Source organism: Bacillus massiliglaciei (genome assembly GCF_900098925.1).
Taxonomy (GTDB): domain Bacteria; phylum Bacillota; class Bacilli; order Bacillales; family DSM-1321; genus Peribacillus; species Peribacillus massiliglaciei.
In genome coordinates this window covers 1-57671 of record NZ_LT622342.1, presented here as the reverse complement: position 1 = coordinate 57671, position 57671 = coordinate 1, and the positions used below count along the sequence as shown (strand labels likewise).

Genomic DNA, 57671 nt, shown 5'->3' with positions numbered 1-57671 from the left:
TAATAGCTTCATCATATTTTCCTGCTTTAACAAGCATGTTTGCAATAACTTCAGGCGTTTCACCTTTATCTTCCATGAGTTTCACGGCATCTTTTGTATCTCCACTAGATACGGCCAGTGTTAATTCATTTTCAGCCTTAGCTGCAGCTAATTCATCTTTAAAATCTGCTCTAACATTTTTTTCTATTTGCTTTACTCCCCCAGCAAAGATTAAGATCAGTAACAAAACACCTGCCACGCTCGAATATATTTTCCTTTTAAATCCTTTTTTACGGCTTGATTCTTGAAATTGCACTTTTTCATAAAACCTGGATTGTTCTTTCTCTAATTCTTCATTTACTAAATTTTTCAATCCTGCAAATGATGTAGCAGCATTTACAGCGAACATAAACTCATTATTTTCTTTTCTTAACAATGTATCTTTGTTCACTAAAAATCTTTTATACGAGTATTTATTACTAAAGAAGCCTAATACAAATAGCTTATATTGATCCAATGCACTCAAATCTCTATGATAAGGAAGATGACCGTTTGAACGATAAAGTACTTTAATATCATTAAAATTCTTAAAAAAGATATTAGTTGGATCCAAATACGTCATCTCATTTGATTCTAATAGGGGATCAATATCTAACAGATTCTTAATTAGCTGCAGTTTGATTACTGGAACAAAAAGCTTAGCCTTTTCTAAAGACTCATAGCCATCTGGAATATCATATACCAGATATATTTTATTATTTTGTCTGCTAATGCTTTCGACATCAAAAAAACCTGTCAGCGTCTGCTCCAGGTCTTCAATTTCGTCTAAACTTGTAACCTTTGTGAATTTCTCATCAAGTTCAATTTTATATTCTCTTTTGTTAATAAAAAGAGTCAAATTGTCCATCATTGTTATTTTCTTCATTTAAAAGCCCTCAACTTTATTCAATTCATTAGTTATTTGACTAATTTCATTTTGAGAAAGAAGAACTTTTTCTGTCCAATCCGGAAGAATCTTTGCTTTACGTCCGGTCTTTTCTTCATATTTTGCTGGATTGAGTAACCTTAACTCTTCCTCTGTTAAAACAACTTGTAATAGCGCCCGTTGTGAACCATAAAGTATTAAAGCTTCCCCTTGCTTTTTTGCTTGCAAAAAGTGTATTTCTTTATCTGATAAAGGTATTTTTAACCGATTAATAATTTGTTCAACTTCACGCGGCTCAAAACCAAACATAACCTTCGTATAGCTATTACCAACAATAGCTTCACCAATCCCACCAGGGGCATTGAGTAGATCCTGAATTTGTTGTGTGGTTACTGTAGCGCCGGCATTATATTTTCTGAAACGTTTATAGGCTTGAAAAAAGAAGTCAGCACTTTCAGGATTTTTCAAGAGGAAATGAAATTCATCACAATACAATTCATCTGACTGAGAAACATCGCTTGTGAATAGTTCCCACAAATAACTAAATGTGTTTAAATAAGCTGCAGCCTGTATTTCCTTTTCTGTCTGTAATGGCTTCAAATTAAAGGAAACAATCTTTGGGCTTAAATCTACATTTGTATAACCGTTAAACAGCGTACTTGACCCATACACCATATCTTCCAATATAAAACAATACTTCTCAATTAATTCGTATTTTTTTATATCAGTTTCTTTCAATTTTTGTAGAGATTTAAGAAGGTCTTCTAATATTGGCCAATCTTCAGGTCCCATTTTATCTAAGTCTTTCTTCTTTCTAAATGTTCCAAAAAGATCCATCGAAACATTAGATATGATGGATAACTGTACTTGGTCCATATCAGACATATTAACTTTATGGAAACCTTTCAAGCGATTGACCTTTTGTCTAATCAAATTATCTACTTCTTTATCAGTTAATTTCCGATCCCTAATAACGTTGTCATCATCCGAGTCTAATGCTTGTGATAAAATCTCAAAAGGATTCATTCTAGTGGGACTAGCACTTGATAGGTCTATAACAGTTCCACCAAAAGCCAATACATCTTTTGAATATTCATCCTCGGGATCAATAATATAAAGATTATCCTCGCCCTCGGCTACCTTTCTGAATACATTACTTTTTTGATAAGTCGATTTTCCTCCTCCTGAAGTACCTAAAACAATTTTATTTCTATTTAATGTCCTGCCTCGGTCTTTATAATCTATAGCTATCCAAGAGTTGGTTTCTTTATTCATTCCTTCAATAGTCGCTGTTGGTGTCAAATCACAAATTTCATTGTCATCAAAAGGAAAAAAGGAACTGGCGCTGACTGTATTAGTCATCGCATAAGTATACTCTTTTAATTTGTTAAGCCCAATTGGAAATGATGAAAAATAAGCATCCTCTATTCTTCTATATGGAGTTATTCCTTTTAAGTTTATTTTAATCAATACCCGATTCAAGCTCTCTTCTAAATTTTTCAATTCTGCTTCAGAATGAGCTTGTAATAGAATATAGGTGTAAAGATAAATAAATGCACTTTTTTCATCCAATGACTGTTCTAACTGCTTCTTAGCTGTTATCAATTCCCTTTTAATTTGTTCTCTTCTATAATGATCCAACGTTTTCAATAGCTCTGCCTCTTTGTTTTTCACTGTCTCATTATAATGCCGGTTTAAAATCTCTCCATTAGCCGGTTCTAAATGCTGAGTAATAGTAATATTACCTTTTAATCTTTTTAAAGGAGACAACCAGTTTCCAGTAGGCTCCGATGGATAACTTAGAATTACATACGGCTTTATATAATTCCCACTAGAAGCAATGTACTCCCTATTCATTTCAAATACAAAAGGATAACGGCTTTCTATAACATCTTTATCGATTAAGCCATCAATCTGATTTTCTTCAATTACATTTGTATTTTTTTTGGAATTGAAGCCAAACAAAGATAATAAACTCATACTTTGCACCTTCTTTTATTGTTGATAATTTTATTTAAATTCCAACGGATCAATTTTTGTTGTGCAGTCTATAACAAGCTTAGTCCCACCAATGACAGCTAAGTATTTTAGGTATTTATTAGATAATATATCCATATTTATCACCTTCCTTATTGTTGATAAATTGATGTTTTATAATCTAAAAATTGATGTAATAGAGAAAGGGCCTCATTAGCACTTAGTACTTCTTGCCGACTATCATAAGCATTCAATACCTGATGGATTGCTCTTATGATTTCTTCCCTTTTTTCTGTTAACTTTTTTTCAGCTTCATGCAAATATTCCAATGTCGGCTTTTTCAATTTCTCTTTAAGCACAATAAAATGGGCTTTTACAGCCATATTTAAATCCGTTTCTGTTTTTTGATATTCATATAAATAACTGGCCCTTAACTGTCTTAAATTTTCATTTACTGAAGGATCTTGTAAAGACTTAATGTGCTGCATCTTCCACTTCCTTAAATAATCTCCCATTTTTATAGGAACTGTCATGGAAACAGTTTCTGGACGATAATGAATATTTTGAGCCAAAAATGCTCCGTATTCATCAAAGATTGAGTTTTGTTCGTAAAGAGACAACAAATCAAAATTCACACCTTTTATCTTAATCATGGTTATTAGAGCATGTTCCTTTAGATAAACAAAATCAGAATACACACCCAGGATAGGGCTAATATCATTGAAGGAAATTTCTTTTTCGCTCAAATTATTCACTCCTATTTCTCTGTAACAAATTATCCCAAAAATTTATTTTTAGGTTTTATAAAATACACTTTCTTTTTCCTTTTGTAATCAAAAAATTCTTTTATATAATCTTTTGCACGGATATTGTCTCTGAATTTAACAGGCCTAAAGTTTACATAGACAACAGGTAATACAATAATAACTACTATTAAGATCGCTTTAAAAAGCCAAAATAAGGTTGAATTATAAGGGGGAATAAGACCTATCCCGGTTGATATTAATAATGCCGGAAAAATGTATAGGAGTAATTCCTTTAACGTCATATTCGCTAAAATCTTATATTGATTATCTACATTTTTTGGAAAGAACCACCTACGGCCCTTCTTACCATTTGAATCTAATATTTCTATCAATGCTTGTTTAATTTGATCTTGATCCATAATAAAAATATTCACACCTTTTAAGAAAACGAGAAAGCTTTAAGCTTCCTCGCCTTTCATTATTATTTAAAGAGAGAGTAGACCCAAGGAATAATCCAGATCAAACCAGCAGATGCTCCGATAGCCGCGAGAACCCCACCAATACTTTTCCACATTTCGTTTTTTACGTGAGGATCATCAATGCTAGGTAGATGTTTGACTACGATTTTTAGGGCTGCAGCAATACCAACAACCACTACAATTCCGGTTAATACCGTCTGAAAAGCAGTAGCGCCATTCTTTAATTTTGTCTGAACAGAACTAGTACTGGATGCTGCAAACCCAATCTCAGGAACAACTAGATACATAAAACAAGTGAATGCTAATAAAGCGAATGACTTAAAATACACATTGTCGAATTTCTTGATTAATAACATAAAAAAGCTCCTTTAAAAGCAAGTACTCATTCGAGTACTTGCCTGATTGATATTATAATTGAATTTCTTCTACTACTTTTTCTTTTACAACAGGAGTATCATGATTTAGTTCTTCTTTATCTACCCCCTTCATCGTATTTATGATTTCTTTAAAAACTTCAGGGTTTTTTGATTTAATAACATTAACAAATGTTTTCAACCCTTCATTTTCTTTCTTTAGATGGTTGATTTCTTTTTTCAGTTCAGATAAAGATGAGTCAGGTTTTTCAACAGTTAATTCATCTTGTTGAGGACTAATGTTCTCCAATTCACGACTTCTAAGTTTATCCAAACTAGTTACTTCTAAGGTTTCGACGTTTTGAAACCAATTTTCATTTCTTGAATCAGGAAAACTGTGATAGAATTCAACTTTTCCAGTCTCCATATTGGCCTTCAACCTGTAAAATGATTGAGGACCCAAAGGATTTTCTTTGCTAAAAGTAATATTGAAATTCTTATCATCATTACTGTTGATACTAGCTTCCCCTATATCCCCATATTTTTCTCTTAACTCTTCAGCATACGGGAGCAATAGCTTTTTAATTTCTTCCTTCTGAACATCCTGAACCGATTCTTTTTTTTGTTGTTCCTCTTTTTTGGGCTGTTCCAATGTAACTACCTTCATCGGAATCTCTGATTCTTTAGAAAAGTTTACTTCCAGTTCTTTGGAATCTGTCTTAGGACGATCAATCACCTGGAATTTCTGATCAACTGCATTTGTGAAGTTTTTGATTTTATCATTAACATTTTGAACCCTGCTAGCCACTGCATTATGAATATTGGTTTGAATATTTTCTATCTTATTTTCAATACCTGATTGCACCTGGTCCTTCATATCTACAAATAGCTGTTTAAGACCCATTTTTAAATCAGAGAAGATCTTATTTAACTTTTCCTTTAAACTTTTTTCTAGCTCAGGTACCTTCTCAAAAGAAGATTTTTCCACATTCTCGGTAAAATCAGACAATAGCTTCTCTATTTTCGAAAAATGCTTATCCAAAAGCGCTGTCACTTCTTCATTACCCGAAGGATTCACACCTTGTTTTTCTAACATTTCAGTTACATCTTGCATCCCTTGATTAACTGTCAGGGTAATAGGATGTTCAGGTTTAAATTCTTTTGAGGAAAGGATTTGCTCATTTTCTTTAATTGCGAGTTCCTTATTGAGAGAATAATATTCAGCAGCCTTTTGATAATCAATTTTAAAATCATCTTTTGACTCTAAAAGCATCTCCGCACAACTAAAAGGAGGAAAAGCATCTTTTCCTCCTTCGTAGCTCAAAATTTCAGTTCCGGTAAAGCTGATGTCACCTTCGGCAGATATTAAATAATGCTGATCCTTCGGTGTTATAATGCCGGTTTGGTACTCACTATATTGACCATTATTTCCTTCAAAAGGATAGACATTCATTTTACCTGTTTCTCTTGCTTCAAGCTGCTGTTCTCGAATTTTTTCTAAACCTTTCATAAAAGCATCCATTGAAGGAATATCATGAAGCTTTTTTGACATTTTCTAATCTCCCTTCACAAACATTAGTAAATATGGGTGAGTTAAATTGAACTTATTTGCAACCACCCCCTTTTATAACTAAAATAAATCTAAAATTTTGGAACCATTCCTTGAAACCTCGTAGTTACCAAATCATTGATTTCCGGAAATGCTATAGAACCTAAACCAATTACTACCGCCACCAGCAAGACCATCCCGATCATCCAGTATATCCGGTCCGTGTTTTGTTCGAGCATTATTTAAAGAAACTCAATAAAGATTGAAAAGGGAAGACAGCGAAGCCAGCTGTTAATGTGCTTGTGAACTTGGTGATAACATCATCGAAAAGATCCGGAAAAGCAACTTTTGCAGCACCTATTAAAATAGCAACAACAACAACGGCTCCAATCATCCAATACGTACGATCTGTGTTTTGATCTAACATTTACACACCACTCCTAATTTGTTATTTTTTTACTTTTTTTAAAATGGGAAAGTATAAACCCAGGCATTATCTGATTTGAGATATAGCTGAACCCTTAACCGAGATATCTCTACTTAACAAAGGCAAAAAGAAAAAATTATGTGTTGTTTTAATCGTGTAATCTACTTCCTGACCAAAAGAAAATTGCTGATTCATTTGAGCACTTTGTATGTCAAACTTACCTCCAAAATGCTCCTGATTGTAATTATTCACTTTTTCAATCGCTTCACCAGTTAGACCACCATTCCTCTCTATTTGATAATTTACATACTGCTTAAAATCATTAGCGTGATTTATTTCAGAGAAAAATAACGCTAGAGATACCATAGAAAATATGATAAATAAGGAAATGTAAATTTTACCCATTTCCATAGTCGAACTTTCTAACATAGGACCTACCTCCTTATCAAAATAATCCAGTAGAGAAAGCTTCAGAAATCATACAAATCGCATAACCTAATGTAATAACAAAACTAGCCATTGTTAACTTCGTTGGATACATTGAGAATTTCCGAAGTTTATAAGCAATAATTTCGTCAACACCTTCAAACAACTGTTCACTTGATAATTGACCAAGTTCCATAATAATTGAATGGTCAAAAGTATTTTGATGGAAATCATACAATGTTGTCATAAATAATATAGAGCTATCGGTACCGGAGGCATCTTTTGCAAAACGTACAAACGGTACTTCTGAGTTCGGAAATTCGTTCATTTCGATTAACAAACGTTCTAAAGAGTTTTTAAGATGACCAGGTTCTAAACGATCTAGCAATCTCGTAAATACGCTGTAAAGGGTAGCATCTGTCTGTAATAAATAAGGGATTAGCATTCGTGTAAACTTTGAAAACTGAAGCTGTTTCTCAAAATTAAAGTTCCCATAGAACTTTTTGGCCCGATTATATTCGTTCCACCACAAAAATCCACTAATTGCTATGCCAGCGAAAACCCACCACCACTGAAAGAAGAAAGATACTATTATTAAAGGAAAACCGAACAAAACGGCTCTGAGAAATCTTTTCTTTTGATACTTAATAAACCGTTCTTCTGTAAATCCCATTTCCATACACATATCGTAAAGATTGTGTTCAGCAACACGAAACCATATACTAGGATTCGCCTCGATAGTAGTTTCACTCATAATTTCACCTCCATTATGTTGTCATCAACAAGTTTCTTTCTGAATGCCAGAAAATAGCCTCCAACAATAAATAAATAAGCTGCACTAGTAATCCATCCAATCGGATTTCTAGCATATAAATTTGCAAATTTATCCCAACCAAAGCTAAATGTTATTGCCATAATTAATACAAAACCGATAGTTACAATAAATTTAAAATTGTATGCTTCTCTCTGTTTTTTGGCCATGAAATCATCTTGCCTTTTCTTTACTTGATTGTGATAAGATTTAATATCTTTTAATGTTTCCATAGAAAAACGGCCTTCAATGGAGGCCGTTGCTAATTGCTCTACAAACAAGTCAAATATTACATCTTTTTTGTATTTATCGGATATAACTTGGAAAGCGTCTTGCTGCTCTTTTACGTTTGCATCAACTAATGTAGCTTGCAATAAAAGAAGATCTTCTTTAAATTCCCCTTTGGCCCTTTCTGTTACTGTTTTAAGGGCATCCAGTACTGTTCTTTCCTGATTAGTTAATATTTGAGTAATATTATTGACAAAGTTGTTTCTTTCACGAAAAGCATTCACTTCATACGCTCGTTTTACATTTTGAGGCATCATAATTTTGTATGCATAAATCATGGAAACAACTCCGGTTATAAGAGCTAACCACCAGTAGTAAAAGAGTGCAAATGTAAAAAGAGCACTAATAGCGAAAGGGATTAAAAGAGTAGAGACAAGTTCTCTTTTTTGTAAAGGATCTCCATAAGCAACGCGAAGAGCATTCACTTCATCAAGCGTATACTGTTTTTTCTTTGCCATCTAAAACTCCCTCATTTCCAAAAGTCGGTATTTTACAACCAAATTTCAAAAGATTTTGGATAAATTCATCGCTCATTTCACCAACAACCGGAATTATTTCTTGTCCTCTTTTGATTTGTTTGAAAACCGTAACAGCAGTATTATCAGGTCTAAATTCTACGACTTCACTCAAATAACGAACAACTTTTCCATTAATTTGGGCTTTCTCGATATGACATCCTAACTGAAAGTAATTATAAATATCTTCTAAAACAGATTTTTCATCGATTGTATATCCAATCTTCATCATATTGATAAATCGTTTCGGAATTGCCCTGGCATCAACAGAATGTAAAGTTGTAATAATCCTATGTCCTGATAGGACAGCCTGAAGCATTTCGTAGGCTTCTTTACCTCGTGTTTCAGATACAAGCATCCACACAGGGTTATTTCGCAAACCAGCCCTTATTAAATCAGTAAAACTAATAGATTGAGAAGTTAACCAACTATGAATGTCTTTATCGGGATACAATTCTTTAAGATAACTATCTAAAGTATCCTCCATATTGATAATCTTCTCGGCAAAATCAATATATCTAACAAGGAATTTTTGCAACTCGGTTTTTCCGGTTCCCGTTTCCCCTGCGATGATAATATTACAACGAGATTTAATTGCTGCCTCAAAAAATTCCAATATATATTCCGGTGCAAAATCTTTAAAATTACCCTCATTTAGCACAGCTTCAGCTTTCGATGATCGAAGGGCCATTGTAGTTCCAAAAGGCGACAAACTTTTGTGAACAGCATTGATACGTAAATTGTTAAGAGAAGCATCCAAAATAGGATTCTTGGGAGTAAACTCTTTCCCTACTGCATTAGCAAACTTTTGGATTAATTTAATAATGTAATTTTCGTTAATATCATCATCATAAACGTATTTTTTATTATTTGTATTAACAATTAACTCAGTACCGTTATAGCTTATATCTGTCACTGAAGGATCTTTAATAATTTCTTCAATTACCCCTAATCCAACAATCTCAGATAAAGCATAATCAATATGGTCTTCAGTCCTCAAAATAATATTATGTCGTTTTGGGAGGTCATTTTGCATTACCTTTTTCAAAGCTTCCCTAGCAATTGGATCAGTAAAGGCTTCTAGCATCAATTCGGGATTAATTATCTTTAAATCATTGATTATGTCTTTCAAAATATCCTCTGAAATTATTTTCATTATATCCTCCTTTAACGATTGCCTATATCTGATATATAAGTCGCTTGATATTTATTGTCTCTTTCATCCGTAACGATAACTCTTATCGCCATAATAGTTCCATCATTATCTCTCAGGTAATCGTAAGAATATCTTGGATTTTCAAGCTTCACATTTACAGTCTCTCGAAATTTTCTTTCGAAACTCATTTCAAAATTCTCACTTGTAATTTCAACAATACCAGTTTCGGCCCTGACACTATTATCTAAACTTTGAAACCCTGCTATTTTAGCAGTTTCTGTTATTGAAAGAATCAAAGAGTTATAACGAAATTCTTCGATTTTATAATGGCAGGTAAACAAGACAAAATATAGGCCGATAAACAGGATTAAGATTATTAAAGGAAAATCTTTCATCTTATTCCTCCATTAAAAAAAGCCTAGAAACAAAATTCTAGGCTTTTCTACATTTAATTTTGACTCCATTCTTCAAAACGTCTTTTATCTTCAGCTGTCCAGTTAGCTGGATAATTAGGATCATCTGCATTAATCGGTCTTAAATAAATCGCATCTTGCTTTCCTGTTTTAGAATCCATATGACCATACATATAAGCATAGATATCAAGATTTTGTTTTATCGACACGTTTATTTTATGAACACCTAAAGGCTCAACGTTTTTCACTTCTAATTGATAGGTTCCAAGATCTCCCCAAATTGGAGTATAAAACTTTCTCCCCCCATCGATAATTTCATGTTTAATTCGACTATCGCCGTCAGCGACTTGTGAACTGGTGAAAAGATGACCAGTTCTTTTTTCGATATTTACTTCAGGCAGTTCAAAACGCTTTGTTGTAGTTAAAACTTTTTGATTCTTACTCTCAATTTGATTAGTTTCATCAAACCTTATTTTGTAACAATCATTACTAACTGGATATGACAAATAAGAATCCACTAAAGATTTTGGAACATAAATTTCGAACTTACTATTGATTTTTTGTTCGAGATCATTTCTGTATACAATGTCAACAGGATATTCAAAACCATATCCTGTTAGTTTTTTATCAAGCTTCTTTAGATTTGCTTGTAAAGTCTCGTTAAAAACGACCATGTTCTTTCCCACTGCTCTTTCCGTCATTATTACTCCCGTGAAAGAAAGGGAAGTGTCACTTACATTGAGGGTCTTTTGTGATGATGTATACCCATCTGTTGTGATGGAAGCAGCATTTGAAATAACATCTATTTCATCTTTCGAATAGCCTTCAAGCTTGACTGTATATGCCCTTTTCTGATTTACTGACAACCGGCTTGCTGGAACTTTAAAATCAATCTTTTCAGGCAAAGATTTTGCTGTATATGTTTTTGTATCCACTTTTGTACTTCCTTGATACAAAGAAACATCTAATTTCGCATCATTCATATCACCGTTGCTGGCAGGATAAATGTTTTCCTTTGATAGATCCACTTTAACTGGAAGGCCCTTATTAGCTGGTGCGGTATAAACTTGAATTTTTTCTAAGCCCGCCTTTATCAATGGTACATCATAATAAAAATCTAATGTTATATTATTAGCCCCTACAGTCCCTGTCTTCTTATCCTTTGATAATGGTCTGTAAGTATAGCTGCCTTTCTTTAAATTTGTTTTTGGACCGTAACTATACGTTTCACCTCTTAATTTTTTATAGCTATTAGAAGTAATCAATCGGTTATCCCTAGCATCAATATGCCTTACTGTAATGGTCCGTTCTAAATTATAATAAAACTTTAATGTGAGATTGCTATTTCCTAACTTTCCGGATTTACTTTTTTTATCAACTGGTAGGTATTTATTTTCCCCATCAACAATGCTGTTTTTTGGAGAAAAGTCATAACTTGAACCAATATTCCTTGTATAAGAAGAACTAGAAAGTAATTTATTTGTATGCTTATCAATATGCTGCACAGTGATTTTCTTTTGTCTTACTTCAAAATCAACAGTTAACTTTTTTAATGATACCGGGTCTTTTACTAACCCTTGTGCAAGCCTTTGTTGAGAGCTACTAGATGGTACAAATAAGATAGATTGATAGGTGCCCATAGAGGGTTTAATGTTGCTGAAAGATACGTCTTTACCATAATCTAGCCCAGCAGTTAAATAAAATGATTGTCCCCCTTTGATTGTAACAGCTTTATTCGTATAACTCTTATTCCCTAAATGAAGCGTTACTCCTGAAGGTACATTCACTTTTATTGAATTCTTTTCATCTGCATTAAACTTTATTGTTTCGGATTTTTGTAAATTACCAGATATACTTGTTTTTACTTCTGATTTGCTAAATGAAGCAGATGTACTAGGGGCATCTTTTTTAGACGCATGATCCATTAATTTGTCATATCCAGGTACTGTAGATTTCCCTGAAGAATAATCTCCATTCATAATGCTGTCCAGTGCTAATGATGTAGCTACAAGACCAGCATCCCCGTTTCCTACAATGTTTCCATCTCCGCCATATCCATAGTACAGAATAGCTCTTATACTCTCATTATTGTAAACAGATCCACCAGAATAAGAACTTCCTGTTGGTGGGCTGGACTTCTTGTGATCCACACAGAAAGCATACTCCCCGTCTACTTTAAATTTCCCGACTGTGTAATACGAATATGATACATTTCCCAAATATTCAACTTTTGGCCCAGCTGCTTGAGCTACATGATTATTGAAGGAATATAAAACATTTTGCAAAGCGAAAACACAGACAAGCGTTAATAAAAAGAACCTCAATCTCCTTTTCATACTCATTGCATTTTCCTTTCTCTTTTTTTATATAAAAAAAGAGCCATTCATTTTTATGAATAGCTCTATCAATATCTTAATCAGTCCCAGGATTCCCAAGTATTACCGTCTTTGTCAATTTCACCAGATCCGGTATTACTCCAATCGTGATTCTCTAATTGACTTCCTACCTTATCCCAATCTGTTCCACCTGACTTTCCTGAAGAACTTCCGGAATTAGATGAAGTTTGCTTTTTTTCGCTGGTAGCAGATTTAGTGGTGTTCGATGTTGATTGGTTCGATTTAGGTTTAGAAGTAGGTTTGGCTGAACTTTTAGAAGTTGATCCACTTGTATTCTGTTTAGTTGAACTTGAAACGTTAGATGATACTTTAGATGAACTTGATTGTGCTGCTGATTTTGTTGAAGTAGATGAAGATTTGCTTGTAGATGATGACTTTTGTTGAGTACTTTCTGAATTTGACTTGGCAGATGATGCCTTCTGCTGAGAACTCACTGAATTCGGCTTAGAAGATTCAGATTGTGAAGAATTAGATACAACAGAATTTTGGCCTTGATTAGTTTCTACCTGATTAACATTCTCTTTCTCAACTGTCACTTTCTTAGCTACTTGCTTAGATTCTTCTTTACTATTTAACTCTTCTTTTTCTAAAGCTACTAATTTTTTGTTAACAACACTAAGTCTTTTCTTAAGTTCATCTTTTTTCTCTTCATTTTTCACTTTGTCCGCAAGTTTAACAGCTGCATCATAACTTTTTTTATTTGTTGTCTTTTCTGCTTCTTTTACTTTCTTTTGCGCAGTATCGATCACAGCCAATTGATCATTAGCAACAGATAAATAGTCAGTCAAATGAGTATAAATGGATTCATTCTTGTTTTTAACATCAATCAACTTTTCAGAAAGTTCATCCACTGTCTTATCAGTAGCATTTGCTACTAAGATTCCATTTTCTAAGATGCTGTAGACTTCTTGTTGGATTTTCGCAATTTCTTTTACATCCTTGATTTCATTGGATAAACGTGTTTTCGCTTTACCTGCTTCTACTTTCTTTAAAGTAGCTTCAGCCTTGTTGATTCTCTGATCAATATTTTCTGCCAGCTCTGTCTTCGAACTGTTATACAATGAATCAATTGCCTTTTCAGCTGAGTTTAGATTATGCAATTGCTCTAATCTTACTTCTTCTTTTGCCTTTTGATTATAGGCATAGACACCAGTTCCAGTTCCTGCAATCAAGGAAAAAGCTAATACTCCAACAACAATTTTCTTTTTAAACATCTACATACACCCCTTCGTTGGTTATATCGTAAACTTTCTGAAAAATTCAAGGACATTATTAAAGGAAAAAGGATCTTTATATTACATACGTTATCATGTTCACAATTTATTTAATAATAGGAGGCTGCTACGAACAGCCTCCTGGTTAATTCGCAATCACTTGCGAAATGTTTTTTGTTAGAGGTTTGAAAATTGTTGCAATTCGAGGAAAAGGATTTATTAACTCAAAGCCGTCTCACGGGCAGTTAATAAATAATCTTTTCTTCATTTTTGTTGGTTTTTGGCATGTACCAACACCCTTACGATCAATATACCTTACTGATCGATGTTTAATTTATTGGTTTTTGGCTTATTCCAATAACCCTACGATTAATTAAAAAATTAATCGATGTTTTTGTTGGTTTTTGGCATGTACCAACACCCTTACGATCAATAAACTCATATTGATCGACGTTGCCACAAGTGGGTTTTAAGCTAAAGTCCCCACGAACTAGATTTTCGTATAGTTCACTCGAATCGTGACGTTTCCATCGAGAACCACGCTTATTAAATTATCAAAGATCAATTTGTGCTTAAAAATAAATTGCACACATCATAACGTATAAAAGTATTGGTTCTAACTAATTCTCTGCTTATAAAGATCACTATATTTGTTTTTACGTTTTGCTACAATTTTTCCTGAAATTGTCCTTACAGTCCTAATGTCATAATAAATATCTTCTAGCCTACAAAGTTCATTATTTGCTACATTCTGAACAACCAACCCAGATTTTAATATGTAAACATCTTTGCTGAAAGTTCGAATCGTAACTCGATTGTTAAAATTCAAAAATTGAAATCTGTTCATTTTAGGTAAATTCACTTTGCGCAATTCTATCACCTCACTAAGTGTATTTTTAAACCTTCAGTATGTTACAATTACGGTAAAAAACATCTCAAAAAAAACGGAATATCATCTACAGAATCTGCGAATAACACCCTATGAGGTGCTTCAAATAAATCTTCTAATATCACAATGGAAGATTCTCTGGGAAAACTGGTCCCAGCTTCAATTCTTTGATATTGCCTAACCGAAATTTGGAGTTTCTGAGCAACTTCACTCTGAGTTAAATTTTTTTTCTGTCTAAAATATTTTAGTAACACATCACCGCCTCTTTCTATCGGATATGACATTAAACGTCATATCTTAATAACTACAGTCTATACGTCATCCTGTGTCGTGTCAAGACATTTTTTTACATTATTCTTACTAAGGATTGGTTATTTTATGAATACATTGGGAACCAGATTAAAAGAATTAAGGGTAGAGCGAGGACTTTACCAATCGGATATAGCAAAAATTCTAAATGTCTCATTAAGACAAGTTCAGAGATACGAAAAAGATGAAAGTGATTTATCTTTATCTGCTGCTATCACCCTAGCCGAATATTTTAATGTTTCGATTGATTATCTTACTGGTCGTAGCAATAAACGGCGTTGTTAGTAATTGAATTAAAGTAAAAGTTTTGGGAATCCATTAGAACACTGACTGGATTTTACGTTTGTTTTAAAGGAATCTTGCGTTGAAGTAAATTTAAAAGATGTATGATTTCTTGTTTGTTCTTCAGTGATCGTTTAGTCATTACCTATAAAACCCCTTTGGAAAATAGTAGTAACTCGGTTCCACTGGTACAAAATTACCACAATATTGAATTTAATTCAATGCTCATTAATAAAAAAAAGTGTTTTTTTGGTCCCAATGAACTAATTCTGTATTCACAAGCCTTTTACTCTTCGTTAAACTCGGGTTAAGGTGGTGAGAAAATTTGGATAAAAAGGAATATAGAGTACTCTTCAGTGAACGACTCTCTTTATTGATTAAATATAAAGGGCTTACAAATGCAGAGTTAGCACGAGCAATAAATGTATCTCCAGCTTTGATAACCAAATATATTACAGGAAAAGCTAGTCCCTCATACGAAAATTTCATTAAAATTGCAGATTATTTTAATGTATCAATGGATTATTTAAGAGGCAGAAGTAATTCATTTGATGGAGATCCTATCGGAAGAAGTAATATTGATGCATGGCTAAAAATGTTAGAAGGCATGGATATTGATGAAGTACAAGAAGAAAAAATTTTAGAATGTTTAAGAATAATGAATCATAAATTGAAATAGACAATTTTGGTGTAAAAGACAATTACGTATAAAAACTTAAATAAGTATAAAAATATCAAAAAATAATAGAAAAAAACAAAAAACTATAAGGATAAGATACATAGGTGCTGTAACCCTTGATATATATGGGTTTACAGCACTTTTAATTTTTAACGAAATACATTATTCACATCTGCACATATGTTTAAATATTAAATTCACATTTGCACATATTTACAATTACTATATCCACATTCACACATGCTTCTAAATACATTTTGCAAAAAAGAGATAACTAGAAATACAGTTTTGATTTCTTATATTTAGAGAATTTTTGCAAATTGTAATGGAACTCTCTCGAATAAATCTCTTAAATCATAAAAAATAAATCAATCTTAATCTTGATTGCATGACAAATAGCCCTTTCAAAATTAGAATTTTTGAAAAGGCTGGACTAATTATACTTTTTTAAAAAATTATTCTGTTATTAAAAAACTAGGATATTCTCCAAAAATATTATGGTATGCTACCCCTATTTCCATGCGTTCTTCAATGCTTATGTAATGTTTTTGGAATTCCTCAAATGCTTTAGTAAAGCTCTTATTTACAAATGCACCAATGGATTTAATAGAATCTAATTCTCCGGTGATATGCAAGGATTCTAATATGTCGGCTACCTTTGAAATAGTGTAATCGAGCATGTTTTTGCTTTTATTTACGATATCCAAATGGACTGAAATATTGACCATACGGCTTATTGATTTATCAATATCTTTTAAGTCTCTCCATTTTAAAGGGATCCGGGCGTTTTTAACTCGGGCAGCCATTTCATTTTTTGTCCTGGCATAAATTTTTTGAGTCCCCTTTTCATCAGTTCGCTTAAAACAAGCTGGATTCAAACTAAAATTATATTTCTTTATAGCAATTTGAACAAATGTTCTCTTTCGGCTGATTCGATTTTGGGAAGGCTGTTTTTCTCTAATATCAATTGGTTTAAAGGAAAAAACATTCCGAATAATTGATAAAAAGTTCCTGACTCTTTTTGCTGTTGTATTTAATGTTTTTTTCAAATACTCCATTTTTCTGGTTCCTACTATCCGTTGAATATCTTCAGCATTTCTACGGGTGGTTCCAGCTTGAACTGTGAAATATTGAAATAACTCTAATATCAAGAGTGGCCCTTTATGATAACGCTGCTTAATTAATGTTCCGAAGAATTTTTCTTGGAATAGAAGTGAAGGAAGCCTGAAGTATGTAGGGCTTTCAGTGTTTAAGGGATTACTAAAGCTTTCATTTAACTTACCGTAACCAACAATTTCATAATGCATTCCTTTTGATGTATGAACTTCAGCTATGTAACCTCTTTTAAGTAAACTATCAAAAGCCTTTTTTACAGTTTCATAAGTTAAATCGTGTTCAATTGAGAGATTAGAGATACACAGCTGCTTACGATCACTAATTGAGGGATCCTTAGTTAAAGTACGAATTTGTCCCATTTCGTCTGTGTAAAGATGAAGAATCATAAAAACTGCAATTTCGGAAGTAGTTATTGGATGGTCCGTTACCATAGAATCGCATCTGATTTTTTGAAGATGTTCATTGAAAAATTTCACGCCATCAACTGTGAAGTTTTGAGGTTTTTGAGGTTGACTTAATATAGACATAACTTTTGCTCCTTTTTTAAACAAGAAAAAAGACGATGAACCCTTATCTTTAAAGGAAAACATCGTCTTTTATGTGTTGAAAAAAGAAAGCACAAAATAGACATTTTGACAGTATTTCTCTTTGACTTCCTTCTTATATTAAGGTAAAATAAGCATATATAAGAAAGAGGTCAGAAAAGACTTCCTGTCAGTGTTTTCCCTAGTGTAATTAGGGGGAACCGTCTAAGAGTGTTGGTCGCACTACTTAGATGGCGGGGGTCTTTTTTCCGTTCATTTGATTTATTGAGATTAGTATAGCAGTAAAAATCTAACTATGCAATATACTGTTTTATAAGTAACTGGTGAATTGCATTTAATAATTGCTGATAAAAGCCTGATTTGATAAGGTTTTTTTACATATACTCATATACTCATATGCGTGTATACGTGTATGCGGGCGATGAGATACAAGAGATAGCAAAGCCTTTGGTAAGTATGCGCATCTATAAGTATACGTGCATATAAATATATTTATATGCACGTATACACGTATATTCATTATTGTTTTTTTGAATATATTTTTATAATTGTATCTAATTCTTTTCTTTGTTCTTTGCTTAACCCAGACTCGTATTGATTTAAGATTAAGTCTAATACTTGGTCCACGGAGTCTAAACTATTTTGTGTTACCAGCGCATTTAATCTCTGTTGATTTTTGTAAGACAGTCTAATTGTCGTTTTCTTTTCTTTAGCCCTGGTTTCTTTTTTTTCGTTTTGTTTAACGGTGAAAACATTATTTGGATTGTAAGTATCTTTCGGTTCAGTATTTTCCGTTCTCTCGATCTTTTTCGTCTTGTTTAAAAGATTAGCCATAATTTATACTCCCCTCTTGATTCTTTCTAAGAAATCCGCGGTTACTTCTTCATATAGTGACATTACTCTTTTGTCGTGAATATCTGCTTTCTTATCATGAGCAGCATCAATGATCCCTATCATGTCATATCTTTTTAAACGCTCCATATTTTTTACAATTGTTAAGAAGATATTTTCTTCTCCGAACTTTTCTTTAGCGTTTTCTAAAGTGTTTAGATCGACTGCAGCATTATTTTTAAGTAATACCGGCAAGACTCCTAAAATATCAAAATCTGCATTGTAATTGTCGATTAGCTCCTGAAGATATTTGACATATGCTTCAGCCCCTACTAATGACCTTTCCTGAGTTTGTAAGACTATTACTGTAAAATCGCTAGAAAGTAATGCTGAATCAGTGTAAATAGATAATGTTGGCGGGACATCTATCAAGATAAAGTCAAATTCCTTTTCAAGGGGTTTTAATAATGTTGATAGATAAGTTGTCCGGGCCAATAAATCATCAGGAAACATTTTTTCAAGGAACAATGGATAAGATGTGAAATCACCATAACTAGGTAATAAATATAAGTTCTTTAAAATCGGTGTCACAATTTGTTCTAAATCTCCATCTGCGATGGCTGACATTAATGTTTTGTCTAAACTAATGTTCTCTTCAGTTCGGGCCTTTGTTTTTAAGTATAGGGATGTTGCATTAGCTTGTGGATCCATATCTAGGAGCAACACTTTATAACCCTGCTTAGCTAGTATGTATCCAATCATTGAACAATTTGTGGTTTTTCCGGTCCCGCCTTTAAAGTTTCCGAAAGTCACCTTTGTGGCTGCCATATTAGAATCTCCTTTTATATGTTTGTATACTTGCATACACGTATATTGATATTTGCATATGCACATATTTACATATGCGTGTATGCGGATATATTTAGTATATCCGTTCATTCACTTAGAAGTAAATTAAAAAAAGGTAACTCACTAAGTTTTGTAGAAATATAAAAGATTAACAACATTTAGTACACAACATTGCAAACTAATTTAGGATTACCTATTGATTTTTTGTGGATTTGTGAGATAATAAGTATATAAGTTAACAACAATGTGTACTTAATAATATTTAGGGAGTGTTTATATTGAAAATCGAGAGAATGAATGCTGACTTTGGAAATTCCACAAATAATTTTTTAGTTGATAGTTATTATTTTGAAATTCCTACGTGTGTAGTCGAACTTAAAAAGGAAAAGGCTGAAAGTCATTTTACAAATACTGTAGATGAAGTAGGGGATCTTTTAGATCGATTACTTATCGCGACAACAATCAATGATGAAGAACGATATTTCTTAGTAGGGAAACTAGCAGAAGATAATCCATATTCAAATAGCCATGTAGGAAAAATGCACGATAAAATCACAAGTGATATTCCTTATGCGGTCTTCTTAGCAGCCATTGCTTATTATCACAGACTAAAAAATGAAAATGGAGAAAATGTTGCCGAAGTAGATATAGAAAGCATGAAAATGATGTTACCAATTTGGCTGCTGAAAAAGGAAGAAAAATTTTCAATCGGACAAAATAAAATGGCAAACCGATTTATTGGAGAACACACAGTAAGGCTTTTAACTCCAGGAATGGAAACTGAACTAACCATTAAAGTAGGAAATTCAAAATGTAACATTGAAAGTGAAGTTGCAAGATGGGCCTTAAAGTACAAAATGATTAATGATAAAGAAAGAACAGCAACAGTAATTGAAAAACGTAATGAGTCCAGAAAATTCAGTGAGAATGAGACAGTATTAGTTGATATAGGCGGTGGATCTACGGATGCAGTACTACTTACCAAGGGGTTAAATACACCTGTTTCAAAAGATAGTTTTCAGGTCATCCAGATTACTCCGTTTTTAGGAGCCTTAGAAACGCTGCTAAAAGAGAAATTGCTTGAATATTTCACTGACCTAAGAAGTTTAGAAAAATTTATTGTGGCCAATTATAAAAATCAAAAGTACATTCTTCGAAATCAAAACACTGGAGCGAAATATGACCTTACAGAACCAATTATAGAAATGCTAAAAGAATATGCAGAGTTACTGGTTTATAAGGTCATGGGGGCCTTTAGTAGCAATTCGAAGGGTGTTCTAAAGTTTATTTACTTTGGTGGAGAAGCACCGATCTTAGCTCCGTATATTAAAGAGTGTGTAAAGAAAAGGACCAATGAAGAAATAATGGAAAACAACCATCATTTTCTTGGAGATTTACTTGAAGAAGAAAAAAGTGAAATCTTTAAACCAACAGCAAGGACGATTAATCTAACTGCTCTTGAAATTCTGAGCCTAAATGAAAGAAAGTCTAATTAAGGTAGTGATTTAAATGCCGGATAAAAAAGAAGCAGTAAAAAAAGGCAGATTGACTTTAACCGGAAATAAAATGCCGGACGAAGTATATAGAAAACTTGAAGAAAAAGGAGCTGACAGAAAGCTTACGCCTTATATTGTCAGTTTAGTGGAAAAAGAAGACATGATGGATAAGCTCATTCAGAGCTTATCAACTGTCATCCAGAAGGTTGATCATTTAAGTGATGAGTTTTCTGGTTTCAAATCCAAATTCGATGGAGTAGAATTCGCTTCAATACAAGAGGAAAAACCTGTCGTTGAAGATGAAATTAAACAAGGTGATTTAGGAATAAAAGATAACATTTTAGGTGGTATTGAGGAAGATTTAGATGATGATTATGATTTTTAATAAGTAGGAGGTTTTTATATGAAAAAGTTTAATGTTGATAAAGCTATGGAATATGCCAAAGCATCACAAGCGATGGAAGGTTTAAAAGTCACTGAAAAACAAGAACAATTAATATTAGACCGGGAAAGTAAAAAGATTTCAGAAGAAGAATTTAATAAAAGAGCTAGAATGTTGGCTAATGAATAAATATAAAAACCAATCAAAATATTGTTATCCTGGTACTGATATTTTAATAAATAAATTTGATGAACAAGATCCTGAAAAGCTTAAAAAATTGGAAGTTATATTTACTACCAGGAGAATTTATCAATTATATAAAAAACCAATTTCAGGAGCATTCGGATTGAAGCACTTACAAAAAATTCATAAGTTTATTTTTAAAGATGTCTATCCATTTGCTGGTGAGATAAGAGATGAGGGAATAGCGAAAGGATCAACAAGATTTGCTACACCAATGTATATTCATAATAATGGATTAGAAATTTCTAAGCAGCTAAAAGATGAAAAATATCTCAGAGGATTAGATAAAGAGAAATTCATACAAAGATTATCATATTACATGTCAGAGGTGAATTTTCTTCATCCATTTCCAGAAGGTAATGGAAGAACTCAAAGGGAATACTTTCGTCTTTTAGGGTTAAAGAATGGGTTTAATATTGATTGGTCAAAGATTGATGAAGAAACAATGATAAAAGCTTCTATACGCTCAGTGTTAAACTCTGACTCATTTGAAGAGATATTTAATCAAGCCATAGTAAATGAGGTTCCTGATATGAATCTCATTAATCAGTTTAATAGAATCTCAAAAAACAAAGGATTAGAACTTTAGTAAAGTGGAGAGTTAACTGTAGTTTTATAAAAAAGTTTGATCATTTTCAAATAAGTAAAGGGGAGAAAGAAATGCTAAATGAAAAGGAAATAGAGGTAATAGAGTATATGGATTATCAAGTAATGAATAATGGAATAGACGGATGGATTGGAAATCGAGGTTATGAAAAATTAAATGAATTCATTCGAATCTTAAATAAAAGAAATTCAGAGATAGATCAGAAAGTAGCTTCCATCTTTATTAAAGCCACTATTGCCGGATTAGGTATATATCAACATAAAGATACCTTAAGAATTCCTGAAATCAAAGAGATGTTTCTTGAATATCAAACCGAACTTCATCAGTGTGGAGAAAAGTATCAGCAAATTGCTAAAAGTTTTATGAAGAGTTATGGATTAGAGGATTACCTAACTACATTTACAAAAAATATTAAAAGTTAATACAATCGTATAATTTTAAATAAAGATTGATTAAAACCTTATCTTTAGGTGCTAAAAAAATGCATTTTTTATAAAAAAGTTTGATCAAAATAACGATTGAACCTTGCTAAACTAATAATACACTTTCATTTTACCTGTAGTTTTGATCAATCTTTTTTCAAAACGATACAACTTTAATATAAATGATCAAACTTTATTTTAAATCAACATTAACATGAAGTTCGTAGAAAAAATAAAGAAAATCAAGTACCTTTTAAAAAGGAGAACGGAAGTTATATCCGTTCTCCTTTTTTATGTTTATCCAGTTTATTTTCTTTTATATAGTTTGCAAATTGAGAAAAGATTTCTTCAATTTCGTGAGTATTATTTTTATATAAATCAAAGTATTTTTCTGAAAGGGCACCGATTTGAATTAGTCTATGAGTCCTTTCTTTTCTGCTCACTTTACTAAGAGAGTGTTCCATGATTTTCTTTTCTATTTCAAGTTTCTTTATTTTCTCATTAATCTTATTGATTTGATTGTTCATTGGTTTGATTACTTAAAGCGTCTTCCTTTTCATTTTCCTTTGATGGATCTTGTAGAGAATCAATAAATAAACTGATTTCATCAAATGATTTGTTTTCAAGATTAAATTTTTCAATTAGTTTTTTACCTGCGTTTCTTTCTAACTTTGCTACTTCTCTATTCCTTTTTTCTTTTAGCTTTTGAATCTGTTCGTCAATACTGAGTATTTTTGATTGAGTACTTTGGGCCATATTGTGAACTCCTTTTCTAATTTTCTATAATTTTACCAAATTTCCTTAGATGCTTCAATATTATACCATCAATTATACTGAAATTATTGTATGGAAATCCAAATAATGATAAGATATATCCATCACGAAGTGATAAATGGCGCACTTATACACTCTATCGAGTGTGTGCTAAAACCAGTAAGAACTCCGTTCTTTCTTGGTTTCCGTCAGGCGTGTGGGTTAAAATTCGCTTCGCTCATGTTATATGGAAAGGAGAATGTATGAATGGCTATTTATCATTTTAGCGGTCAGATAATGAGCAGAATATCAAAACAAACAGGAAAGCCTAAAAGTCCTTTAGCTGCTGTTGCTTATCGATCAGGAGAAAAGCTAGTTGATAATATAGACAACCAATCCTTCTTTTATAAACGTGAAATAGCTCCTGTTACATATATACTGAAACCCGTACATGCTCCTGAGTGGACCTTAGATCGTGAAAGATTATGGAATGAAGTAAATAAAATTGAAAAAAACTATAATGCTCAATTTGCCAGAGAATTTAATGTTGCACTTCCAGTAGAATTGTCCAAGGAAAAGCAAGAAGAATTAGCATTAGATTTTTGTCAGGAAGCATTTGTTAATCGGGGTATGGTCGCTGATATTGCGATACATAGAGATGACGAAAATAACCCGCATTTTCATGTGATGCTTACTGTAAGGCCATTTAATGAAGATGGAACATGGGGAATTAAAGCAACAAGAAGATACAAATATGATGAACATGGAAATCATATTTTAGACAAAAATGGGAAAAAAGCATTTTATAAAGTTGAAACAGTAGATTGGAATAAAAAAGAAACTTTTAATTTTTGGAGAAAATTATGGGCTGATAAAGCAAACTTTTATTTAAATAAGAGTGGAATCAAAGAAACAATTTCTCATTTATCAAATGAAGATCGAGGGATTGAACAATTACCTACAATTCATGAAGGTTATGTAGCCCGAAAAATGGAAGAAAACGGACAAAAATCTGAACGAATTTCCTTTAATAAAAAAGTTAATGTTTATAATCAAAGTGTTTCAAATCTGCAAAAATACAAAGCTAAAAAAGAAAAAATTGGCTATCAAAATAAGTTTGCTAGGAAATTTTCACCGAGCGAAAAAAAGAATCTAAGTGATATTGCTAAACAATTAAAAATGTTTGTTGATACTCAATCTATTTCTGAAAGGAAAATGCAATTAAAAGAATGGAAAAAATCCATTCAATTTACAAAAGATAATGAATCAAAAATCAAACAATTATCTAGAATTGAAAAAGAAGAAGAATTGATATCTACAGCAGAAAGTATTTTTGATTCTGAAAGTAATAGATTCCTTCTACAACATTATTCAACTTGGGATATTAATAGCTTTACCTTAGAGGAAAAGATTGCAATAGTTGAAAAGACAATTGAAAACAATTCAATATTAACTGAAGATGAAATGGAACTTATAGAAGAGGAAGTATATTCTAATAATTTGCTAACTGAAATTAATGGTTTATTGCGTAATCGATATGCTTTCGTTCTAACCATAAATCACAATTTAGATAAATTAATTTCAGATAGAAATATTCTTGAGAAAAGAATGGGAATTTCCTCTAAGAACTTTGAAAGTACCTTGAAGCAAGCAGCGTTACAATATCCGAGAGATTTTGAATTGCTAAAGAGAATTATTTCAGCTACAGGTGAGTTGTTTAAAGCTAGAGATTTAATGAATGAATTTTATGACTTAGAAATTGAAAAGTCATATCCAACTATAAACATAAAAAATCTATCTCTTGAAGAAAAAGAAATATTAGTAGTAGCAACAGAGTATTATGAGCAGCCAATTTCTTTGAATTCAATTTCTAAGTTGCAACGTTATTCTACTGATGATCAAATCAAGTTAATAGAACTTCTAACTAATACAGATCCAATGAGTAAGGAAATAATCAATAAAAATTATCCTGATTTCCAAAGTGAAAACCCGCGTTATCTGATGTTATTTAAAGATGAGTGCTTGAGAAATATTGAACAATTACCTCTTTCCGTTTCTCATATGTTAGAAAAGATAAATCCAGAGGCTTTGGCAAAAAATGAATTTAGTAAGAGCAACTTATTTAAAGATTTAAATATTCAAATAAATGAACAAATTGAAAATTATACACATAATAATCAAGTGCCAGTTTTATCTTCAGGGGTTACAAATGGGCTATTACAAGGAATATTGGAAGAAAGGAACTTCGGATCTAAAAAGCAATTTGAAGAAGACCTTAATTCTAACAATAAGAAAAAGAAAAATATCCATCGTTCTGGTCCATCATTATAGATGAATGGAGTGAATATTTTGGTTAAAAGCAATTATAAAAGAAAAACATATGAAGAAAGACAAGCTGAGCTAAATGAAAATCATCAAAAATTATTAAATGGTGTAAAGAATGCTGCTTCAAGCCCAGAGAATTATAAAAAATTCTTAAATTTTGTTAGTAAATTTCCTAAAAGATCTGTTCGAAATAATATGCTTATTTTTACGCAAAAGCCTGATGCTGAACTTGTTGCTGGAATGAAAACTTGGAATACATTTGGACGCCAAGTAAATAAAGGAGCTAAAGCAATTCGGATTTTTGCGCCAATAAAAGTAAAAGAAAAGGAGATTGATAAGCAAACAAAAGAAGAAGTTGAAAAAACTGTAATTAAAGGGTTCAAATTAGTTAATGTTTTTGATGTGAATGATACTAATGGTGTTCCACTACCTCTTAATCCATTAGTTCCAGAAAATGTACAAAAAAGTGAATTTGCTGAAAAAACTTATATGTATTTGGTTGATGAATTAAGAAAAGAACTACCAATCGAATTAAATGAAAAATATCCTCTTGAGAGTAATGGATATTATTCACGATTAGAGCATAAAATTGTAGTTAATGCCAATCCGCATCGGGATCTTACAAATCAGTTTAAAACACTGATTCATGAATATGCTCATTCTATTTTCCATAATGAAACTGGAAAATATAAAGATTATGATAAGGATTCTAAAGAACTTCAAGCTGAGAGTGTAGCTTACCTAACTACAAAAAGCTTCGGAATGGATACAAGTGATTATAGCTTTGCATATATTAAGGGATGGGCTGCTGGTAAAGACGAAGAATTACTTCTTTCTTTTCAAAGTGATATTCAAAAAGAAAGTGCCAAAATAATTGGTAAAATTGAAAATGTTATTCTTGAAAAAAATATAACTTTTAATGTTCCATCTGTATTAGAAACTAATACTACATCAGTAGAAGAAGGAGAAAAGCCGTTATCACTAATTCAATATGGGGAAAGTTTTACAATTGTGAAAGGTCCTTATAAAGAAAGTTCGCTTAATAATCAGGCAAGTATTAACCAGTTAGGGAACACATATAAAAATAAGGAAGCAGCGCAAAAACAATTTGAATTGCTGAAAGGCCATGTCCCATTAAATAATGCCGAGAAAATTGATAACGAAAAAGGCAAAGTACATATCTATAAAAGATCCCTTTTGGATCCAACGGATAATAAAGAGAAAAATGTATATTTCATTGGAGTGGCCAGTTTTACAAATATTAAAGCTTTAACAAGACCTACTCTAGATCAGGAATCAACTTTAGCTGCATTTAAACGAATGACTTCTAAAGATATTGGATTAAGTGAAAGTAAGCAAATTGAAAAAGATTTATCAATGAGAGATCGTGATGGAGATGGATTAACGGATTTGCAGGAAAAGAGAACTGGAACAAATCCGATTAATCGTGATACTGATGGTGATGGTATTTCGGATAATCGCGATGTTCACCCTCGTAGTGCTAAATCTGAACCGGAATTGGATTTATCCCTTTAAATTAAGGAGTTGAAAATATGAAGAAATTATACCTATTTGAAATTGAAGCTGATGAAAAACCCATATATACAGTTGGAGAGTGGGAAGAACTGCCTTATCTTACTAATAAATTAAAAGAAGCTAATGACACAGTTGTAAAAGCTTACGGCGAGAGCATAGATGGGCGATATATCGAACTGTTTGAAAAGAATACAACGAACTGATATATTCGCAAGCGATTGCTAAATCAAAAATGAGAATGTGAAAACCGGCCCTGAATTAAGGCCGGTTTTATTATTATCCAGCTGTAGCCGACTGATATGTAATTGTTATTTTTAACTATGACTAATTGATTTCACTTTTATTTTACTATTCTTCACTACTTTTTTTAGGAGCTTTTGAATTTCTCTTTTCTCACTTTTGGTCATACTTTTAACCTTCCTTAAACATATATATTCGTATTTTTATTATTTCCTAAAATTTTGAACTTCATACCTCATATTCTCTCTTCCTCCCTCATATAAATTATCCAAATTACCTTTTAACCTTTTGTCCCTGGCTTAAAGTAGGGGGGGAGGGAAAAAGAGAGGAGAGAAGAGGATGGAATCACCTAGGATTTTATTTAATAATAAAAAAGTTGATATAAAAACTGAATCAATAATTTCTCCAAATGTTCGGAAACCAATTGTTAAAGACAAAACGCTTGCTAAACCTAGACAAACGAGATCAGATAAAAAACATGATATTAAAATAAATCTTACAGCTGAACAAAGGCAGCTATTGAAAAGAGTCACTAAGAAAATGAAAGATAGCGCACTGAGAAATCGAGAAGAAATATCGCCTACATTTGTGTGTACACATTTGCTAAAAAAGGCCTTATTGATGAAAGAAATTGATTTCCCCGAAGTGCCCTATCCTAAAAGTGATTCTAAGAAAGGCAGGGCCAAGCTCGATGAAAAATATTATAATTTGCTTTTTGATTATACAGTAAAGTGGGATTATTCTTATGCTAAGGCTGCTCATCGGATTTTTTCATTTATTCTTGAAATGGAGGCAAGACGTATATGACGAACAGAGTAAAATTCAGTTCTCATGATTTAATTGGTAAGGAGTTAAATATAGAACCTCCAGTAGAGAATGACTCTTTTTTCCTCCGGATATTAGACAGAATTATTCCGGAGAAGCCCAAGTCTTGTGAATGTGAATTTATTATTAGAATTCCAACTTATCTTTATTTGAGAGCTGCGGCGCTGGTTGATTTCATTTGCGAAGAGTACGATTTAGATTTTGACTTAGGGACATTTATTTGGATTTTATATCGAGATTTTTTAGGACGCGCTTATAAGTATAATAATCTCATTGAGTTATGTAATTTTATAAATGCCATGGAAGATAACGAGGTAAAAGTAATTGATTATCAAGGGGCAATCATAAATCGAAGTAAAGTTCCGGAGGGAATGACTAAAATTATCATTACTCTTACAAAAAAAGAAGCTTTAAAGGGAGAATTAGTATTAAGTGATCTATACGAAGCGTTTTGTATTTCTATAACGTTAGAAAGGTTAATTGAAATGCATTTTATTCATTTTATTAGAGAATATAAAAAAGGAAATTTACCCAATGCGGTTGCTGATATTGTAAAGTACTGCAAAAGAATCTTTCCCAATGACTAAGTCATGGATTCTTTTTAGCATTCCATATAATTTTACGCATCCATAACATTACTTACTTTGTTCACGAACATATTATATTAATATTTAAATTTATTGATTGAGGAGTATATGATATATTATATATAGCGCAGGATGCGTAAAATTATGTGTATTACGGAGGCCTAAATGACATATTCGATTCCCGCCTATGTTGATAATTATCTTTCTTATTTATCTAAAAAGGGACGCAGCCCCGCAACCTTAAAACAATATTCTTCTGATTTGTCCAAATTTATAATGTGGATGAACGATTATAAAGGGTCAAACAATTTTGATACGCTGTTTTTACTTACTGAAGATGATTTAAAGAACTACCTCAAATATCTATACAATAGGGACATATCAGAAGCTACTATTAGGCGGCTTTTTGCTGTATTAAATCGTTTTTTACAACACATGGATATATATATGGATACACTCTTAGAAATATCAAAGGCACACCCTCTAAGACCACTAAGTAAAGAGGATTTCATTTCTGACGAGGAATTTGAAAAACTAATAATTTCTATGAAAAAGCCTAATGAATCAACAGCGAGGGATTACCTGATCGAGCGCAATCTTAGCATCGTCTTATTTGCAAGATATTACGGCTTAACTCCTAAAGATATATCATCCATCACTATGGATAAGATTAATTTAGCTCAAAAAACGATAGACATTAGGACACCAGATTCTATAATTAAAATTCAGCTTAAAGATGAACATATTCAATATATTAGGGATTATCGTAACTCAATTGAAGAAAAGTGTAGGCCGCGCTTTGGTTCTAAAGATCCTCTTTTTGTAGCATTCTTTAACTTGACCTGCAGGTACTACTACGACAATACATTCGGGATGCCGAAAGCCTTAACTATCCGTGGAATTCAAGAAATGATAAAAGATGAGGTGAAACTTGCTGGTCTTAGAAAAATTTCTGCTAAGCACTTAAGAAATAGTTGCATTCTAGAACATTTATCAAAAGGTCTTGCCACTAATTCTGTAGTATCTTTTTTTCGGCTTGCTGGTCCATTCTCCCTTCATCGTTATAAGGAGTATTTAAACAATCAAAGTAAGTAAAGGAGTTCTCTATAAACAAAAAGATAAATTGATCTTAATCTACCCTGTGGGCCTTATTTTGGATCCCTGCAGATGTATTGACTCCCCGTTGAGAAGTATTAAGTATATTAGTGTCTCCTATTTCAGAACCCCCCGTTCTGAAATAGAACCCCCCTGCAGGTGTAACGATGGCCGGTGCCGGCCAAGATTAGAAGGGGTTCGGATCCTAGACCTTTTCCTCCATAAATTTCAGAAGCATGGCTGCTCCCGTTGGAGAGCTCCAAGACCTTTTCATATGTAGTTCCGAATTTTTTCTTGTCCGCGGGTCTTATCCAGGATCCCTGCAGATGTATTGACTCCCCGTTGAGAAGTATTAGGTATATTAGTGTCTCCTATTTCAGAACCCCCCGTTCTGAAATAGAACCCCCCCCTGCAGGTGTAACGATGGCCGGTGCCGGCCAAGATTAGAAGGGGTTCGGATCCTAGACCTTTTCCTCCATAAATTCCGGAAGCATGGCTGCTCCCGTTGGAGAGCTCCAAGACCTTTTCATATGTAGTTCCGAATTTTTTCTTGTCCGCGGGCCTTATCCAGGATCCCTGCAGATGTATTGACTCCCCGTTGAGAAGTATTAAGTATATTAGTATCTCCTATTTCAGAACCCCCCCGTTCTGAAATAGAACCCCCCTGCAGGTGTAACGATAGCCGGTGCCGGCCAAGATTAGAAGGGGTTCGGATCCTAGACCTTTTCCTCCGTAAATTCCGGAAGCATGGCTGCTCCGGCCGGAAAGCTTCAAAAATCTCTGAAGTATTCTTATTTAAAGAAAGTCCTATTCGGTATTTTGGATAATACCGTTTTGGTATTTTGGATAATACCGAATCGGTACTTTCGAGGTCTATCAATGGATTAGGCCGAATTTATTCTTCAAAAATTTTTTGGTACTCGTCTGATTCTCCATATTCATCTAACCGATGCCGGCCAAGTTTGGAAGAGATTCGGATCCTGGTCCTTTCGCTCCGAATATTCCGGAGCATGGCTGCTCCGGCCGGAAAGCTTCAAAAATCTCTGAAGTTATTCTTATTTAAAGAAAGTCCTATTCGGTATTTTGGATAATACCGTTTTGGTATTTTGGATAATACCGATTCGGTACTTTCAAGGTCTATCAATGGATTAGGCCGAATTTGTTCTTCAAAAATTTTTTGGTACTCGTCTGATTCTCCATATTCATCTAACCGATGCCGGCCAAGTTTGGAAGAGATTCATATCCTGGTCCTTTCTCTCCGAATATTCCGAAAGCGTGCTGCTCCGGCTTGACAGTTTCAAAAACCTCTGAAGTAATCTTTGTTGTATTCTCTGTTAAAGAATTGAGCGATTCGTACGATTTCATTTGTGCGATTTGCTGATTTTCATTTGTACGGTTTGTACTAATGGATTTGTCCGATTCGTGCGATTCCATTTGTACGGTTCGTACATTTCCATATCTAGCAATGGTTTGGCTCCTATTTCCTCTTTTAAATAAGTATTGAATTTATTAAATAACTCAATTAATACCACCTTGTTTTCCATGTTTTATTCGATAGGAACAACCTATAAGAGTCGAATAAATCATGTCGTGACAGGTTTTTTTATTTGTAGTACCGAATCCTTTCTTGTCCGTGGGCTTGGCCAGGATCGATCCCCGATGGAATAAAAGAAGCCGTGTCTAAAGCCTAGCTTTTTCTATACCTCTATGGGGTACGACCGAGATACATGTAAAAAAGGGTCATATCATGGTATTATTTACCATTTAAAACCCTTTTTTATTCTGTGCTGTTTTTATATATTTATTGGAATACCTTCTTCGATCGGTTGTGGAACATTTTCTAAATCTATCATATAGTCTCCGAAACGTTTTATATGCCTAGTCAGATATGGGCTAAGCATTACAATATCTTCTTTTGAAAATACATAGCCTTCTTTAGAAAGTTCCCATAAAATAAGTGTTATGTCACATACATTTTGGAATATTACTGCGTTGGCAACTAAATCATTATATTTAATTCGCTTTTCTTGCTCTTCTGGATCATTTTCTGAAATGATTCCATCGCCACCAAAAAATAGCCATTTGGAAAAGCCGTTATATGCTTCGACTTTGTTTGTACTAGCACCAATTTGCTCTCTTAGTTTTATATCAGAAATATATTTAAGCAAAAATACAGTTCTCACAATCCTTCCTAATTCCCTAAAAGCTTGATATAATCGGTTTTTCCTACTATAGTTACTTAGTTTTCTAAGTAGTGTAGAGGGTAATATTTTACCAGCTTTTATAGAAAGAACAACTTGGAGCAGGTCTTGCCAGTGTGTTTCAATTAGATCCCAATCAACTGTATCACTAAACAACTGGTCAATGTGGTGATATTTTGTGTCCTTATCAGCCCTGTAAAATTTTAAATCCTTCCAATTTCGAATACGGGGCATTAAATTAATCCCCAATAAATGTGCAAGTGCAAAAACAGGCGTCGATTGACCCTGCGTATCCGCATGTAACGTATCGGGCTGAATGTCTGATTTATTTTTTAGCAATCCATCAATAATGTAAACTGCTTCCCATACCCCACATGGAATGAAGTGACTAAAGAGTGCAATATAAGTATCTGAAACATGATGATACGCAATCCCCCCATAACCTCCATATCTAATGTGGTATTCAGAGATTAAGTTTTCTTCGTAGAGATCAAATTTTGTTCCATCTGCAGCAGCCGTTCTTCCATCACCCCATAGTTTAGGCAAACTAAATTGATTGTATTGATTTAAAATATCACGAATTGCCGCGTCTATTTTAGATGCATTAATATGTCGCCGATTTACAAATGAAATCATATGTGGGGTTACTGCCTTTTTCATGTGCTTAGAAGTCTGCGTTGGCCCCAAATTACACCCGTAGCCGAAAGAGGTTATGATATAACGTTCCATTGTATTTTCAATCTTAGGATCTGAACCAGATAACGGTCCAAAATGCCGTGTCCATTTTGTCCAATGTTCTACATTACAAAGAATATCTAAGACATTTCGTTCAGGTAACCGTTGAGAAATAACTGCCTCTAACGCCTTGCTTGTTTGAGGTTGTTCTTTTCTTATTATTTTTCTCAGCGTTGGTTCTCCATTTTCATTAATAATTATTTGACCGTTATTAGGATAGCCTTCATCTACTTTTTGTGCGGTATCTTCTAGCCAGAGCTTTAATTGTTTAACAAAATCCCTTGAATTTGAAGAAAAGCCGAGCTCCTTACAGTATTCGGCTACCATAGGTTTACACTCTTCCCAGGGAAGGAGCTGTTCACGGTAATCGGCAAAATTCTCTGATCCTTTTACACAAAGGTCTCCTGTCTTTAACTCGCCGGCAAGATAGGAGAAAATACAGATTTCAAGGTGTTTTCGATAAATTAAATTATTTTCTTTAGGTACATAAATCGTTTTTTTCCACTGTTCACTAGTAAATGAAAGATCAAAATCTATTTGTAGATATTCAATTTTTCTGTTCTCATTGTCACGTAAAAATTGTAAGGCTTCTAAAAGTGATTGATCCTGAGTGGTTGAATCAATTTCAATCATACTAATCAATCTAAAAAGAGTTTTCCTGTGGCTTTTATAGAACTTCCATAAAAGAGAAAGGTAGTTATTGCCATTATATGATGAAATTGATTCGCAATCTTCTTTTAATGCTGTGATGCCACCTCTTTTTTCTAATAACTCCTTTATTTTCTGACCAGCAAGGGTATCGTTCTCATTTATACTTGTGGTATCTATGACTTCCGCCAAAACAGATATGAGATTTTCAGTTTTTGACCTATGTTTTTCTCGAAGAAGTTCTAACTCCTCTTTGCCTTTGTTATGTATAGCTCTAATTCTTTTCAGAAACATCTCTACCAAACTATCAATAACTGAAATTTTTGAGCGATAAATCATACAAAGTAACAGCGTATATCTTTTAGGCAAATTAAAGTCTTTTAATTCTGATACATCAAGCGCTTTTGCTTCTAAAGCGAAGTGCTTAATTTTTGAATTTGGAATAGTCTTTAGTAAGCTATCAATTTCTTCTATAAAGTCAGTTAACCAGTGTAATCTATTTTGTATTTCCTTCATATGAGAAAGTGTTGCGCTTTTTGGAATTTCCTTTAAATAGTTATATTCAGAAGTCCGATTATCATCTGTAGTAACTAGTAATTGGTCTAATTTTTGCTTAACTTCAGGAGTTAGTTTTGAAAATACTGAATTAAATAGCTGGTGATTCACTAATGTTCTTATACGACGAGCCAATCGATCTAATGTACTAAAAGCAGGTAACTCACACCTTTCTTTTATTAATATTTCAATGGATACGTTGATAAGATCAGCCGGATTGTCCATTACCTGTGTAGCCTTATAAATTGAAGTAGTGGCAATATGTAATGCTTCTTTTCCATAAGGACGTACACTGAGGTAATCTCTTATTGCTTTTTGATGTCGATAAATTGATTTACTATTGTAATTCGGTTCAACACTAGCAGAGAGATTCAAACAAGTCCGAATATGAATCATGATCTCTACAGGATTATCTTTCGGTCGTGGGAAGTAACCAAGACGTTGGAAAGACTTTAACATAATTAGTAGACTAAGAACTGAAACAGGCCCCCTAGCAACTTTATGCGCAAATTGATTTTCTTCAGGTGTAGGGGAGTAAATATCACGAAGTTCTTTTGAAGTAGGACGTTTTTTAAATCTTGGGTAAGCTGTACGTTCTATGGATGCCAAATTGCCAACTCCATTCACAGTAATTTGGGATAGTAACAGAATAGTTACCCTAGCTTAGTCCATCACATAATTCCTAAAAATTAATAAGAGGTTATTAATTTACTTCTTTTAGTTTTCTTTTATTAATTGCTCGATATAATGAACCCTGTGAAAGTCCTGTACCTTCTACAATTTCTTTTACCGAGTATTCTTTACTGTCATACATCCTCAAGGCTATTTCAATTTTTCCTTGATCAACTTTTGGTCTCCCTAGTTTCTTTCCTCTTTTCTTACTAGCTTCTAATCCTTCTTTAACTCTCTCTACAATTAAATTTCTTTCTAATTCTGCAATGACACACATCATTTGAAACATGGCTTTTCCTGTTGATGTTCTTGTATCCATATTCTCTTTAATAGAAACGAACTTTACACCTGTATCCTCGAATTGCTGAATAATAGAAAGAATATCAAGTGTTCTTCTCCCTAATCGTGAAATACTTTCAACTACAACGGTATCACCTTTCCGTATAACATCTAGCAATGAGTTAAGTCCATCTCTATCCTTTGTAGTCCCGGTAAATTTCTCTTGAACCATTTTTTCACAGCCGTACTCAGAAAGTAATATAATTTGTCGGTCTAAATTTTGGTCAACTGTCGAAACTCGGGCATAACCGATTATCATAAAGAAGCCCCCTGCACAATTTAATAATTTTATTGTACAAGAGACTTCATTTTTGTAAAAGTATTTGGTAAAATTTTTGGTAATTATTTTTGGTAACCTATAAAATTAGTAAAATCAAGCATCATTATTTCTCATAAACGTTGTTACAAAAAATATGATTTTTGGTAACAATCTTTTTATTAATACAAAACCAATCAGATATAATTATTTTGATAAACGCTCCATGAGAGTAGCTTTTTCTGCTTCAAAACCAGGTTTGTCAAGTAAAGCAAACATATTCTTCTTGTATGCTTCGACTCCAGGCTGGTCAAATGGGTTAACTCCTAATAGATGGCCACTAATCCCACATGCCTTCTCAAAAAAGTAAACCATCTCACCGTAAGTGTATTCATTCATTTCATCCAGTTCAATCACGAGATTAGGTACTTCTCCATCTATATGGGCCATAAGGGTACCCTGAAATGCACTTTTGTTGACTTCATCCATCGTCTTACCTGCCAGGAAGTTTAATCCATCAATATTTTCTGGATCCTCCTGAATAGTCACTTCAATTCGAGGTTTCTTAATCTGTAAAACCGTTTCTAAAAGGTTTCGTCGACCTTCTTGTACATATTGCCCCATGGAATGCAAATCCGTTGAAAAATCAACGGAAGCAGGGAATAGCCCCTTTTGATCTTTTCCTTCACTTTCCCCAAACAGCTGCTTCCACCATTCCGATACGTAGTGAAGGGAGGGCTCATAGTTAACAAGCACTTCAATTGCTTTTCCCTTATTGTAGAGTACATTTCGGACCGCAGCATACTGATAGCTCTCATTTGTCAATAAATCAGGATTGTTGTATTTACGGGCTGCTGCTGCTGCCCCTTCCATCATATGATCAATATCAAGTCCTGCTACGGCAATTGGTAAGAGACCAACTGCTGTTAGCACAGAATACCTTCCACCAACATCATCCGGAATAACGAACGTTTCATATCCTTCTTCGTCCGCAAGCTTTTTTAATGCGCCTTTTTTCTGATCTGTAGTAGCAAAAATACGTTTTCTCGCCTCTTCTTTTCCGTATTTTTTCTCCATATAGTCACGGAAAATACGGAAAGCAAGGGCTGGCTCTGTCGTTGTTCCTGATTTAGAAATGACGTTAACAGAGATATCTTTCCCCTCTAATAGCTCAAATAAATGAGAGATATAAGTAGAACTGATATTCTGACCGGCAAAATAAACATGTGTCTTATTGTTCATCTGGTTATGAAAGCTATGGGACAGAGATTCTATAGCCGATCTTGCCCCCAGGTACGAACCACCAATACCAATTACAACCATTGCGTCTGAATGTTTCTTGATTCTTTCAGCAGCTTGTTTAATTCTTTCAAATTCACTCTTATCATAGTTTAGTGGCAAATCGACCCAACCAAGATAATCAGAGCCGGGGCCTGTTTTTTCATGTAGCATTTTATGAGCCACTTTTACAAATTCACTTAGATTATCTACTTCACTCTTTTTCATAAATGCTAATGCATTGGAGTAATCAAACGAAATAGTCATACATTACTTCCCCTTTCAATCAAATTTAGCTTAGCTGCTTCAATCGGAGATCCTTCTCCGTAAAAAAGATCTCTCGGCATAGTAAAACGTTTCATGTTAGTGCATTCTCCTTTTCTACAGTATATAAGGGAAGTTTTTAAAAACACATTTAAACTCCCCCTTTTCAATTTTGAAAAATCCTTAGTGGGACCGTGTAATTATCAATAGCGTACATTAAAAGATAGTTAGTATTAAGAAAACTCAATGGTCCCTCTCTACATCGGCACTTAGTATGTCTTCTGTTTTGATTTCAAGTAATATTTCCAAGAATCTTATCGTTCCTAATACTTTTCGAGTGTCTCCCTCATTTTGAACATTCTCCATTTTCTTTTGTTGGATCAGTTCACTTATTACTTGCTTGAAAGCATTGGTTTTTATAAGCCATTCTCCAACCAGTAGCTTAGTTGAGTCTCTCTCGTGTTCGGTTTTGACAGCAAATAAACTTTCGGTATCTGTCTCTCTTAACGTGATTGAATTAAAATCTTCGCTCATTTGAATCCGAAAATAATTCCTTTCACTATCATAATATTTTCCGTCCCTTAGAAGAAAATACTCTATCCCTAATACTATTTCATAAAAGGGCTCATTATCTGATGGAGAATGGAGTTCTTTTACTTCGATATTCTTCACCATGTCTAAATAGGTTTCTAAACCATATTGTGTGTTAATGATTTTTGCATCCAATACGTTCATGATGTCACACCCCAATATTGTTTTATTTTTTTGGCTCTGTTAAACTTGTCTGTTGGCTCCAGGTGCTCGCTTTCCGCGGGCGAGCCGGGAGCCTCCTCGGCGCTGTGCGGCTGCGGGGTCTCCCTTGTCCTGTTTTTCCCGCAGGACGTTGAATCATCATCCGTGAATAGGCACCGCACGAGAAAATGTGAATGCATTTTCGAGGAGTCTCGCTCCTTCTGCTTCAATCAACATAGTTAGCACTATCAACGACTTAAGTAAATCTACCAATTTTTGGGATATACCAAACTAAAAATCCAATGAATTTCCGGCTCATTTTAACGAAAGACATATACAGCAGATGACTTTATGATTTTTCCACAGCATGTCCGCCAAATTCATTACGAAGGGAAGCTACCACTTTACCTGTAAATGTATCATTGTCTAATGAACGGTAACGCATTAGTAAAGACATAGCGATAACAGGGGTAGCTGTTTGAAGATCCAAAGCGGTTTCAACTGTCCATTTCCCTTCCCCAGAAGAATGCATAATGCCCTTAATTTCATCTAATTTTGCATCTTTAGAAAATGCGCGTTCTGTCAATTCCATGAGCCATGAGCGGATGACAGAACCGTTATTCCACACCCGTGCCACTTTTTCATAGTCAAAATCGAAATCGCTTTTTTCCAGGACTTCGAATCCTTCACCAATGGCGGCCATCATTCCGTATTCTATTCCATTGTGGACCATTTTTAAGAAGTGGCCACTACCAGATTTCCCAGCATATAAATACCCATTATCTACAGCTGTATCTCTAAAAATCGGCTCGACAATGCTCCATGCTTCAGGATCTCCACCAATCATATAACAAGCACCATAGCGAGCACCTTCCATCCCCCCAGAAGTACCGGCATCCATAAAGCTCACTCCAACTTTCTTCAACTGTTCGTAACGACGAATGGATTCCTTATAATGCGAATTACCAGCTTCAATGACGATATCTCCTTCACTTAGAAATGGTGTGATTTCACTAATAACTGAATCAACGACGGAGTGTGGGACCATTATCCAAACAACTCGTGGCTTTTCTAATGATTGAACAAGATCTTGTAAACTGGATGCTCCTTCAACTCCGTATTTTTTAATTTCTTCAATAGTATTTGTATTTAGATCAAACGCCATTACACGGTGTTTATTGTCAATTAAGTTTTTTCCTAAGTTCATACCCATTTTCCCTAATCCAATTAATCCTACTTTCACTTGAGTTTCCTCCTTTAAATTACAAAAAATAGCCTGTATTATTATGCTACCCATTTGTTGTTCTTCATGGTCTCCTTATGGAACCATAAGGATTCAACAAATACTTTAAGTTCCTTGGGTAAATCGCGTAACAATTATCTGTCAAATCCAACCTCGGTTTGCTCTCTTCATACCAATAGCCTTCCAGGGAGGTGCGGATTAAACTCCCCCCCTAGTTTCCCACCATTTAAAACCATCCTCCTCCAATAATTGCGAAGCAGCTTGTGGCCCCATCGAACCGGCTTGATATAGGTGGAGTGGAAGGGCATTTTCCTCAAACGCCTCTAAAACGGGCTGTACCCATTTCCAAGATAATTCAACTTCGTCCCAATGAGCAAAGAAGGTAGAGTCCCCACGCAGAGCATCGAATATTAAGAGTTCATAAGCTTCTGGTATGTCTTTTGTACTTGCTGAGAAGTCAACAATTATCGGCTCCAAATTTCCATTTGTTAAATTTTTGCTATTTAATTGCATCGACACACCCTCATTTGGACTTACTTTGATAACTAATAGATTGGGTTCTGCAAATTGATTCTCGTTAGTATACACATTTTTCGTTGGATTCTTGAATTCAATCACAATCCGCGTCGACTTTTCCTTCATTCTTTTTCCTGTCCGGATATAAAATGGCACCCCATCCCAGAATGAACTATCAATCCATAAACGAGCAGCCACAAATGTATCGTTTGTGGAAGAAGCATTCACTCCAGGTTCTTCTAAATATCCGACTACAGGTTTACCCTTTATTTCCCCCGGTCCATATTGACCACGAACAACGTGGATACCTACAGTATCTTTCTGTACTGGCCGAAGAGAGTCCATAACTTTTCTTTTCACTGTACGGATATCGTTCGTGCTCATCTGTTTTGGCTGATGCATGGCCGTCATCATCAACAGCTGCATCATATGATTTTGGACCATATCACGAATAGCCCCTGCTTTTTCATAATAACTAGCTCTCTCTTCTACACCAACCGTTTCACTAGCCGTTATTTGCACATTGGCAATATACCGATTGTTCCATAGTGATTGCAGCACAGGGTTGGCAAATTCTAAAGCTTCAAGGTTTTGAACCATCGGTTTTCCAAGATAATGGTCAATCCTGAAAATTTCGTCTTCTTCAAAAGCTTTGCTTAGTTTTTCATTTAAATCTTGAGCAGATTTTAAATCACGCCCAAATGGTTTTTCGATCATTAATCGTTTCCATCCTTTTGTCGAGCCTAATCCACTCTCCTTGATGTTCAAAGCAATTACATCAAAGAATTCAGGAGCAACAGAAAGATAAAACATTCGATTCTCTTCAATACTCTGGTCTTTTTCATTTTGTTGAACGACTTCAACTAACTTCTTATACCCTTCAGCATTCGTGAAATCTAACTGGCAATAACGAAATGCCTTTACAAACTCTTGTTTTTCGGATTTATCATTTATCAAGTGTCTAGAAAAAGTGTATAGCGAGTCTGTTACATGGTTTTGAAAATCAACATCAGACATTTCGTCTATTCCTACACCAATGATCAAAAAAGAATCTGGTAATTTTTGATTCAAATATAAATTAAACAAGGCAGGGTAGATTTTTCGCTTAGCTAAATCCCCAGTTGCCCCAAATAAGACAAACGTCATAGAATCCACTTTTCATTCCTCCACTTTTTCAAAGCATTTTCAAATAGAAAAATGTCTGATTTTCTTCGTTTCCCCTACAAAACAACAAGGATTTTCGCTATTGCGTTATCCTACTTTTGGATGTAAGTTTCGTTTATTTCTCCCAGCTTGTCCGGTAATAATGATATCTCTTAATTGAGAATGTCCACATTTTGGACAGGTTTCATTATTTATGGTGATGATTAGACATCTTTCACAAACTTTTCGCTGCTTAGTTTTGAACCTTTCCATGCGGATCTCTCCTTTCGTAAAAAGCAACAACATGTATAAATTATTAAATGAAGTTTCACTTCATCTCACCATGCTTGTAGCAGTATTCCCTTAAGGTTTGGTAGTATTCTTTAAGCTCGCTATTACTTGAGCAAAATCAGTATATTACGTATGTTATACTTTTGAAAGTACGCACTTTATTAACATATAGATACATTGGTATAACATAGTGTTAAAAATAATACTATAAACTTGAATCCAATACCAAGAGTGAAAAGCCAAGGACAGCGATTATACAAGATTCGCTGCCCTTGGCTTTTTAGTAACTGATTCTCCCCCTCTGTTAGGATAGATGTCGTACGAGGCTAACGTGGTATGATTAAGTAAATTACACGGAGGTCAATCGATATGACAGGACGAAATAGAGTACGTTACACACAGGAACGAAAAGATGAAATTGTCAAACGTATGATGCCACCTCAGAATGAATCAGTGGCGAAGTTGAGTAAAGAAGAAAGTATTACAGAAGTGACGTTGTATAAATGGCGTAAGGAAGCACGAGCTGCAGGTACTGCAACGCCTGGCAATGGACAAACGAGCGACAAGTGGAGTAGTCAAGATAAGTTTTTAATCGTGATGGAGACGTTTTCGATGAATGAGCTGGAGCTAGCAGAGTATTGTCGCAAAAAAGGATTATACCGTGAACAGATTGAGGCGTGGAAGAGTGTATGCCTTCATGGTCAGGCATTCGATCAAGCTAAGCAGTTGAATGTACAGCTGAAAGAAGAACAACAACGAGCGAAGGCTTTAGAGAAAGATTTACAAAAGAAAGAGAAGGCGCTGGCAGAAGCTGCGGCATTAATACTGCTTAGAAAAAAGGCCCAAGCGATTTGGGGGGACGACGAGGAAGAATGATTAGCCCGTCAAATCGCGCACTCGCTGTAGAACTGATACAAGAAGCCAATCAAAACGGTGCTCGATTAACGAAGGCTTGTCAGGTATTGTACATTAGTGTTCGGACATATGAGCGCTGGGTGGCGGAAGGTTGCGTGAAGGTCGATCAGCGTCCACTTACAAAACGCCCAATACCGAAAAATAAGTTGTCTGAAAAGGAAAAAGGAGAAATACTGGCCGTCGTAAAACAAGAAGAATACACTGATTGACCACCAACGCAAATCGTGCCGAAGCTAGCAGACAAAGGCACTTATATTGCGTCAGAATCAACATTTTATCGTGTGTTGCGTGAAGAAAAGATGCAAAATCACCGAGGTCGAAGCCAAAAACCGGAGCGAAGAATCCCAGAGAGCCATCTCGCAACAGCGCCAAATCAAGTGTGGACATGGGATATTACATGGCTTGGCGGACCGGCAAAAGGTTTATTTTATCGACTCTATTTAATTCTCGACTTATTTAGTAGAAAGGTAGTCAACTGGGAAGTATGGGAAACAGAAGAGGCAAAATACGCGGAGACACTCGTGAAAAAAGCAGTCATCAGCGAAAAAATCCAAGGCGAACCGCTGGTGTTACATTCCGACAATGGTAGTCCGATGAAAGCAGCAACATTCCTAGGTTTACTGGAGAAATTGGGCATTCAAAGCTCGTTTTCCAGACCGCGTGTGAGTAACGATAACCCGTATTCAGAAGCGATGTTTCGGACGCTTAAATATCGCCCGGATTTCCCACACAAAGGGTTTGTGTCACTCGAGAAAGCAAGGCAATGGGCCCAGCAATTTGTCTATTGGTATAATGAGGTTCACTTGCATAGTGGGCTCAATTTTGTGACACCGGTGCAGTGCCACACTGGGGCGTATGTGGCCGTATTAGAAAACCGAAAAGACGTGTACGAAGCAGCGAAGGCGAAGCATCCAGAGCGTTGGGCACGAGCCACAAGGAATTGGTCGCCACACGAAAAAGTAGCGCTTAATCCAATGCGAGATGAGGGGCAAACAGAAGCATTGGGAAAATCATAATACGCCTTTTCCCTGGTGATTTGAGTCGAAAGCACGCTTTTCTTTTCGACTCAAATCACCAGGCCAGCAAGCGCAGCGCGGTAGCCTTGATTGAACTTGGAGCTAAACGACAGTAAACGGATATTTAATAAAATACTAAACAAGCTAAATGCGACAACTATATTGACAAACACCGTTCTTTTATTAAATGTTGTGTTTAAATGTTGTGTTTTTTCAACCTTTTAAATACGTAGAGATATAAAAAAACACGGACAGCATCTTTATTAAGATAGCTAACCGTGGTTTGTTAGTATATGAACTTTTTTACACTTTTTCGAACCCCTAGGAGAAACTCTTTTTTCTACTGAATAGACGATTTGTTTTCTGTTTCTTTTTCCAATACATTCTCAATATAATCTTTACCCCAGTCATACATAGCATCCAGAATAGGCATCAGACTTCTTCCATACTCAGTGAGTGAGTATTCAACTTTTGGTGGAACGACAGGATAGACTTCACGATGAACAATCAAATGGTCTTCAAGTTCGCGCAATTGATTAACAAGCATTCTTTGAGTGATACCCGGCATGAGGGCCTTTAGTTCACCAAAACGTTTGGTTCCTTCTTTTCCTAGATGCCACAATATCAACATTTTCCATTTTCCACCAATAATCGAAAGAGTCAATTCTTTTTCACAATTAAACACTTTTTCCCCAAGATTCGGCATTCATTTCACCTCCAACCCTTATTATGTCCCATAGTATACTTTTTGTTACTATATGATAAAAAAGTGCATACTTTTAATTTAGTAACATACCCAGTATACTGAGTATCATACCGTTAGTAAATAGCTATCAATTGGATACAATAACACTGTGCAAAAGAAAGCTATACGGCACAATTATACTATTATATAAGGAGCGAGTAATAAATGAAATTACAATTAGCATTAGATCTTGTAGATATTCCAGGAGCCATTGAATTGGTGAAAGAAGTAGAAAATCATATAGATGTTGTAGAAATCGGCACGCCGGTTGTGATTAATGAAGGCCTTAAAGCAGTAAAGGAAGTGAAAGCTGCCTTCCCTAACTTAACTGTATTAGCTGACCTTAAAATCATGGATGCAGCTGGATATGAAGTTAGCCAAGCATCTGCAGCAGGCGCTGACATCATCACCATTCTTGGTACAGCTGAAGACGAGTCCATTAAAGGTGCTGTAGAAGAAGCAAAAAAACAAGGTAAACAAATCCTTGCTGATATGATCGCAGTTAAAGACATTGAAGGTCGTGCGAAAGAACTGGATGAACTAGGAGTAGATTATATCTGCGTTCACACAGGTTATGACCTTCAAGCTGTAGGAAAAAATTCTTTCGAAGACCTTGCAACCATTAAGAGCGTTGTAAAAAATGCGAAAACTGCTATTGCAGGCGGAATCAAATTAGAAACACTTCCAGATGTGATTAAAGTACAACCAGATCTTGTCATCGTAGGTGGCGGTATCACAAGCAAAGACGATAAAAAAGCAGTTGCAGCTAAAATGCAAGAATTAATTAAACAAGGTTAATTATAACTATGAAAACTACTCAATATTTAGCTGAAGTCGTTCAAGAATTAAGTCGGACAGTCGACTTAATCTCTGGCGAAGAAGCAGAGAAGTTGGTTAATAAGATTCTGGAATCCAAAAAAATCTTTGTTGCAGGTGCGGGCAGATCTGGATTTATGGGCAAATCTTTCGTGATGAGAATGATGCACATGGGGATCGATGCTTATGTAGTCGGTGAAACTGTAACAGCAAATTTAGAAAAAGGTGATTTGTTGATCATCGGTTCAGGTTCAGGTGAAACGAAAACCTTGGTTTCAATCGCTGAAAAAGCAAAAAGTTTAGGTGGGACGGTCGCAGCTGTAACGATTTCCCCTGACTCCACGATTGGAAAATTAGCTGATATTATCATTAAATTGCCTGGATCACCGAAAGATCAATCTGAAAGTGAATATAAGACCATACAACCAATGGGGTCACTTTTTGAGCAAACGATGTTATTATTTTATGATGCATTGATCTTGCGTTTTATGGAAAAAAAAGGCTTAGACTCTACTAAAATGTACGGCAAACATGCCAATCTCGAATAGAGTACACTTTAAAAAATATGGAAACATCGTAAAGACCGCATTTATTTCTTTTATGAATTGCGGTCTTTACTGCATATTACAAATAACACAGTCCATACAGGAAAGAAAAAATAGCCTCTGATTCAGTCCCTTCTATGGCCGGATCAGAGATCATTATTGGGTGGGGCACAGCCAAGAATTTAGCCATCACTCACAGTATGAGCCCTATTTGGGTTATCACCAATATTTCACTGGTAGGCCCCATGTCTATATAAGTTTTTTTATGGGAAAATAAAATCCTATTGGCGATGAAAAACGCTTCATAAGTGTAGTAAACAAAACTCTTCGTTTTATAAAACAAAGGAATGAGGTTGAATAAATGGTTCGATTCGGCGTAATCGGTACTAATTGGATTACAGAAAGATTACTTGAAGCAGCAAATGATGTAGAAGATTTTAAACTAACTGCTGTTTATTCTCGCACGATTAGTAGAGCAGAAGAATTTGCAAGTAAATATGGAGTAACAAAAATATTTACAAACCTAAAAGAAATGGCAGTTAGTCAAGAAATTGACGCGGTGTACATTGCTACTCCCAATTCATATCACGCAGAACAAGCTATTTTATTTTTGCAAAATGGCAAACATGTGTTATGTGAAAAGCCACTGGCTGTTAATGCAACCGAAGTAGCGAGGATGATTCAAGCCGCAAAAGATCATAACGCCCTATTAATGGAAGCAATGAAATCAACATTACTTCCAAACTTCAAGGTCATTCAAGATAATTTACATAAAATTGGTCCTATCCGTAGATACTTTGCAAGCTATTGTCAGTATTCATCTCGTTATGATAAATACAAAGAAGGAATTGTCCTTAATGCCTTCAATCCAGAGTTTGCGAACGGTTCATTAATGGACCTTGGTGTCTATTGTTTGTATCCACTTATTACATTATTTGGTGAACCAAAAGAAGTGAAGGCAACTGGCATTATGCTTGATTCGGGTGTGGATGGTGAAGGTAGCGTCATCTTAAAATATGATGATAAAGATGCGATTGTGATGTATTCCAAAATAACGAACTCTTATTTACCAAGCGAAATTCAAGGCGAAAAAGGAAGTATCATGATTGATAAGATTCATACGGCTGAAAAAGTAGAAATTCACTACACTGACGGCACGGTTGAACAATTAACAGTCGACCAATCTCATCCAGCTATGTATTACGAAGTGAAAGAATTTATTGAATTAATCAACCGAGGAAAAACAGAGTCTGATACTAACTCATATAAAAATTCATACACCACGATACAAGTGTTGGATAAAGTGAGAGATGAAATAGGTCTTGTATATCAAAGTGATCATAAGTGAAAAAACACAAAAACCCCTACAGCGACTTGTATTATTCTCTTGAGAAATTACGAATCTGGCCTGTTTGTCGAAGAATAAAAGAAATCGTTTTAGAACTTACCTAAACTATTTTGCATCCATTCTTTTTTATAAGAGCATTATAGCATTTTCTACCCGGCTAACAAATTTTAAAGGACTTTTGCTTATTATGCAAAGGTTCAATGCTCATTTTTTAAGATGTGTTTCTTCTTATTAATTTGTGATTTAGTTTAAGTATTCCTTAATAGGAGTAGCGACAATGACACTACCCCTATTAGGATCCTACCAACAACCGCACTTTTCTGACCCCACCCTACCCTACAGAGTAAAAAGGGTTGTAAATGTAAAAAAAATCCATGCTATGACCCTTTTTTACAAGTACCTCGGTCGTACCCCTCTATGCCATAAAAACTTCCCCCTAAACACCATCTACCATTCTATTTCATGGTAAAATAATCTCAGCAGGGAAAAAGTTACCGGTTCTCGTTACTTACTACTAAGAAACGAGGTACTATTTGATGCAGAATATCCAAAATATTACGCATACTACAACGACCACTACTACTACTACAGTAACAACAATTACAGAACATTCAGTAACAAATGGCAGTTTGCCACCAGGAAATAGCAGGAGCCCCCGGTGGCTATGGATTCTACTCTGCGGAGTCCTAGCAATCTGTATAATATTAGCCTACAATGGTGTGATATCATACGACACTGTTATTCAAATGGTCACAACACTCCTGCCGGCTATTACAAAATAATCGGTGACCCCTTGTCTATATTCTTTCTTTGAAGTCTGAAAATATACGTTGTGGAAACATTGACCCGTTTCTACTTCCCTTGCACGAACGAGAATTGGAAAGGCTTTGCGTGTTGATCCGATGGACAGGATATTATAGGCGAAATAAAAAAAGAAAGAGACACCCCTCCACGGGTGTCTCTTTCTTTAACCTCCTTGTTCTAATTGATGACCAGTCAATTAGAATGAAAACGCTGCTCCATGGATTCCCTCCAGCTAAAAAATTTAAGTAATAAAAATTAGGTTGAGGAAATCCTCAATAAGTAAATCGAAACTTATACTTATTTTGATGCTAAAATTTACGCTGTCTACAATTTGTAAACCACTACAACTAACTATATTATAGCCACGTGGACTATTAATGTAAACATAAAAGACGATATTTTAAATACCCATAAATAGTATTAAAACTACGCCTTGTTAATTTCCTTTAATTCTTTTACTTTACGGTAAAAGGTTGTCTTCGACATTTTCGACATTTTCATAGCCTCAACTGCTGAAATTTTTTGATTAGTCCATAATTTTACAGCTTCCTCAAATTCAGGAGTTATAACAGCTTTTGGCCGTCCTAAATGCTTACCCCTAGCCTTGGCAGCCCGAATTCCCTCAGCCTGCCTAATTTTACTGTCAGTACGTTCCTTTTCGGCAAATGCAGCTAGTACTGTTAAAATAACTCTCTGAATTGCTTGCTTTATAATATCTTCTTGCTCATTAGAAGTATTAATCATTGGTTCTTTTATAAACTTTAACTGTATACCATTTTCTACAAACCATTCATACTCTTTTAAAGTTTCATTCATCGAGCGGCCCATTCTGGTAATTGAATCAAATACAATTTCATCGTCTTTTCGCACTAGCTGTTTTAATAATTGATATTTCGGACGTTCGAAATTCTTTCCACTCATTTTTTCAATAAATATATCTCGATCATCTATTCCTTCTTTTTTCATAGTCTCAACTTGCCGATCTTCATTTTGATCTTTATCAGAAACTCTGATGTAAGCAAATCTTTTCAAAATGCCTTCCCCCTTCTTAATGTCATAAATTATACACAAAACGTCCCTAAAGGTGTATTGTTTTTTCGAAACGTCCCTTAATTATTTTTCGACCTTTTGAAACTAGATAAATACTTAATTTTCAAGAGCATTATTAAAGGATAAAAAGGTATACCTTTTGAAACACAGATATTACAATATATGGATTCTTAAGTGTTGGTTATTTCCAGAAACTTAAAAAACCCAAAAAAAAATCCTGTTATTGTTTTATGATGTAAAAATGTTATAATCTATTCAAGATAAGTAATTTACTTACTTAGTTACCATTAAAGGAAATAGGTAGGGAATATAATGTAATTCATCTTTATTTTAAAACCTAGCCTTAAACTTTCAGGAGGGAACATTAAATTGGCCAGAAAATCATTTTTTAGAAAAACGTTAGAAAAGAACGGTATACTAAATGAATCTATCTCAATTGAAAACGGGGGAATAGAATATATTTTAAAAGTTGAATATCTTTTGGGGTTAATTGAAAAGGAAGATGAGAAAAATAGAAAAGAAATAAGGTCTGCTTTTATATTGATCGATAAGAGGACAGGGAAACTCATAAATTTTTTAAGAATTTTAGCGTACGGATATGCCAACAACAATTTTGAAATTAAAGGAAATTCCAATTAATTCAATTAACATTCCGGTAAATAAAGTGCGATATTATGGTATTTCATCGGTTTTTTCATTGCTTTTATGATGTAAAAATGTTATAATTGTATTATAAGGAGGTGAGGAATTAATACCTAAATAGAAAAGCAAATCTTTCTGCTTATATAAAATTAAACAATCACTCAAAAGAAAAAGGAGCGTTTTAAATGGCGAAAGAAAAGTTAGAACTAATGAATGAAATTGTAAGAATCAAACAAGAAGTGCGAGAAATCGAGGGTAATAGATTTATCATTCGTTCACCGCAAGACGCGGCAGAAATTAGTACTAAGTACATCGGGGAGGAAGATAGAGAAGTATTTTTAGTGCTAGTTCTTAGCACTAAGAATCAAGTGAACGCCGTTCACAGATGCCATATAGGGAGCATTAATTCAAGTATTGTGCATCCCAGAGAGGTTTTCAAATCAGCTATATTGAATAATGGCGCTTCAATTGTAGTCGCTCATAATCACCCATCATACGACCCCACTGAATCAAGGGAAGACGTGGAAGTTACCAAACGACTTGTGGAAGCAGGGAAGTTTCTAGGAATTGAAGTGCTTGATAGCTTGGTTGTTACCAATAATCCTAATAAATATGTGTCGTTGAAAGAAAAAGGTTATCTGTAAAAATTACATACAGGAGAGAGGAAACGCCCTCTTCCTCCTCCTGTTCTTTTATTCATTGGTTTTGCCATTTAAAACTACCGACTTATATAAATCAAGGAAAAGTGGTGGTAACTATGACGGAAGAAAAAAATGTTGAACAACAATCAATCGAAAAATTAAAAAATGAAATGAGTAAAAATGAAAAAGATAATTATATCCAGACCATAGGCGAGTTTTTAATAACTCAAATTAAAGAGAACTCAAAAGCAGCAGGAATCATCCTTTCCTCTGATAAGACAATAAAAAAAAGTTTAGATTTTATGAAATCGGAAGCTCAGAAAAAAGCAGTTGATGGATTTGCTATGTTTACTCCTGAAGAAGGCTTCAGTTTAGTGATGAGATACTTTGGAATCAAAACCCAAGCACCAGCTTTTCCTGAACCTAAAACTCAAATCAAAAAAAGGAAACGATTCGATGTTAAATTAGATGATTTTTTGTAAAGGAGCGAAATTAAATTGAATAATGAATTGGAATTTCAGGCTCATTTTTCTTTTGAAATTAGCGATGAGTTAAAGTCGTATATCATAAATAACGCCCTCTTAAATAGCAGATATTTTTATGTGAAAAGAATGACTTCAACCTTGCAACGCGGATGCTGTACTCATTGTAAATCTAATCACACCGTTCTTTCTGATAAGATTTTAAAGCACAATGAAATTTGGCAATGTGAAAAATGCCATTCAAAGGTAATAGTAAAGTCAGTAGGACGTGGGAGAGGAAAAATGGTAGATAGAATGTATGTTGTTTGGTACGAAAAATCCCTTCTGGATTCACAAGCCATAACAGCTACCGGATATTATGCCACATTAGATTATAGAACAGAAATGACCGGAAAACTTACTATTCTCCCTGTGACAAGGTATCTCTTTGAATTAGGAAAAGCAACGATGATGCACAACGATCCAGAGAGTTATAGAAAAGGTTGGAATTTTGCCAGCAAACCATATTCTATAGTCGGAAAGAATATATACACAAAGTATTCCGAACAGTCAGTTGAGAGCTTGAAAAACGCAATCAAGGGAACGAAGTTTATATATAGCCAGTGGGAATACTATTATGAACAAAATATAGACCTTGTGAAATTTTTTAGTGTATTTTCTAAATACCCATTTGTTGAATATTTAATAAAAATGGGAATGCCCCGCATTGTTACTAACATGGTAGATGGATGGTCTTTATATCGAAGCATTAACCACCGCGGTAAAACAATGAATAAAATCTTAGGGTTAACAAAGAAGGAAATCAATGATTGGAAAGCCACTAATATCGAAATGACCCCCGCCCTTCTAAGTACGTATAAATGGTTCAAGAAGCGAAATTCTCCTGTTTCTTGGGAGATAGCAAAATCTTGCGAAGGCTTGATAACAGGAGGGTATTATAAGCAAAGGTTTGCTCAGTTACAAAATCATTTATCAACCGAGCGGATTGTTCGTTACGCAAATAACCAAGTAAAAAAGGATTCTACCAGATATCGAAATATCTTAAATGTCATCATTTCATGGACCGATTATTTAGAACAATGCAATGAATTAGGACTCAATATAAAAGAAGAGAAAACATTAACTCCTAATAGTTTGTTTAACGCTCACCAGAAGACAATTCGAAAAATGAAATTTAAAAAAGATAAAATTATTAATCAAAAAATCGCAAGTCTTCAACCAGGCCTTAAAAAATTCAACTTCCAATACGGTAATCTATTCATCCGTCCAGCTGTTTCAAGCTTAGAACTTTTTGACGAAGGGAAATATTTACTTCATTGTGTTGGAGACTATGCTAAAAGGTATTCAGAAGGTGGAATCACAATTCTCTTGATTAGAAAAAAGGAAAACCCTAACACACCATATTTCACAGTTGAAGTAGATTTGAGTTTAAATAAAGTTATTCAATGTCATGGTTATGATAACGCCAATCCTAATGATGAAGTAAAGTCTTTTCTCGTTGCTTTTAATCAAGATATACTTGCTAAGATGAAAAAAGGAAGGAAATTAGCAATATGAATGAACTGAATAATAGAAATTCTGATTTAATAGCTTTGGAAATCAATAGTATCAAAGAGCAAACCCAAAAGATTTTCTTGTTAAGTTCGATAGAAATAGGAAAAAGACTTGTCGAAGTCAAAAAAATGCTTCCCCGCGGTGAATGGGGGAACTGGCTTAAAAAATCTGTAGACTATTCACAAAGAACAGCTAACAACTTAATGAAAATATACGATGAGTACGGCGATCAATTGTCACTAAGCGGCGAAATTGATAGTTCGCAAGCGATTGCGAAATTAAACTATACGCAAGCTGTTGCTTTACTTAGTATCCCTGCAGAAGAAAGAGAAAATTTCATAGATGAAAACGCCCTTGAAAATATGTCCACAAGAGAACTGCAGGAAGCTATAAAAGAAAAGAAAAAGTTAGAAGAGCAGTTAAAGCTCAGTGATGAGAAAGCGGATAAGGAGAAGGAAGCAAAAGAAAAATTAAAAAATAATGTTGAAACATTGAAAGAACAAGCTGAACAGGACAAACATAAAATAGAAAATTTAGAGGAACAGCTACAAAGTGCAGTAAACTCCGGAAACGATGCGGAAATAAATCAGCTTTCCTCCTCTTTGAAGTCTAAGGAAAAATCGTTAGAACGTTCAAATGATCGCATTAAAGAGTTAGAAAAACAGCTAAAGGAGCAGCCCATAGAAGTCCCTGCAGTCATAGAGAAAATTCCAAAAGAAGTAAAAGAAGAATTGGAAATGTTGCGCAAACAAATATCATCGAAATCACATGACACTACCATTATGAAGTTTAAATATAGTTTTGATTCACTTGTAAAAGGATTTGAAGAGATCCTCGACACTTTAGATGATATAGAGGATTCAGAGGCTTCTGAAAAGCTCCGAGGAGCTGTCAGAGGATTAATAAACAAAATGCAAGATGAACTTTAAGGAGGAATTGAAATGTACGTAATTAAACGGGAAGAACTGAAAGAACCTGGTTATGAACGTGAAGAAATCTATACGATTAATCCAGTTAAGTAACAAAAAAATGAACAACCAAAATTAATTAGCTAATTTCGGAATAGGTACAGATTATGTGTCTATTCCGAATTAAAAGGAGAGGAATTGAATGAGTACACATCATTTGAAAGTCTATCCTGCTTATTTCAAAGCATTATCTTCCAGAGAAAAAACATTCGAGATTAGAGAAAATTCTCATGATTTTAAAGTTGGAGACTGGTTGATTTTACAAGAATTCATTCCTGAAAAAGAGGAATATACCGGAGCCGAATTGGTTAGAAAAATCACTTATATTTCTAATTTCGCACAGAAAAGCAACTTTATTGTTATGGCTATTGCCTAATTACGAGTCATACAAAACGATTAAGTAAGGAAGAAAAAATAATGAGAAAAAACAATACTTTAGATGAACAAACTATAATAAAACATTTCGAAAAAGAAAAATCAATCAAAATTCCTATTGAAGATATAGATAATGAATTTCTTATAAAAGACACCTTAGATAAGCTCAATATACACTACAATACAAAAATCTCCTCAACCTTGTATCATAAAAATTTGATAATCACTGCGATAGATATTGAATAATTTACATTATAAAAATGACTTAATAGAATCCTATTTAAAGGAACATAATAAATTAATGAATTCATTAGAGTTATCGATGAAGAATCTAGCCACCGAAGGAAATGAAGGGCAAAATAAACAAAATGATACAAGAAGTTCATTATAATGAGGATAATTTATGGGGAGATTAACAATTTCGATAAAAGATTAAATATAAACAGCAGCCTAATACATATAGACTGCTGTTTATATTTAGTGTAATTTTACCATAAATGAGTAAATTCTATTTAAAACCGGCATTTATTCATTCAAGCGGATGCTTTTTCCTTATATCCTGCCGTCATTCAGGTACTGCTCCAACAATTCTTCCGTTCTATTTCTCAGTCGTACGTTCCAGTAGTTCCGATCCTCGATATATCCTTTGTAAAACACTCTGTAAGCGGTAAAATCTCCGTTCACCCCCAATTTTTCCAAGATTATATTTTCATTCCTTAAATAGCTCTTAGCTGACTTTAACTCCTTGCGAACCCTCTTAATTGTTTCATCCATCAGTTTTATATACGGCAACTTAAATTTTACAGCAGACTGTTCAAATATCACTCGATCACGTTCTAAAATCCGGAGAAGCATAGGGAGATAAAGTACAGACTCAATCATTTCATAATCATCATCCGGTATCATATCAACTTTTCTCCTTTCTATTGCTATTAGTATAGTGCATAAACAAAGGCTCGTTTATGCCATGAATGAAAGCCTCTTTCTCACATTTTGAATTTTTAAATTTTTAATCATGTTATTGGTACAAATAACATGATTAAATCAATACAATTTATGATATAATAAAATTATCTAAAGTGTTTTCTTTTGATTGAGTGTTTAATTTATTTACTCCTGATTTTCAGGAGCTTTTTTTTAGTGTCTTTTTGATGTATTAATGTTATAATTGTATCATAAATAAAAGGAGGCTTTTAACATGAAATTCATTAGCTTTGAACAACAAAAACGCTTTTCTCTCATTAAAAATCAAATTCCATCTAATCTATCCGGCGATCGTGAGTTAATTTCAATCGCCTACATCATGGCCAGCAGTAAAGAGCTTGAACAAAAAATGATTCCCTATGTAAATTGGGTTAATGGATTTGACTATGAAAAAATGTTCCAAAGCGAAACTTTTTCAAATGCTGAAAAAGTCCTAGCAAAGTTAGCTGTAGCACTTTATGATAACGGTGTAGACCTTCAATTCCATGAGGTTTTTACAAAGCTGGACCAATATCAAAAGGAAATGGCCCTGCACATTGCAAATTACAGATACAATAGGAAAAATATATACGAAGCAGAAGATGGAAATCTTTTTATCAACTAAAAGAAAAGGTGTTTTTATGAAGCAATATTCCTTCAGTTTTACTCCTGATTTACTAAATGACTTTAAAAAAGCCCTACCCGTATACAAGAGTAAGAAAATCTTGAAAAATTACTTACTCAATGAGTATGAGTTACCGGAGTCACTGGAACAATTACAGACCCCTGTAAATAATATTGTCATCCAACCGTACTGGATGACAGAAGAAGAAATTATTAAATTAGACCGTTTGATTAACGAGGCAAAAATAAAAAATTTCTCTATTAATCGATCTGCAATCATGCGAGATATAATGAAAATTCTTGTAGAGAAATACAAAGATAATCCAATTCAAAAGACGCAGCAACAAAGACAGACTTTCAAGATCCCTAAAGGCACCAAACAAAGACTCTCAAAAATAGTAGAAGATAGAGAACTAACCTATGAACTTTCATCTTATATTATGGATGTTTATGTCCCGTCAAATAAATTTCCGTCAATGAGAAACCAAGAACATGAAGATTTGAATATCTACACCGATATTGAAGTATTCGAAAAAATGGATCAAATATCAAATGAATATGGGTTCAAAAAAGGAGGAAGAGCGAAAATATTCAGGGATGCACTAAGTCAATTTGAAGCGGCTCTTGAAAATAACCCTCCTAAAAAATCAGCCTTGAAGACGGAATTAAAATTTATTCTGGAGGAATATAAAAGCGTTGAAGATATACCAACTATCAAAGAAGAAATAAATAAATACTTAGATGAATGACAGATTTCATCCTTGAATTTGTACTACGTTTTTAAAGAAAAATTGTACTACAAATTTTCCTAGGGGGATATCTTTTGAAAGCGAGTAAAAAAAGAGTATGTAGAGTGCAATGTAAACTGAACGATATAGAAAAAAAGCAATTTGAGGAAATTAAACAAGTTATGATCTTTGAAAGCCAAGCCGGTAATCGATTAACTCCCCATCATGCCTATTCTGCTCATTGGAGGAATGGAAAATGGATGTATTCGAATTCAGACAACGTTTTAGTGAACTATCTGATAAAAATAAAGAAAATTTTATGTGTGAAGTGTTTGGAATGATGAAAGCTTTAGATAAAACAGAGTTATTGGTTAACACATTAAATGAATATGAACAAAAAAGTAATTCGCAGTTCGATTAAATTCTACGTTGATAAGGAGTGAGAGCATGGGTCACATAGAATTTGCATTAAGTATTCTCAGAAATGAAATATATAACTTAAAAAATGAAATGGAAACTGGTGACTATACACCACAACAAAAGGATGAAATATGGCAGGAAATCCAAAAGTTAAATCGAGCAATTATGGATATCCAAAAACAGTTTGATGTGTAATCCAGGAGGAATTAAAAGAAGAAACAAAAGAATAATGTCATAAATCAATTAAACTAGCCCGGTTAATGACAGATATGGAAGGATATTTTTCTATTCCTATGCTCAAAAATGAAGAATGGGAAAGGGAGAATCGAAAGGTAATGGCTTTATACAGGAAACTATCAAGAAGTCGAGCGCTTGATGAATAGTTCGATCAACCGTCATCTTTCCTTCATTTCCCATTCTACATGAATCTAGGATATTCAGCTATGTTTTGCTTTTTTAAATACAGATAGCAGCATTCGGATGATTACCACTACTACTCCAAAGGTAAACAGCCATACCATAGGATCATAATTCCCTTGACCCATTTGAGTATCGACATATTTAAAAACAAACAGAAATATTATGATAGCTATTATTTTATAACAAATCTTTCTTAATATTTTTAACATATAATCACTCCCCGAAGGGAACAATCTAATTATTCCCTAATTCCTCGAATTTTGAATTCAATATTTTTTTGATTTCTCCTATACATATTAATACGAATAAATTCCTCTTAAAGATTCATATAGTGAAATTTCTCAAGAGATTTCTTAACTAATCTCGTATATATTTGCTGTGTATGTGCAATTTGGATAATTGCTGCAACCATAAAATTCATCATTACTTTTCCCCTTGCGCAAAACCAATCCACTTTTGCATTTAGGACATTTTTTCTTTTCCGAAGGAACTTCCTTTCTCACATCTGCAGGAGTCTTATCAGGGTTAATTTTCAAAATAAGATCCTGAAGCTGATGTCGATTTACCAGGCGCACGTTACATGCTTCTGCAAGCTGCAGAGCTGATTTTGTAAAGAAGCTATTCGTAACCACCCAATTTTCATCTGCTGAATAAAATTTTCCGCCGGCATAGACTTCCTGGATAGCTTTTATAGATACCTTATTTCCATAGCCATACCTCTTAGCTTGAATCGCTATGGTTTGATTACTTCCCTTTAATAAGAGATCTACTCCAAAATCACCACTTTTTTTAGTTACTAAAGGAGCGTATCCCAGCTTTTTAAAAAGGACTTTTAAATATACCTCAAATTGAAAGCCGTCCATCTTATCAATATCCTTTATCCCGGAATTGGCAAGCCTCTTCTCTCTATTTCTATTTCGTCCCCACTTAATCCCTAGCATACAAACTGTAATCAATAAGAGCAAGCCAACCAAGTAAAATAAAGAATGGTACAGCCCGATATTTAGCTCTTGCAAGACAACATTAACAGGATGATTATTCACCATGATTCTCCCTCCATTCTAAAAACTCCCTATCCGTATAATGTAGATATATATTTAATATTAAAATGCGAAAAAAAGAAGAGAGCATAACGTTAGGCTCTCTTCTTGTGCTTGATTTATTAAAGGACAATATTATTTAGCAAATTCAATCCAACTTTTCTCTTTATTAAAAACAACGTCAGCTTTATACGGTTTTCCTTGTCTTGTTTTCAGACTTACTTTAATAACATTTCCGGATAGTAATTTACCAGCTTCAATTTTAGTGATATTCTTTTTCCCTAGCTTTTCTAATCCATTTTTCCAGACTGTAGTTCTACAACCTTCTTTAAAACCGGAACATGAATAACCTTTGCTATTTTCATAGACCGGCTTTTTACATTTTGGACAAACGGCCACAGCTTCTTTAGTTGGATTAGCTGCAGCTGAAAGAACTTTTACATTTCCTTTAATTTCTTCTGATGTTCGATTGAGCAAACCCTCTAATTCTTCATAAAACGTGTCTTCTGTTAACTCACCATGCTCTACCTGAGATAGCATCGTTTCAAATAGGGCAGTTAATTTAACACTATATAAGGAAAAGTCTTCAGGCATCATCCCAATTAATTCCCGGCCCAGTGGAGTAGAAATTATTTGATTTTTCTTTTTCTCGATAAACCCCCGTTCTACTAATTTCTTAATAATAGCTGCCCTGGTTGCAACAGTTCCGATTCCTTCAACGGTTTTTAACATCTTTTTATCATTAGCTTCTTCCAGAAATTTAGCTGCATGTTCCATATCATTTAAAAGTGTACCTTCTGTGTAACGTTTGGGTGGTTTAGTTTCCTTTTGAATTAGAGAATAGCCTTCAATATTTTCTAAGACTGTCTGTTTTAAGACCCCATTTTGAATTTTTGCGTCATATAGTTCCGTAAGCGTAAAACTGTGCCCACCTACAACCTTAAAAACAACCATGAGATAATCTCCTTAAGTTTACAAGCTTGAAGGAGGTTTTTTTATGAACCCAACGCTCGAACAACAATGGAAGGAGCGTTTTG

Annotated in this window: 60 protein-coding genes and 1 pseudogene (1 of these 61 running past the window's edge); 28 read left to right on the top strand and 33 right to left on the bottom strand. The window is 34.1% G+C overall.

Annotation, left to right across the window (positions count from 1 at the left end; translation table 11 throughout):
• The 15 genes from BQ4305_RS00310 to BQ4305_RS00235 form a co-directional block, all read right to left on the bottom strand.
• A protein-coding gene (locus tag BQ4305_RS00310; protein WP_110925957.1) for a type VII secretion protein EssB/YukC crosses the window boundary here: on the bottom strand, positions 1-904 show its 5' portion. It extends 509 nt beyond the left edge of the window; 904 of the gene's 1413 nt are visible here — the first part of the coding sequence; its start codon is at positions 902-904; the stop codon falls past the left edge of the window.
• Positions 905-2884 carry a VirB4 family type IV secretion system protein gene (locus BQ4305_RS00305; protein ID WP_110925956.1) on the bottom strand — a complete coding sequence of 660 codons (1980 nt, stop codon included), beginning with the start codon at positions 2882-2884 and terminating at the stop codon, positions 905-907.
• Between the two features lie 149 nt (positions 2885-3033).
• Positions 3034-3627 carry a hypothetical protein gene (locus BQ4305_RS00300; protein ID WP_110925955.1) on the bottom strand — a complete coding sequence of 198 codons (594 nt, stop codon included), beginning with the start codon at positions 3625-3627 and terminating at the stop codon, positions 3034-3036.
• Positions 3628-3656: 29 nt separating this feature from the next.
• Positions 3657-4046, bottom strand: coding sequence for a hypothetical protein (locus tag BQ4305_RS00295; RefSeq protein ID WP_110925954.1), 390 nt, complete (start codon positions 4044-4046; stop codon positions 3657-3659).
• Positions 4047-4108: 62 nt separating this feature from the next.
• Positions 4109-4462, bottom strand: coding sequence for a CagC family type IV secretion system protein (locus BQ4305_RS00290; protein WP_110925953.1), 354 nt, complete (start codon positions 4460-4462; stop codon positions 4109-4111).
• 52 nt (positions 4463-4514) lie between these two features.
• Positions 4515-6011 carry a hypothetical protein gene (locus tag BQ4305_RS00285; protein WP_110925952.1) on the bottom strand — a complete coding sequence of 499 codons (1497 nt, stop codon included), beginning with the start codon at positions 6009-6011 and terminating at the stop codon, positions 4515-4517.
• Positions 6012-6246: 235 nt separating this feature from the next.
• A complete protein-coding gene (locus BQ4305_RS00280; protein ID WP_110925951.1) occupies positions 6247-6435 on the bottom strand; it encodes a hypothetical protein in 189 nt (62 codons plus the stop codon).
• 66 nt (positions 6436-6501) lie between these two features.
• Positions 6502-6864, bottom strand: coding sequence for a hypothetical protein (locus BQ4305_RS00275; RefSeq protein WP_110925950.1), 363 nt, complete (start codon positions 6862-6864; stop codon positions 6502-6504).
• A 16-nt stretch (positions 6865-6880) separates the two neighbouring features.
• Positions 6881-7615: a hypothetical protein gene (locus tag BQ4305_RS00270; protein ID WP_110925949.1), complete on the bottom strand. Its 735-nt coding sequence runs from the start codon at positions 7613-7615 to the stop codon at positions 6881-6883.
• Entirely contained in the window at positions 7612-8418 is an 807-nt protein-coding gene (locus BQ4305_RS00265; RefSeq protein ID WP_110925948.1) for a hypothetical protein, read from the bottom strand. Before BQ4305_RS00265 ends, BQ4305_RS00270 begins: the two co-directional genes overlap by 4 nt.
• Positions 8390-9631 (bottom strand): CpaF/VirB11 family protein, encoded by a 1242-nt coding sequence (locus BQ4305_RS00260; RefSeq protein WP_110925947.1) that lies wholly within the window; start codon positions 9629-9631, stop codon positions 8390-8392. Before BQ4305_RS00260 ends, BQ4305_RS00265 begins: the two co-directional genes overlap by 29 nt.
• Before the next feature lie 11 nt (positions 9632-9642).
• The gene (locus BQ4305_RS00255) at positions 9643-10026 is read right to left on the bottom strand and encodes a hypothetical protein (RefSeq protein ID WP_110925946.1); all 384 of its coding nucleotides are present in this window, start codon (positions 10024-10026) and stop codon (positions 9643-9645) included.
• A gap of 53 nt (positions 10027-10079) precedes the next feature.
• Positions 10080-12386 carry a thioester domain-containing protein gene (locus BQ4305_RS00250; protein WP_199880497.1) on the bottom strand — a complete coding sequence of 769 codons (2307 nt, stop codon included), beginning with the start codon at positions 12384-12386 and terminating at the stop codon, positions 10080-10082.
• 74 nt (positions 12387-12460) lie between these two features.
• On the bottom strand, positions 12461-13654 hold the full coding sequence (locus BQ4305_RS00245; protein WP_110925944.1) for a toxin Cry1Ac domain D-VI-related protein: 1194 nt from the start codon (positions 13652-13654) through the stop codon (positions 12461-12463).
• A gap of 918 nt (positions 13655-14572) precedes the next feature.
• Positions 14573-14797, bottom strand: coding sequence for a helix-turn-helix domain-containing protein (locus tag BQ4305_RS00235; protein WP_110925942.1), 225 nt, complete (start codon positions 14795-14797; stop codon positions 14573-14575).
• Positions 14798-14921: 124 nt separating this feature from the next.
• On the opposite strand from BQ4305_RS00235, the gene BQ4305_RS00230 reads away from it, so the two are divergent.
• A complete protein-coding gene (locus BQ4305_RS00230; protein WP_110925941.1) occupies positions 14922-15137 on the top strand; it encodes a helix-turn-helix transcriptional regulator in 216 nt (71 codons plus the stop codon).
• A gap of 322 nt (positions 15138-15459) precedes the next feature.
• Positions 15460-15813 carry a helix-turn-helix domain-containing protein gene (locus BQ4305_RS00225; protein ID WP_234396838.1) on the top strand — a complete coding sequence of 118 codons (354 nt, stop codon included), beginning with the start codon at positions 15460-15462 and terminating at the stop codon, positions 15811-15813.
• 455 nt (positions 15814-16268) lie between these two features.
• On the opposite strand, the gene BQ4305_RS00220 is transcribed toward BQ4305_RS00225, so the two are convergent.
• The 3 genes from BQ4305_RS00220 to BQ4305_RS00210 form a co-directional block, all read right to left on the bottom strand.
• Positions 16269-17456 carry a hypothetical protein gene (locus tag BQ4305_RS00220; RefSeq protein WP_110925940.1) on the bottom strand — a complete coding sequence of 396 codons (1188 nt, stop codon included), beginning with the start codon at positions 17454-17456 and terminating at the stop codon, positions 16269-16271.
• A gap of 537 nt (positions 17457-17993) precedes the next feature.
• Positions 17994-18308 carry a hypothetical protein gene (locus BQ4305_RS00215; RefSeq protein ID WP_110925939.1) on the bottom strand — a complete coding sequence of 105 codons (315 nt, stop codon included), beginning with the start codon at positions 18306-18308 and terminating at the stop codon, positions 17994-17996.
• Positions 18309-18311: 3 nt separating this feature from the next.
• Entirely contained in the window at positions 18312-19133 is an 822-nt protein-coding gene (locus BQ4305_RS00210) for a ParA family protein (protein ID WP_110925938.1), read from the bottom strand.
• A gap of 299 nt (positions 19134-19432) precedes the next feature.
• Between BQ4305_RS00210 and BQ4305_RS00205 the strand changes: the two genes are divergently transcribed.
• The 5 genes from BQ4305_RS00205 to BQ4305_RS00190 all read left to right on the top strand — a co-directional run bounded on the left by BQ4305_RS00205 (position 19433) and on the right by BQ4305_RS00190 (position 22304).
• Positions 19433-20650 carry an Alp7A family actin-like protein gene (locus BQ4305_RS00205; RefSeq protein ID WP_110925937.1) on the top strand — a complete coding sequence of 406 codons (1218 nt, stop codon included), beginning with the start codon at positions 19433-19435 and terminating at the stop codon, positions 20648-20650.
• A gap of 13 nt (positions 20651-20663) precedes the next feature.
• On the top strand, positions 20664-21035 hold the full coding sequence (locus BQ4305_RS00200; RefSeq protein ID WP_110925936.1) for a hypothetical protein: 372 nt from the start codon (positions 20664-20666) through the stop codon (positions 21033-21035).
• A gap of 18 nt (positions 21036-21053) precedes the next feature.
• A complete protein-coding gene (locus BQ4305_RS21180) occupies positions 21054-21221 on the top strand; it encodes an antitoxin VbhA family protein (protein ID WP_199880496.1) in 168 nt (55 codons plus the stop codon).
• Positions 21214-21864, top strand: a complete 651-nt coding sequence (locus tag BQ4305_RS00195) for a Fic/DOC family protein (RefSeq protein WP_110925935.1) — start codon at positions 21214-21216, stop codon at positions 21862-21864. The genes BQ4305_RS21180 and BQ4305_RS00195 overlap by 8 nt, the downstream gene beginning before the upstream one ends.
• Before the next feature lie 71 nt (positions 21865-21935).
• Positions 21936-22304, top strand: coding sequence for a hypothetical protein (locus BQ4305_RS00190; protein ID WP_110925934.1), 369 nt, complete (start codon positions 21936-21938; stop codon positions 22302-22304).
• 272 nt (positions 22305-22576) lie between these two features.
• Here BQ4305_RS00190 and BQ4305_RS00185 read toward each other — a convergent pair whose 3' ends face one another.
• Together BQ4305_RS00185 and BQ4305_RS00180 are read right to left on the bottom strand one after the other, a co-directional pair.
• Complete coding sequence (locus BQ4305_RS00185; protein WP_110925933.1) at positions 22577-22831, bottom strand: DUF3847 domain-containing protein; 255 nt, start codon at positions 22829-22831, stop codon at positions 22577-22579.
• Positions 22812-23060 (bottom strand): hypothetical protein, encoded by a 249-nt coding sequence (locus tag BQ4305_RS00180; RefSeq protein WP_110925932.1) that lies wholly within the window; start codon positions 23058-23060, stop codon positions 22812-22814. Before BQ4305_RS00180 ends, BQ4305_RS00185 begins: the two co-directional genes overlap by 20 nt.
• A gap of 264 nt (positions 23061-23324) precedes the next feature.
• Here BQ4305_RS00180 and mobQ point away from each other — a divergent pair, with 264 nt between their 5' ends.
• The 6 genes from mobQ (at position 23325) to BQ4305_RS00150 (ending at position 29665) form a co-directional block, all read left to right on the top strand.
• Positions 23325-25388: a MobQ family relaxase gene (gene mobQ / locus BQ4305_RS00175; protein WP_110925931.1), complete on the top strand. Its 2064-nt coding sequence runs from the start codon at positions 23325-23327 to the stop codon at positions 25386-25388.
• An 18-nt stretch (positions 25389-25406) separates the two neighbouring features.
• On the top strand, positions 25407-26918 hold the full coding sequence (locus BQ4305_RS00170) for an ArdC-like ssDNA-binding domain-containing protein (protein WP_110925930.1): 1512 nt from the start codon (positions 25407-25409) through the stop codon (positions 26916-26918).
• A gap of 17 nt (positions 26919-26935) precedes the next feature.
• Positions 26936-27121, top strand: a complete 186-nt coding sequence (locus tag BQ4305_RS00165) for a hypothetical protein (RefSeq protein ID WP_110925929.1) — start codon at positions 26936-26938, stop codon at positions 27119-27121.
• Between the two features lie 376 nt (positions 27122-27497).
• Positions 27498-27965 carry a hypothetical protein gene (locus BQ4305_RS00160; protein WP_110925928.1) on the top strand — a complete coding sequence of 156 codons (468 nt, stop codon included), beginning with the start codon at positions 27498-27500 and terminating at the stop codon, positions 27963-27965.
• Complete coding sequence (locus BQ4305_RS00155; RefSeq protein WP_110925927.1) at positions 27962-28570, top strand: hypothetical protein; 609 nt, start codon at positions 27962-27964, stop codon at positions 28568-28570. Before BQ4305_RS00160 ends, BQ4305_RS00155 begins: the two co-directional genes overlap by 4 nt.
• Positions 28571-28735: 165 nt before the next feature.
• The gene (locus BQ4305_RS00150; protein ID WP_110925926.1) at positions 28736-29665 is read left to right on the top strand and encodes a tyrosine-type recombinase/integrase; all 930 of its coding nucleotides are present in this window, start codon (positions 28736-28738) and stop codon (positions 29663-29665) included.
• Between the two features lie 1206 nt (positions 29666-30871).
• Here the strand turns inward: BQ4305_RS00150 and BQ4305_RS00145 are convergent.
• The 7 genes from BQ4305_RS00145 to zwf form a co-directional block, all read right to left on the bottom strand.
• Entirely contained in the window at positions 30872-31099 is a 228-nt protein-coding gene (locus BQ4305_RS00145) for a hypothetical protein (protein ID WP_110925925.1), read from the bottom strand.
• Positions 31100-31458: 359 nt separating this feature from the next.
• A complete protein-coding gene (locus BQ4305_RS00140) occupies positions 31459-34413 on the bottom strand; it encodes a Tn3 family transposase (RefSeq protein WP_110925924.1) in 2955 nt (984 codons plus the stop codon).
• Between the two features lie 94 nt (positions 34414-34507).
• Positions 34508-35074, bottom strand: a complete 567-nt coding sequence (locus tag BQ4305_RS00135) for a recombinase family protein (RefSeq protein WP_110925923.1) — start codon at positions 35072-35074, stop codon at positions 34508-34510.
• Positions 35075-35278: 204 nt separating this feature from the next.
• Complete coding sequence (locus tag BQ4305_RS00130) at positions 35279-36616, bottom strand: glucose-6-phosphate isomerase (protein WP_031538331.1); 1338 nt, start codon at positions 36614-36616, stop codon at positions 35279-35281.
• A gap of 240 nt (positions 36617-36856) precedes the next feature.
• The gene (locus BQ4305_RS00125) at positions 36857-37348 is read right to left on the bottom strand and encodes a hypothetical protein (RefSeq protein WP_031538332.1); all 492 of its coding nucleotides are present in this window, start codon (positions 37346-37348) and stop codon (positions 36857-36859) included.
• Positions 37349-37694: 346 nt separating this feature from the next.
• Entirely contained in the window at positions 37695-38588 is an 894-nt protein-coding gene (gnd, locus tag BQ4305_RS00115; protein ID WP_031538333.1) for a phosphogluconate dehydrogenase (NAD(+)-dependent, decarboxylating), read from the bottom strand.
• Between the two features lie 198 nt (positions 38589-38786).
• Positions 38787-40259 carry a glucose-6-phosphate dehydrogenase gene (gene zwf, locus BQ4305_RS00110; RefSeq protein ID WP_031538334.1) on the bottom strand — a complete coding sequence of 491 codons (1473 nt, stop codon included), beginning with the start codon at positions 40257-40259 and terminating at the stop codon, positions 38787-38789.
• A gap of 648 nt (positions 40260-40907) precedes the next feature.
• Here zwf and BQ4305_RS22135 point away from each other — a divergent pair.
• A pseudogene (locus tag BQ4305_RS22135) lies at positions 40908-42469 on the top strand (IS3 family transposase).
• A gap of 340 nt (positions 42470-42809) precedes the next feature.
• On the opposite strand, the gene BQ4305_RS00090 reads toward BQ4305_RS22135, so the two are convergent.
• On the bottom strand, positions 42810-43175 hold the full coding sequence (locus BQ4305_RS00090) for a winged helix-turn-helix transcriptional regulator (protein ID WP_063597030.1): 366 nt from the start codon (positions 43173-43175) through the stop codon (positions 42810-42812).
• Between the two features lie 204 nt (positions 43176-43379).
• On the opposite strand from BQ4305_RS00090, the gene hxlA reads away from it, so the two are divergent.
• The 3 genes from hxlA (at position 43380) to BQ4305_RS00075 (ending at position 45923) form a co-directional block, all read left to right on the top strand.
• Entirely contained in the window at positions 43380-44012 is a 633-nt protein-coding gene (gene hxlA, locus BQ4305_RS00085) for a 3-hexulose-6-phosphate synthase (protein ID WP_031538336.1), read from the top strand.
• Between the two features lie 8 nt (positions 44013-44020).
• Positions 44021-44578: a 6-phospho-3-hexuloisomerase gene (hxlB, locus tag BQ4305_RS00080; protein ID WP_110925918.1), complete on the top strand. Its 558-nt coding sequence runs from the start codon at positions 44021-44023 to the stop codon at positions 44576-44578.
• Positions 44579-44936: 358 nt separating this feature from the next.
• Positions 44937-45923 (top strand): Gfo/Idh/MocA family protein, encoded by a 987-nt coding sequence (locus tag BQ4305_RS00075; RefSeq protein ID WP_072526549.1) that lies wholly within the window; start codon positions 44937-44939, stop codon positions 45921-45923.
• Positions 45924-47153: 1230 nt separating this feature from the next.
• Here BQ4305_RS00075 and BQ4305_RS00070 read toward each other — a convergent pair.
• Entirely contained in the window at positions 47154-47759 is a 606-nt protein-coding gene (locus BQ4305_RS00070; RefSeq protein ID WP_110925917.1) for a recombinase family protein, read from the bottom strand.
• A 387-nt stretch (positions 47760-48146) separates the two neighbouring features.
• Between BQ4305_RS00070 and BQ4305_RS00065 the strand changes: the two genes are divergently transcribed.
• The 7 genes from BQ4305_RS00065 (at position 48147) to BQ4305_RS00035 (ending at position 52685) form a co-directional block, all read left to right on the top strand.
• Complete coding sequence (locus tag BQ4305_RS00065) at positions 48147-48416, top strand: hypothetical protein (RefSeq protein ID WP_110925916.1); 270 nt, start codon at positions 48147-48149, stop codon at positions 48414-48416.
• A 188-nt stretch (positions 48417-48604) separates the two neighbouring features.
• Positions 48605-49063 (top strand): JAB domain-containing protein, encoded by a 459-nt coding sequence (locus tag BQ4305_RS00060; RefSeq protein ID WP_110925915.1) that lies wholly within the window; start codon positions 48605-48607, stop codon positions 49061-49063.
• Between the two features lie 113 nt (positions 49064-49176).
• Positions 49177-49542, top strand: a complete 366-nt coding sequence (locus BQ4305_RS00055; RefSeq protein ID WP_110925914.1) for a Cas9 inhibitor AcrIIA9 family protein — start codon at positions 49177-49179, stop codon at positions 49540-49542.
• Between the two features lie 15 nt (positions 49543-49557).
• Complete coding sequence (locus tag BQ4305_RS00050) at positions 49558-51099, top strand: PcfJ domain-containing protein (protein WP_110925913.1); 1542 nt, start codon at positions 49558-49560, stop codon at positions 51097-51099.
• A complete protein-coding gene (locus BQ4305_RS00045) occupies positions 51096-52025 on the top strand; it encodes a DUF3102 domain-containing protein (protein ID WP_110925912.1) in 930 nt (309 codons plus the stop codon). The genes BQ4305_RS00050 and BQ4305_RS00045 overlap by 4 nt, the downstream gene beginning before the upstream one ends.
• A gap of 181 nt (positions 52026-52206) precedes the next feature.
• Positions 52207-52440: a DUF3850 domain-containing protein gene (locus BQ4305_RS00040; protein WP_110925911.1), complete on the top strand. Its 234-nt coding sequence runs from the start codon at positions 52207-52209 to the stop codon at positions 52438-52440.
• Positions 52441-52481: 41 nt separating this feature from the next.
• Positions 52482-52685, top strand: a complete 204-nt coding sequence (locus BQ4305_RS00035) for a hypothetical protein (protein WP_110925910.1) — start codon at positions 52482-52484, stop codon at positions 52683-52685.
• A 306-nt stretch (positions 52686-52991) separates the two neighbouring features.
• On the opposite strand, the gene BQ4305_RS00030 is transcribed toward BQ4305_RS00035, so the two are convergent.
• Entirely contained in the window at positions 52992-53345 is a 354-nt protein-coding gene (locus tag BQ4305_RS00030; RefSeq protein ID WP_110925909.1) for a YhjD family protein, read from the bottom strand.
• Positions 53346-53637: 292 nt separating this feature from the next.
• Here BQ4305_RS00030 and BQ4305_RS00025 point away from each other — a divergent pair, with 292 nt between their 5' ends.
• From BQ4305_RS00025 to BQ4305_RS21170, 4 genes are all read left to right on the top strand, one after another.
• Positions 53638-54027, top strand: a complete 390-nt coding sequence (locus tag BQ4305_RS00025; protein WP_110925908.1) for a hypothetical protein — start codon at positions 53638-53640, stop codon at positions 54025-54027.
• The gene (locus tag BQ4305_RS00020; protein ID WP_110925907.1) at positions 54005-54775 is read left to right on the top strand and encodes a hypothetical protein; all 771 of its coding nucleotides are present in this window, start codon (positions 54005-54007) and stop codon (positions 54773-54775) included. Before BQ4305_RS00025 ends, BQ4305_RS00020 begins: the two co-directional genes overlap by 23 nt.
• 235 nt (positions 54776-55010) lie before the next feature.
• The gene (locus BQ4305_RS21175) at positions 55011-55175 is read left to right on the top strand and encodes a hypothetical protein (RefSeq protein WP_199880494.1); all 165 of its coding nucleotides are present in this window, start codon (positions 55011-55013) and stop codon (positions 55173-55175) included.
• A gap of 26 nt (positions 55176-55201) precedes the next feature.
• Positions 55202-55369 (top strand): hypothetical protein, encoded by a 168-nt coding sequence (locus tag BQ4305_RS21170; protein WP_199880493.1) that lies wholly within the window; start codon positions 55202-55204, stop codon positions 55367-55369.
• Between the two features lie 242 nt (positions 55370-55611).
• On the opposite strand, the gene BQ4305_RS00015 is transcribed toward BQ4305_RS21170, so the two are convergent.
• The 3 genes from BQ4305_RS00015 to BQ4305_RS00005 form a co-directional block, all read right to left on the bottom strand.
• A complete protein-coding gene (locus BQ4305_RS00015; RefSeq protein ID WP_110925906.1) occupies positions 55612-55803 on the bottom strand; it encodes a hypothetical protein in 192 nt (63 codons plus the stop codon).
• Between the two features lie 144 nt (positions 55804-55947).
• On the bottom strand, positions 55948-56535 hold the full coding sequence (locus BQ4305_RS00010; protein WP_407640125.1) for a restriction endonuclease: 588 nt from the start codon (positions 56533-56535) through the stop codon (positions 55948-55950).
• 234 nt (positions 56536-56769) lie between these two features.
• A complete protein-coding gene (locus BQ4305_RS00005; RefSeq protein WP_110925904.1) occupies positions 56770-57588 on the bottom strand; it encodes a DNA topoisomerase in 819 nt (272 codons plus the stop codon).
• Positions 57589-57671: the final 83 nt, after the last annotated feature.

Excerpts from the sequence above, each read along its gene's own strand:
- BQ4305_RS00305 (WP_110925956.1), bottom strand. The coding sequence starts at position 2,884 with ATGAGTTTATTATCTTTGTTTGGCTTCAATTCCAAAAAAAATACAAAT.
- BQ4305_RS00295 (WP_110925954.1), bottom strand. The coding sequence starts at position 4,046 with ATGGATCAAGATCAAATTAAACAAGCATTGATAGAAATATTAGATTCA.
- BQ4305_RS00290 (WP_110925953.1), bottom strand. The coding sequence starts at position 4,462 with ATGTTATTAATCAAGAAATTCGACAATGTGTATTTTAAGTCATTCGCT.
- BQ4305_RS00285 (WP_110925952.1), bottom strand. The coding sequence starts at position 6,011 with ATGTCAAAAAAGCTTCATGATATTCCTTCAATGGATGCTTTTATGAAA.
- BQ4305_RS00280 (WP_110925951.1), bottom strand. The coding sequence starts at position 6,435 with ATGTTAGATCAAAACACAGATCGTACGTATTGGATGATTGGAGCCGTT.
- BQ4305_RS00275 (WP_110925950.1), bottom strand. The coding sequence starts at position 6,864 with ATGTTAGAAAGTTCGACTATGGAAATGGGTAAAATTTACATTTCCTTA.
- BQ4305_RS00270 (WP_110925949.1), bottom strand. The coding sequence starts at position 7,615 with ATGAGTGAAACTACTATCGAGGCGAATCCTAGTATATGGTTTCGTGTT.
- BQ4305_RS00265 (WP_110925948.1), bottom strand. The coding sequence starts at position 8,418 with ATGGCAAAGAAAAAACAGTATACGCTTGATGAAGTGAATGCTCTTCGC.
- BQ4305_RS00260 (WP_110925947.1), bottom strand. The coding sequence starts at position 9,631 with ATGAAAATAATTTCAGAGGATATTTTGAAAGACATAATCAATGATTTA.
- BQ4305_RS00255 (WP_110925946.1), bottom strand. The coding sequence starts at position 10,026 with ATGAAAGATTTTCCTTTAATAATCTTAATCCTGTTTATCGGCCTATAT.
- BQ4305_RS00250 (WP_199880497.1), bottom strand. The coding sequence starts at position 12,386 with ATGAGTATGAAAAGGAGATTGAGGTTCTTTTTATTAACGCTTGTCTGT.
- BQ4305_RS00245 (WP_110925944.1), bottom strand. The coding sequence starts at position 13,654 with ATGTTTAAAAAGAAAATTGTTGTTGGAGTATTAGCTTTTTCCTTGATT.
- BQ4305_RS00230 (WP_110925941.1), top strand. The coding sequence starts at position 14,922 with ATGAATACATTGGGAACCAGATTAAAAGAATTAAGGGTAGAGCGAGGA.
- BQ4305_RS00220 (WP_110925940.1), bottom strand. The coding sequence starts at position 17,456 with ATGTCTATATTAAGTCAACCTCAAAAACCTCAAAACTTCACAGTTGAT.
- BQ4305_RS00215 (WP_110925939.1), bottom strand. The coding sequence starts at position 18,308 with ATGGCTAATCTTTTAAACAAGACGAAAAAGATCGAGAGAACGGAAAAT.
- BQ4305_RS00210 (WP_110925938.1), bottom strand. The coding sequence starts at position 19,133 with ATGGCAGCCACAAAGGTGACTTTCGGAAACTTTAAAGGCGGGACCGGA.
- BQ4305_RS00200 (WP_110925936.1), top strand. The coding sequence starts at position 20,664 with ATGCCGGATAAAAAAGAAGCAGTAAAAAAAGGCAGATTGACTTTAACC.
- BQ4305_RS21180 (WP_199880496.1), top strand. The coding sequence starts at position 21,054 with ATGAAAAAGTTTAATGTTGATAAAGCTATGGAATATGCCAAAGCATCA.
- BQ4305_RS00195 (WP_110925935.1), top strand. The coding sequence starts at position 21,214 with ATGAATAAATATAAAAACCAATCAAAATATTGTTATCCTGGTACTGAT.
- BQ4305_RS00190 (WP_110925934.1), top strand. The coding sequence starts at position 21,936 with ATGCTAAATGAAAAGGAAATAGAGGTAATAGAGTATATGGATTATCAA.
- BQ4305_RS00185 (WP_110925933.1), bottom strand. The coding sequence starts at position 22,831 with ATGAACAATCAAATCAATAAGATTAATGAGAAAATAAAGAAACTTGAA.
- BQ4305_RS00180 (WP_110925932.1), bottom strand. The coding sequence starts at position 23,060 with ATGGCCCAAAGTACTCAATCAAAAATACTCAGTATTGACGAACAGATT.
- mobQ (WP_110925931.1), top strand. The coding sequence starts at position 23,325 with ATGGCTATTTATCATTTTAGCGGTCAGATAATGAGCAGAATATCAAAA.
- BQ4305_RS00165 (WP_110925929.1), top strand. The coding sequence starts at position 26,936 with ATGAAGAAATTATACCTATTTGAAATTGAAGCTGATGAAAAACCCATA.
- BQ4305_RS00160 (WP_110925928.1), top strand. The coding sequence starts at position 27,498 with ATGGAATCACCTAGGATTTTATTTAATAATAAAAAAGTTGATATAAAA.
- BQ4305_RS00155 (WP_110925927.1), top strand. The coding sequence starts at position 27,962 with ATGACGAACAGAGTAAAATTCAGTTCTCATGATTTAATTGGTAAGGAG.
- BQ4305_RS00150 (WP_110925926.1), top strand. The coding sequence starts at position 28,736 with ATGACATATTCGATTCCCGCCTATGTTGATAATTATCTTTCTTATTTA.
- BQ4305_RS00145 (WP_110925925.1), bottom strand. The coding sequence starts at position 31,099 with ATGGAATCGCACGAATCGGACAAATCCATTAGTACAAACCGTACAAAT.
- BQ4305_RS00135 (WP_110925923.1), bottom strand. The coding sequence starts at position 35,074 with ATGATAATCGGTTATGCCCGAGTTTCGACAGTTGACCAAAATTTAGAC.
- BQ4305_RS00130 (WP_031538331.1), bottom strand. The coding sequence starts at position 36,616 with ATGACTATTTCGTTTGATTACTCCAATGCATTAGCATTTATGAAAAAG.
- BQ4305_RS00125 (WP_031538332.1), bottom strand. The coding sequence starts at position 37,348 with ATGAACGTATTGGATGCAAAAATCATTAACACACAATATGGTTTAGAA.
- BQ4305_RS00090 (WP_063597030.1), bottom strand. The coding sequence starts at position 43,175 with ATGCCGAATCTTGGGGAAAAAGTGTTTAATTGTGAAAAAGAATTGACT.
- hxlA (WP_031538336.1), top strand. The coding sequence starts at position 43,380 with ATGAAATTACAATTAGCATTAGATCTTGTAGATATTCCAGGAGCCATT.
- hxlB (WP_110925918.1), top strand. The coding sequence starts at position 44,021 with ATGAAAACTACTCAATATTTAGCTGAAGTCGTTCAAGAATTAAGTCGG.
- BQ4305_RS00075 (WP_072526549.1), top strand. The coding sequence starts at position 44,937 with ATGGTTCGATTCGGCGTAATCGGTACTAATTGGATTACAGAAAGATTA.
- BQ4305_RS00060 (WP_110925915.1), top strand. The coding sequence starts at position 48,605 with ATGGCGAAAGAAAAGTTAGAACTAATGAATGAAATTGTAAGAATCAAA.
- BQ4305_RS00055 (WP_110925914.1), top strand. The coding sequence starts at position 49,177 with ATGACGGAAGAAAAAAATGTTGAACAACAATCAATCGAAAAATTAAAA.
- BQ4305_RS00045 (WP_110925912.1), top strand. The coding sequence starts at position 51,096 with ATGAATGAACTGAATAATAGAAATTCTGATTTAATAGCTTTGGAAATC.
- BQ4305_RS00040 (WP_110925911.1), top strand. The coding sequence starts at position 52,207 with ATGAGTACACATCATTTGAAAGTCTATCCTGCTTATTTCAAAGCATTA.
- BQ4305_RS00035 (WP_110925910.1), top strand. The coding sequence starts at position 52,482 with ATGAGAAAAAACAATACTTTAGATGAACAAACTATAATAAAACATTTC.
- BQ4305_RS00030 (WP_110925909.1), bottom strand. The coding sequence starts at position 53,345 with ATGATACCGGATGATGATTATGAAATGATTGAGTCTGTACTTTATCTC.
- BQ4305_RS00025 (WP_110925908.1), top strand. The coding sequence starts at position 53,638 with ATGAAATTCATTAGCTTTGAACAACAAAAACGCTTTTCTCTCATTAAA.
- BQ4305_RS00020 (WP_110925907.1), top strand. The coding sequence starts at position 54,005 with ATGGAAATCTTTTTATCAACTAAAAGAAAAGGTGTTTTTATGAAGCAA.
- BQ4305_RS21175 (WP_199880494.1), top strand. The coding sequence starts at position 55,011 with ATGGATGTATTCGAATTCAGACAACGTTTTAGTGAACTATCTGATAAA.
- BQ4305_RS21170 (WP_199880493.1), top strand. The coding sequence starts at position 55,202 with ATGGGTCACATAGAATTTGCATTAAGTATTCTCAGAAATGAAATATAT.
- BQ4305_RS00015 (WP_110925906.1), bottom strand. The coding sequence starts at position 55,803 with ATGTTAAAAATATTAAGAAAGATTTGTTATAAAATAATAGCTATCATA.
- BQ4305_RS00010 (WP_407640125.1), bottom strand. The coding sequence starts at position 56,535 with ATGCTAGGGATTAAGTGGGGACGAAATAGAAATAGAGAGAAGAGGCTT.
- BQ4305_RS00005 (WP_110925904.1), bottom strand. The coding sequence starts at position 57,588 with ATGGTTGTTTTTAAGGTTGTAGGTGGGCACAGTTTTACGCTTACGGAA.